Raw genomic sequence first — 55,183 nt, 5'->3', positions numbered from 1 at the left:
GGCTCGACTCTTGGGATCGGTTCGCCATCCCCAAACCCTTCGCGCGCGTGCGCATCCGTTACGGCCAGCCCCAGGTCGTGCCCCGGGACGCCAGCGAGCCCGATCTCGCTACGCAGGCCCGCGCGATCGAAGTTTTCCTGAACGGCGGTGTTGAATGAGAGCGCCTCTCGAGAGGTCGGTCCGGCGGATGTGGCGCGGTGAGCCCGGACTCCTCACGACCGGGCTCACCCTCGTCGCGGCGCCACTTTCCGCCGTTTTTGGGACCGTCGTGCGACTCCGAGGTTTCCTCTACGACAGCGGGGTCCTGCCGGGGAGGCGCGGACCAATCCCGGTCGTCTCCGTCGGAAACCTCGCCGTCGGGGGGACCGGCAAGACCCCTGTGGCCGCCTGGCTGGCCCGGACGCTCGCGCACCGTGGTTGGAAGCCGGCCATCGTCCTCCGAGGGTACGGAAAGGACGAGATCCTCCTCCACCGTCGTTGGAACCCTGGAGTCCCCGTCGTCGCCTCTGGGAACCGTGTGCGTGGGGTCCAGGCCGCTGCGGCCGAAGGCGCGGACATCGCCGTCCTCGACGACGGGTTTCAACACCGACAGCTCCTGCGCGACCTGGATCTGGTCCTGCTGTCACCGGAACACCCGCTTCCTCCGCGGCTCCTCCCCCGAGGACCCTTTCGAGAACCCCTTTCTGCCCTTCGGAGGGCCCATCTGGTCCTCGTGACCGCGAAAGGCGGCGCAGAGCTCCCGCCGGCCCACCGGCTGGTGGACGCGCTCTCCGGCCTCAGGGGGATCCCTTCCGCGCGCGTTTTCTCCCTGGGGGACGGAGAGTGGTGCGCGCTCGGCGGAGATCCGTTCCCGCCGCCGGCCGGCCCACCATTGGTCATTACATCGGTCGGGTCCCCGGAGCCTTTTCTTCGCTCGGTCCTGTCGCGGGTAGGGGCCACTTCCGGGCACCTCGCGTTCGCGGATCACCATGCCTTCACCACGCGGGACGCGGTCTCGATCCGCCGGGCCGCGGGCGGCGCATGGATCGCCACCACGGAGAAAGACGCGGTCAAGCTCGCCCCGTTCAGGGAACTCCTCCCGGAGGTTCGGGTGCTTCCCCTGGTTCCAAATCCACCCGAGACCCTCGAGACCGAGATCCTCAACGCGCTCGAGGCGCGGCTTCGCTCGGGGACCTCGCCATGACGATCTGGATCCTCGTGGTGGGGAAGGCCAAGGGAATCCTCGAGCCCGCCATCCGAGAGTTCGAGAGCCGCGCGCGGCGGTATTGGAAGCTGGAAGTCACTGAAGTGGAAGCGGGGGCCGGAGGGGGACCGCAGGACCCAGCGCGTGTCCGGGAAGTGGAAGCACGCCGGATCCGCGACCGGCTCCCGACCCGCGCCGAAATCTGGGTGCTCACCAGGGAGGGAAAGGGGATGTCCTCACAAGACCTCGCACGCGAGCTGGGTGACCGGGCCCTGGCCGGGTCCCCCGGCGTCGCGTTCGTCATCGGCGGTGCCTTCGGGGTAGACCCCGAGATCGCGGGGCGCGCCGACCGCGCCCTTTCTTTGTCGCGGATGACGCTTCCACACGCGGCGGCCCGCCTGATCCTCGCGGAACAGCTCTACCGCGCAGGCACGATTCTCCGCGGCGAACCTTATCACAAGGGGGGTGAGTGAGCCGAGCGGGCGCTCCCCTCGTGAATGTGGAACCCCGGCGGCTTTCCGGCACACGGTTCGCCGAGGCCTGGCTCGGCCTCGAGCCTCGCGCTACGGCCCTTCTCCCCGGCGATCCCCGCGAAATCGCGTCGTACGAGGCGAAGGCCCGGGAGGTCGAACGCCGCTTCGACGCGGCAGCGCTTCGGGAGGTGGCCACGCATCTGAGCGGCGGCGGGCCCGGCGCCGCCGCGCGCCTCGAAGCCTTTGTGGGCCAGGGGGGATTCATGGTCACCACGGGGCAGCAGCCGGGACTCTTCGGCGGCCCCCTCTACGCGCTTTATAAGGGACTCACCGCGGCGGCGGTCGCCCGACGTCTCGAAGGCGTGCTCGGCCGTCCCGTGCTTCCCGTATTCTGGATCGCCTCTGAGCACCATGTTTGGGAAGACGTCGCCGCGGTCCACGTCGTGAACCTGGAAAACGTTCTGAGCGAGGTCTCTTTGCCACCTCCGGCGGGAGCGGCAGGGAAGCCCCTCCACCGCGTCGCGGTCGGACCGGAGATCACGGATGCGGTAGAAAAGTTCTGCGGCCTCCATCCCGGCTCTGAATTCCTCCCCCGGTGGAAAGATCTCCTCTCCGAGGGATATGCGCCCGGCAAGACGCTCGCCGACGGATTCCGGCATATCATGGCCGACCTCCTCGGGAGCGCAGGTGTCTTCCTGCTCTTTGCGCACGATTCGGCTCTGAAGGCCCGATCACTTCCCCTCCTTCTTCGCGAGCTCACAGAGAGCGCCGAACGGGAAGAGTCCCTCGCCTCCTTCGACGTCCGCGTTCGCGAAGCAGGGTTCGAGCCCCAGGTTCCGTTTCTCGAAGGGGCCACCAACCTCTTTTTCGAAGGCCCGGCCGGGCGCGAGCGCATTTTTCGAGATGGAACCCGCCTCCGACTTCGCGGTTCGGAAACGGTCCTCTCCTTCGACGATGTCACCGCCCGCGCGGCGGACGACCCGTCGCTCCTTAGCCCCAACGTCCTCCTTCGACCCGTGGTGGAGGCCTCACTTCTCCCCACCCTCTCCTACGTGGCGGGCCCTGGAGAAATCGCGTACCTCCCCCACGCCGCGTCCGTATTTTCCGCGCACGGCGTCGAACGCCCGATCGTCCACCCCCGCGCGGCCTTCTCCGTCCTCGAGGGGAAGGTGGAAAAGATCCTACGGAAGTTCGCACTGGGGCTTGAAGACCTTGCACTTGCGGAGCATGAGCTGGCCGGAAAGCTCGCGAGAGAGGAGATGCCCGGTGAGGTCCATGATGCGCTCCGGGCCCTGGAGCGCTCCCTCGCCGCCGGCGCGGACGCGCTCGAGCAGGCCACGATACCCATCGATCCTACGCTTCGAGGCCCGCTCGATGCCCTGAGGAGCCAGAGCGGGCAGCTTCTCGCGGATGTGGAAAGGAAGATTCTGCAAAGCCTGAAGCGCAGAAATGAGGTCGCATTGACGCAGGCGGCCAAGGCGCAGCTTCATCTTTTTCCTCTCGGACGGCCACAAGAGCGGGTCTTCAATCCATTTTATTATCTCATCCGCTACGACGACGCGTTCCTGGACGCAGTGAATGAACGGGTGAAACAGGCCGTACTCCCTTGAGGCACATGCGGTTGCTCCCCGCACTTTTTCGGAGGTAGCTTTCGCACATGTGGTGGATCGTCATCATCGTCGTCGCGCTCCTGATTCCCGAGGTCCTTTCCACGATCCTCGACTCCCGGCTGGGGCGCGCGATCGCTGCGCAAGTCGAGCGCCGGGGCCAGCTCGAAACGCCGGAAAGGCTCGCGGACCGCGTTCGCTTGCTGGAAGGCGAGGTGGAGCGGCTCAACGAGGACGTACGGCGCCTCACCGAGGAATCCGACTTCTTCCAGAAGCTACTCACCGAACGGTCGCCCACAGACCGGTCTCGGCTGCCGCCCCGCGGTGACCCCACCTCCTGACCGTTCTTCCGCCTCGTACCGGGTCGCCGCCGGGATCCTGGGAAGCCGGATCACGGGGCTGGTCCGGGAAGGCGTCTTCGCACACTTCTTTGGCGTCTCCCCGGTGGCGGATGCCTGGGGCGTGGCCCTTCGGACCCCGAACGTCCTGCAGGTCCTCCTCGGAGAGGGGACGCTCTCAGCCTCCTTCATCCCTATTTACGCCGAGCTGCTCGAAGAGGGGAGAAAAAAGGAAGCGGCGCGTTTCGCCGGCGCCGTCTTCGGGCTCCTGACGGTCGCCGCGGGCCTGCTTGCCGTTCTTGGAATCTTGCTGGCGCCCTGGATCGTGAGGATCGTCGCCGGCGGGTTTGCGCCGGAACTCCAGGAGACGACCACCGGTCTCGTCCGCATCCTCTTTCCCATGACCGCGAGCCTGGCCGTCTCGGCCTGGGCGCTCGGGGTCCTCAACACACACCGCCGTTTCTTTCTCTCGTACGCAGCGCCGATCGCGTGGAACGCGGCCATGATCGTCGCGATGGTGGGCGGCGGATGGGTCTGGGAGCTTTCCGGCGAGGCGCTCGCGAACGTCCTCGCCTGGGGTGCCGTGGCCGGGGGTGCGCTGCAACTCGGCATCCTGATGCCGGTGGCTGTCCGGCTCCTCGGAGAGTTTCGCCCTTCGCTCGCGACGAAGGCGGAAGGCGTCGCGGAGGCGTTTCGAAATTTCGTCCCGATGGTCAGCGCTCGTGGCGCGGTGAACTTGAGCGGACTGCTCGATGTGGCGCTCGCTTCCTACCTGGCCAGCGGCGCAATCGCGCTCCTGCGTTACGCGCAGACGCTTTACATCCTTCCGATCTCCCTGTTCGGCCTTTCCGTCGCGGCCGCAGAGCTTCCCGAGCTCTCGCGAATTCGGAGCCAGGGCCGGGAAGCGCTCGCACGGGACGTGGGACGGGGCATCGAGCGTGTTGCGTATTTCCTGATCCCTTCGGCGCTGGCCTACCTCTTCCTCGGGGACGCGATCTCGGCCGTCATTTATGGACGAGGCGCCTTCGGCCCCACGGAAGTGCTCGCGACCTGGGGGGTCCTCGGAGCCTACGCGCTCGGGATGCCGGCGTCGGCAGTCTCGCGGCTCCTCTCCTCCGCCTTTTACGCCATGCACGACACGCGCACTCCCGCGCGCGTCGCCTACCTACGGGTCGCACTTTCGTTCGGGGTCGGAGCGGCGCTCATGTTTCCCCTCGACCGGCTGGGTGTCGGCGAGCTCCGGCTCGGGGCAGCCGGCCTCGCGCTGGGGGCCACGGTCGGGGCGTGGACCGAACTCCTCCTCCTCCGAAGAGCACTCCAGCGGACGATCGGGCCCCATGGAAGCGCACCGGGGACCTTCGCCCGCATCTGGTTGGCGGCGGGCTCCGGCTGCGCCGCGGGGCTTGCGGCGGGCCTCCTCCTCGCGGGCACCCCCCCCTTGATCCAAGCGGCCGGAACGCTTCTCCCCTTCGGCGGGGTATACTTCGTCGCCACGATCCTCCTCGGAGTCTCCGAACCCCTGCAGGGGCTCCGCCCGAACCGCCGTCCGAAGCCGTGATCGCCCCAACCGAGCTGGATCACCTCCCGACCTCTCCAGGGGTCTATCTCTTCATGGATGAGGAGGGGGAGGTCCTCTACATCGGAAAGGCCAAGTCCCTGCGGACGCGGGTCCGCAGTTACTTCCGAGGCGATGCGGGACGGGGGATCCGCATCCAGGAGCTCGCGAGACGGGCCCACGGCGTGGAGACGATCGTCGTCGGATCCGACGCCGAGGCGCTCGTGCTCGAAGCCAATCTGATCAAAGAGCACCAGCCTCGGTTCAACATTCAACTTCGAGACGATAAGCGGTATCCCTTCATCAAGGTGACGACGCAGGAGCCCTTTCCGCGGGTCTATGTCACTCGGCGTATCCGCAACGACGGGGCCCGGTATTTTGGTCCCTTCACCTCCGTGGGCCCCGTGCGCCAGGCCCTCGACGTCGTGAAGCGCCTCTACACGGTTCGGTCCTGCCTGTACGACCTCCCCTCGGAGGCGCCCCCGCGCCCCTGCCTCGACTATCACATCGGCCGCTGCAAGGCGCCCTGTGTGGGGCTTCAATCGCAACGGGAATACGGCGAGATGATCCGCGAGATCCTTCGGCTCCTCGGCGGAAAGACCGAGGCGGTGCGCAAGGAAATTGCGGTGGAAATGGAGGCTGCCGTCCGGGAGCTTCGCTTCGAGGACGCCGCCCGCCACCGCGACGTATTGCGCGGGTTGGATTCGATCTCGCGGGAGCAAAGGGCGGAAGGGACGGATGGCGGCGACCGGGACATTCTGGGGATCGCTCGCGATGGGAGCCTGGGAGCCGCCGTCGTGCTCAAGATCCGGCGCGGCGTGCTCCTGGGAAGGGAGAGCCATCGCTTCGACGGGATCGCGGAAGAGTCCGACTCCGATCTTCTCGGCAGCTTCACGACCCAGGCCTACCTCCTGGGTGGAACGGAAGCCGACCGGGATCTTCCGCATGAGGTCCTCCTCCCCATGGACTTTGCGGACCGTGAGGTCCTGGAGGGGGTGCTGACCGAACGCGCCGGCCACAGGGTGCGTCTTCTCGTCCCCGAGAGGGGCGACAAGACACGGTTGATCGAGCTTGCCGTATCAAACGCGCGCGCCATTCTCGAGGAACGCGTGCTTTCCCAGGAGGGGGCCCCCGAACGAGCGGACTCCATCCTTTACGACCTCCAGGAACGGCTGGGGCTCAAAGTCGTGCCGCGCCTCATCGCCTGCGTGGACATCTCACACACCCAGGGAAGCGAACTCGTCGCGAGCGTGACCGTTTTCGAAAACGGAGAGCCGAAAAAGAGCCTGTACCGGAAGATGCGGATCCGCGGGGGGTGGACCAACGACGACTTCCGCTCCATGGGGGAAGTTGTCGAACGGTACCTCTCGCGGCGGATCGCGGAGGGCGAACCTCTCCCCGAGCTCCTCCTGCTGGACGGGGGCAAAGGCCAGCTTTCGGCGGTCGAGCCGGTCCTGTCCCGGATCGGCGCGCCGGAGATCGCGCTGGCCGCGCTCGCGAAGAGGCAGGAAGAGATCTTTCGTCCTGGGCTGGCGGAGCCTCTTCGGCTCTCCCGTCGGGATCCGGCACTCCGATTGCTCCAACGAATCCGGAATGAGGCGCACCGCGTCGCCCTCGGGTATAATCGCAAGCTGCGGGGCCGGAGGACCCTCACGAGCGAACTCGGTAGGATTCCGGGGGTGGGCCCGGCCCGCCAGCGCTCCCTTCTGACGCACTTCGGCTCCGTGAAAGGAGTCCGCGAGGCGAGCGAGGACGAGCTTGAAGCCCTTCCGGGGTTCTCCAAAGTCCTCGCGCGGCGCGTGCTCCTGCACCTGAAGAACTGATCGCCTGGACCTCCACCCTGGTCGTTGCAGGTCACCTCGTATTCCGGGAAACCTCAAAGGTTTGACGGCGCGCAGGGATCCTCCGTAACTTGAAGGGTTACCCTCATCGTAGGGGTCACGCTCATCGGGAAGCCCTCCGGCGGGTGCCACTGCGATCCGCGTTGCCGCGCCGGATCGGGGTCCCTGTTCGGAGTTCCATTTCGAGGATCACCAGGAGGAGTTGGATGAACGTCCGGCGTGCAGTCACGAGCCTCTTTGGCATTGCTCTCATCGTTGCGGGTTGTGCCAGTGGCGGAGGGGCCAACGAGCAGGGGTTCGAAACGATCTCGCAGCCGGTCGAGGGCGACGACCTTCCGGCATGGGTACTCGAGCTCCCGGAGGGTGACCCGCCCCGCGACAACGAGCAGACTGGGTTGACCGCCCTCTACTTGCTGCAGGCTTCTCAGGCATCCGAGGAGCCGCGGGAGCAGGAGCTTTACCAGTCGGCGTTGGAAGCCGCCCAGGCGGGAATCCAGCTCGACCCCACAAACGCCCAGTCGTATTTCCAGGCGGGCGAAGCCTATCTGGGGCTTGGGAACTACTCGATGGCCGGAGAGATGTTCGAGCGTGCGGAAGCCATCTTCCCGCGTTTTGTGGTGGAGACGGACTACATCCGCGAGCTGTCCTGGATCGAAGCCTTCAACGAAGGCGTGGAAATCGTCCTCGCCGGGACGGGCGATGCGGCCCCGGCGTTCGAGCGCGCCCATTCCATCTACCAGGGCCGCCCCGAGGCGATGATTCAGCTCGGGGGCATTTACGCGGACCGAGACCGCACCGGTGACGCGATCGACCTCTTCCTCCAGGCCGTCGAGGTGGTCGAAGGACCGCGGGCCGATCGCATCGAGGACGCGGAGCTTCGCGCAGAGTGGGAATTGGCTCGAGAGGTCGCCCTGCTCAATGCCGGGCAACTTCTCTTCCAGGAGCAGCGTTATGCGGAGGCCGCCGAGGTGTTCGAGGATGTGCGCGAGATCCTTCCCGACGACCTGAGCGTCATCAGCAATCTTGCGGCCTCCCTCGTCCTCGCCGGTGAGACCGCCCGAGCCCAGGCGATTTACGACGAGTTGCTCCAGCGCCCGGACCTCAGTGCCCGCGACCTGGTCAACATTGGCACGGGGCTCTCGGAAGGGGGAAACGAGGTGCAGGCAGCCAGGGCTTTCGCGCGTGCGCATGAGATGATCCCGGAGGCCCGGGACCCGCTCTACAACTACGCTCAGTCACTTTATTTCGCGGCGGACGCGGCCGACTCGACCGCCGCCCCGGGCCTCTGGGGCGAGTCGTTCGACGTGGGGCAGGATCTCCTCGAGGTGGACACCCACAGCAGCAACGCTTATCGCATGGTGATCACCGCTCTCGCGCGCCTGGGCCGGGATCGCGAGGTCGATCCATACCTGGAAAGCTTTAACGCGCTCCCCTTCGAGATCACCGGGATCGGGATGGGTCAGCTTCCGGACGGGTGGGCTGTGGCCGGGAGGGTCACGACTCTGGCCGGCGGAAGTCCGGGGACGGACGTGAATATGGAAATGCACTTCTATGGGCTGGACGGGAGCCTCGCCGGATCGGAAAGCTTCGAAGTCACGCTCCCCGCGATCGGGGAGTCGGTCCAGTTCCAGGTGGATCTGGTCACGGACGCCGATGTCGGAGGCTATCGGTACGAAGTTCCATAACCAGCCGCCCATCGATTGACCCCGCGGGTGCCTTGACCTCGGGTCGCGCGGAAGGGATTTTTCCAGGGCGGTTGCGGGCGTAGCTCAGTTGGTAGAGCATCAGCTTCCCAAGCTGAGGGTCGCCGGTTCGAACCCGGTCGCCCGCTCTGGACCGAAAGTGAAGGCCCCGCAGGGAGCGAACTCCCTGCGGGGCCTTCTTTCTTTCCCCTCATCCCGCGATCCGGTAACAGATCGGGTAACAAACAGGCCCCCGGGAGCGTGTTACCGGGCCCCCACTGTAGCCTCCTCGAGGGTGGCGTCCGCGCTCTCCCGGTGGTGCTCGATTCGGAATTCTACCTCCGCGGATCCACCGTCGACGGCTCTCCCGTGCAGGTGGCCGTACCGCTCCTCGATCATGCTCTGGGAGGAGTGGCCGAGCTCGCGAGCGACGGTGTAGAGGGAGACCGGCGCCCCGCGATCCAGCGTCTGGATCCGAGCGGCCGTGTAGGTGTGCCTCAGCATGTGGAGCCGAACGTGGCCGGCGGGGAAGCCGGCGCGCTCGCCGATCTTGTCGAGCGCCTTTCGCAGATCACGGATCATTCCCTCAGTCTGTCCCCTGTTCGACGGGAAGAGCAGATCGCCCGTCGCGCCGTCCTGGGCCCGCTCGAGGAAGTACGCCTCGAGGATCGTGCGGAGTTGGGGCCAGAGCGGGACCTCGCGGGTCGACCCTTTCGTCTTGAGCCGCCGCCACTTGTTGGATCGGATGAAGATTCTCCCGAGCCTGAGGCTCACGTCGTCCACCTCGAGACCGAGCACCTCCGACTTCCGGGCGCCCGTGAGAAGAAACGTCGCGAGAATCGGGTAGAGGTGCGGGTTCGGCTTCGCTGAGATGGCACCTCCGTGATCCTGCCTTTCGGGTTCAACTGGAGCGCGGTACGTCCTCGCCGCTTCGAGAAGGACCGCCGCCTCTTTCGCGGAGAGGAAGTCGGCCTCGACCTTGTTCTCTGTGGGCTTCGAGTACATGTCCGCCACCGGGTTCACGGTCACGTATCCGTCCGAGACTCCGCGCCGGTAGAGGTTCGAGAGTGAGTTCAGGTGCTTTCGGACCGTCGTGTCGGAGAGCGTGCCGCCTCGTTTGTTCGAGAGCCCCCTCAGGTGCTTCACGAAACCGCCCATGTCGAGCGGAGTGAGGGAAGCGATCTCGGTGGCGGCTCCGAAATAGTCGACGGCGGTCTGGAGGTGGCGCTCGGTCTGCTTGAGCCACGAGGCGACGACTTCTTCGTCCTCCTCCTTCTGATTGAGGTGGAGGGCCGCGTACCACTTGAGGCCGGCCCCTTTCGGTCGCTCGATCCCGAGCGCGCGTGCCTTCGCACCGGAGTCCCGATCCTTCTTCGCCGCCTCGAGCTCGGTCACTCGGTCGGACGCGATCTTCGCCGCGACGTCCGGATCCGTCGTCGCGATCCGCTCTCCCTTCGGTTTCAGGGCCTCCAGGCCCCCGCCGAGATCCCGGAAGTCGCCGTAGAAGCGTCCTCGCTTCGTGTAGAGTCGGGTCTTACGAGTCATGAGTCTCCTCCTCGGCGGTGAATTGGTCTCGGACTTCTTCCGGGATTCGATGCCAACGAACCTTTAGGGCCTCCACAGAGACCTTCGCATGGCGCCTTTTCCACTCGCCGGGGTCGTGTCCGGTGGGGGGCGTGCGCCTCCACAGTTTTAGGATTTCCGACCATGCCGCCTCCCGATTCTTCTGCCGAAGGCGCAGGAGGTGATAGTCGAGCTCGCTGACGTCGGGCCCCTTGAGGGTGAGGGCAGATATCGGATCCGTCCCCTCGCTCCAGGCGTCCCGGAGGTGCTCACGGTGAATGCGCCGGATCTCACGCTCCGTGATTGGTGCGTGCAGGGTCAGCGTCGCACACCGGTGCCGGAGGACCGTGCCATCCGGCAGGTTTTCGTGGTGTTCGCGAATGCCGATGATCGCACGGTGCAGGCGAGGTCGCTCCCCGTAGACCACCCAGTCTCGCACGTCCGAATGCAGAAACCCCGTAGCGAGAGCAAGTTGCTTCAACGCCTCGTCAATTGGGGAAGCGCCGACCCAAACGCCACCCGATCCGTCCGCCTGACGCCTTAGCGGAGTCTCCGTCCCGAGAAGTTTCGACCTTAGTCCCTGGACGTATCCCTCGGCCGCGTGGGCCCGCTCTTCGGCGAGGACCAGCTCAGGTCCGCGTGCGTCGAGGACGACTTCGCCTGTCCGCTCGCGCGAACGCCGCCGCTCTTCCTTCAGATCGATCTCCACGGTTCCTCCTTGCAGTTACATCCTTGTGCCGCATACGTAACGATATACGCGAGCCGAGGCCCACCGCAAGAGTAGGAGGCACCCAACGTGAGGAGAGGTCGCATCCCGGTCCCGAGTCGCGCCCGCCGATCCCCGATCCCAGTCCGCTTGTCGGACGCGGAGCGGGCCCTGATCGAGGCCGCAGCCGCGCGGCGGCCCGACCACCTTTCGTCCTACATGCGAGAGGCCGCCCTCGACGCCGCCCGCCGGGACCTGGGCGCGTAGATCGTGAATCTCCACGCCCGACTCGCGTCCGCACTAGAGCAGATCCCGGTGGGCTCTCTGGTCCCTCGCGATTGGATCGCCGGCATCCTCGAGGAGACTGGAGAGTCCCGAGACGTGGATCTGACCGTCGCCGAGGCCGGGAGCATTCTCGGCCGCGCGCCGTCCACGATCCGCACGTGGGCCGGCCAGGGCCGACTCGTGGGAGCGTACCGTCTGGCCGGCCGCGAATGGCGAATCCCGAGGGCGGCGCTCCGGTCCTTGCGGGACGCTGCCGACCTCGGGTCCGAGGATCCGAGCGACCCGTCGGACCTCAGTGAATATCGCCGGCGCATCCGGACGGGAGGGAAGGGTTGACGGGCGTCGCGTGGCCTGTCGGACTGCGGGCGGATCTCATCGCCGACCGAGCCCGGTGCGCCGCATGCCGGCGGCCTCTCGCCGAAGCGGATTTGCGGCGCGTAGTCACCGGCGAGGACGTCGACCTCCTCGCGATCTGTCGATGCGGCCGCCCGGAGATCCTTCCGTGGGTGCGAGGTGGTGCTTGACTCGCCTTCGGGACGCGGCGCTCCGGTACGCCTCTCACGGGTGGTTGGTGTTCCCGGTCGTTCCGCGCGGGAAGGAGCCGCTTACGCCGAACGGCTTTCTCGACGCGACGATGGACCCGGCCACCATTGCCGAATGGTGGTCCCGCTGGCCGGCGGCGAACATCGGGTTCCCACCCGGCCGCGCGGGGCTGATCGTGCTCGACGTGGACAGCCCGGAAGGAGGCGAGGAGCTGAGACGACTCGGGGTTCTCGCAGAGCCAACGATGATAGTGAAGACGGCTCGGGGATCGCACTTCTATTTCCAGCATCCCGGCGGCACCATCGGAAACCGGAAGCTACGGGGACTCGTAGACGTACGGGCGGATCGAGGTTTTGTGCTACTTCCGCCCTCCTTCCATCCATCCGGTAAGAGGTACCAGGCGCTCGGGAAGATTGAAGAGATCCGGCCGCTCCCGCCCGCTGTGGCCGCGCTCCTCCGGCGGCCGGATCCGGCTCCACGGACGACCCCTCCGACGACTCCTGCGGTTGACGCTGGGACTCCGCGCCGTCGCGCCTACGTCATCGCCGCGATCGAGTCGGAGTGCCTGGAGCTGGCGAACTCACCGGAGGGCGACCGGAACAACGCCCTCAACCGTGCCGCGTGGAGCCTGTCCCGATTCGTCGCAACCGGCGAGGCGGACGCCGGAAAGCTCGTTGATCTCCTGACCTTCGCCGCACGGAACACTGGTCTCGAAGATGACGAGATCGGGAAGACGATCGAGAGCGCGTTCGGGGCACGCGGGATCGAGGTTCCGGCATGAGCGGCCCCGCATTGGACCTCCAGGCCGAGCTCCACCGTCGCGCGGCCGAGACGACTCCCCCGGGCGAAACGCTCACGGATTCGAGTAACGCTACTCGGCTAATCCGCATCCATGGGGAGCGGCTTCGCTACATCGCGCCATGGGGGCGCTGGGTGGTTTGCGGGGAAGACGGATTTTGGGTGCAGGACTTCCGCGACGTGCAGGTGCGCGAGCTCGCAAAGGACGTGGGGGAGGCGCTCAAACAGGAAGCCGCAGCAATGACCGACGCGGCAACCGCCAAACAGGTGTTCAAGTTCGCCTTCCGCTCCCTCAATGCCCACGGTATCGGCGGTATGGTGGACCTGGCACGCGGGATCGAGGGTGTCCCGCTCGATCACGAGGACCTGGACCGGGACGGGTGGCTCCTGGGGGTCGAGAACGGAGTGCTCGACCTTCGGGAATCCGGCGGCTTCCGTCCCGCTTCTCCTTCCGACCTGATGGCCCTGCGGTGTCCCGTCACCTGGAACGAGGACGCCGAGGCCCCCCGATGGGAACGCGCCCTCCAGGAGTGGTTCCCGGACGCGAGCGTGCGGTCCTACGTCCAGCGGGTGGCCGGCGCCGCACTCGTGGGCTCACAACGCGATCACGTCTTCGTGATTCACTTCGGACTCGGCGGGAACGGGAAGGGCACATTTCTCCGGGCCCTACAGCGGGTCCTCGGCCCACTCGCTGTCGAAGTGCATCTCTCGCTCCTGGTCGAGACGAAGTTTAAAGAGCACGACACGGTACGCGCAGACCTGTTTCGTACCCGACTCGCGGTCGCGGTCGAGACGGACCGGCGGGTGAAGCTCGCGGAAGCTTCCGTCAAGAATTTGACGGGGGGCGACCGGATCCGTGCCCGGAGGATGCGGGAAGACCCGTGGTCATTCGACCCCACACATTCGCTTTGGCTCCAGACGAATCACCTCCCCGAAATCGGGGGACGGGATACCGGGATCTGGAGGCGCATCCGGGTTGTCGAGTGGAAGAACACCTTCACCGGCAAGGCCGCCGATCCGAACCTCGATGACGTTTTAGCCTCCGAAGCTCCGGGCATCCTGCGATGGCTCGTGGAAGGGTGCCTCCAGTGGCAGGCCGAAGGGCTCTCTGAACCCGAGGCTGTGATCCGTGCCACCCTCGACTACCGCAACAAGGAAGACACCTTCGCCCGGTTCGCATCCGACTGTGGACTCGTGTTCCGGACGGGTCTCGAAATTCAGGCCCAGGAGCTCCAGGGGCTTCTCGGTGAGTGGACGGACTCCGAAGGCAAAGTGCGTCCTGAAGGACTCACCGATTGGCTCACCGAGAACGGGGCGCTCAAACAGCAACGTCGGGTGACTGGCCCGGATGGGAAGACGAGGCGGCCGAAATTCTGGATTGGAGTTGGCCTAGAAGACGGTTCACACGAAACGGCGCAAACAGATGCCATTAACTGAGTTCTGCGATTCGGCGCGCCAAGGTGTCACCAGTGTCACCAGGGGTTGCTTGTTCCCCTCTACGCGCGCGCGTATGAGAAACAATGCTCAAGTGCCGGTGACGCTGGTGCCACGATCAAAACCCTGGCCGTGCGGGAGTTGACGACTCCATGACCAACCCGACCGTGCAGACCTCGACGGTGCGCTCCATCGACCTCCCACTCGGTGCCGGCCGCCAGGTCGTACGGATCACCCTCGCGCCCGACTCACTCGTCATCGCGGCGGGCTGGGGTATCGGCGAGGGATTCCACCGCTGCGGGTGGGATGCGCTCCCGCTCGTTCTCCCGGCCGGCGCTCTCCCGAAACTCCGCGCGGCCCTCGAGGAGTTATCGAACGGAGGCGAGGGGTGAGCCTTCTTCGCTCGATCTTCTCGCGGATCCAGCTCCTCGCCTGGGAGCTCCGCTGGTGGTTCCCGTGAGTTCACGATCCTCCCGGTGGGCGCGCTGCCCCGATTGCGGCAAGGTCCCGCCAATTCGCCGGTTGGGCGACCCGGGCCGCGGGCGGCTTTCGATCCAGTGTCGTTGCGGGTGCCGGTTCGAGGTCGACGCCAGCGAGATCCGGCCGAGCGACGGAGGCGCGACGTGAGCCACGAGGCATTCCCGCCAGAGTTCAGGCTCGTCTGGACAGCGAAGCTGTCGAAGCGCGAGCGCGAAGTCGCGCGGCTCCTCGCGTGCGGGCTTTCGCAGGCCGAGATCGCTGCGGAGTTGTGCAGGTCGCCGCACACCATCCGAGCGCAAATCCGGCACGCTGGAAGCCTCTTCCCGGGGTCGGGAACCCCGTCCGTTCGGCTGATCCGCGCCTACGCAGTTGCCAATGGAGCGGCAACCTAAAAATAGCCGTTTTCGGTGATTCGCGATCCATTCCGACCCGCGAGATTTGAAGCCATGAAGAATCGAAACCGTCCCCGAGGCCGATCCGAACCGCGTCGGAAGATCAATCTGCGGGTGCCGGTCAGTGCCGAGCAGCTCCGCCTGATCGACGCCGCATGTGCCGAGCTCGATATGCCGCGATCGACCTTCGTGGCCGCGGCCACCGCAGTGAACGCCTGGGAGTGCGTGGGGGACCGATGAATCACGAGTGGGCCGAGGGCGGGCCGGCGTTCGGCATGGGTCGCCGTCGGGCGTCGCGTCCCGCCTCGGGGCCTGCCGAAACCTTCAGGAGAGAGAGACCATGAGTTCAGGGACAGACCCGATCGCCGCATACGATGCGCTACTCCGCGCCCGCCATGAGAAACGAGCCGAGGCCGGCGAGCTCGAGGGGCGACTCGACCAGGTCACAACCGAAATCACCGCGGCCCGTTCGGAGGACCGGACAACGGAAGCGGCGCGCGCGGTTCTCGATGGGACGCCCGTGGCGAACATCGCGGCCTTCGAAGAGGAGCGCACCGATCTCCGACGCCAGATCAAAGTGCTCCACAGGGTGGACGGCCTCTACCAGGAGCGGATCGACGCCGCGAAGGGAGCTCGCGACGCGAAAATCATGGACGCGGCCGAGCCCCGCGTCAGGAAGGCCGTCCAGGAGGTCGCCGAGGCGCTTCAGGCGCTCTCCGGGCCGGTCGGGCGATTCGTCGCGGAGATGGAAGCGTTCCGAGATCAGGACGTCGCCCACACCGGCCGGTTCCCGGGACTCAACGTCCGCGGCTTCCTCGGGAAAGAACCCGACAGCCGCATCAATCGCCTCCTCGATGAAATCGAGAGCGACTACGGCGTCCGGGTGAAGCGGCCCGAAAGGGACGAAGAGCTCAAGGCCCGGAAGGCCGCCCTCGAGAAGATCGCGGCCCGTGACCGGCTGCACGGCGAGTCACTCGCTGCCGGCCCGGACGGAATCTTCCGTTGGGTCCGAGGCCGGAAGGTTTCCCTGGGGACGCCGGTATGAGTCACGTCGTCTCGTCGATGGAATTTCGTTGGGGCTCCGTCAACGGCGAATGGGCACCAATGGAGCGCCGAGTTCCGGGGGGCACCTGGACGCGGTGCAACGGCGCCTGTCCCCAGCGATCCGGGCGCGCCATCGAGCAGCGAGGCCGGACCCACGCGGCGCGGACGATCGCGGATCCCGCGCACCTTGCCCGCGCCACGAGGGAGGAGGAGGAGCGTCGCGAGCGCGCCGAAGCCGAGGAGCTTCACCGCTCCGAGCTCATTGCCGAGAGTGCCCTGCACAATAGGGACCGCTCGTGGTGGTGACGCACGAGGCCCAGATCGCGCACGAGTTGCGCGCTCGGCAACTCGACCTCGCCGAGTCGTCGATGGGCCTGGACCTCGTCGAGCAGGCCCGACGGGAGGCACGCGGAAGGCGGGGAGCTCCTCTCCAGGAATCGCTCCGCCTCAGTGCCTACCACGAGGCCGGCCACGCGATCGTCGCGGTCGTGACGGGTGGGGTTGTCCACGGGGCTGCGATCTACGGGACCGGAGGCGGGTCATGCTGGATCCGCGCCGGTGACACCGACCGAGACCCTGCTTACCTCGCGGGCGCTGTCTCGGAGTCGTTCGCCGGCGGGTTCGGTGCGCGTCCATCCGGCCCGGACCTCGCGCTCATCCGGGGGGGTCGCGCCGTCGCGCCGTCCCGGTTCATCGCCGAGGATCTCGTCTCGAGACACTGGCGCGAGATCGAGCGGTTGGCCTCGGCCCTTCTCGCCGCCGGGTTCGTCGATGGGGAAACCATCCACGCCATCGCGGGCCGACAACCGCAAGGGGGTGACGCATGAGCACGATCGAGTTGGTGATCGAACGAAGCGACGATGGCGAGTTCGTCGGCACCATGCCCGAGTGTGATCTCGTTGTCACGGCTCCGACGATCGAGGAACTGAGGGACAGAGCGCGGCGAGCGTACCGTGCCGCCACCTCGGTCCCCGAGTTCGTCGCGGTTGAGACGCTGGAGGTAGAGGAGTGACGCCATGACCCGCTCACACGCGCGCGCGATGCCCCAGGGGGGTGGGGGCTGTAAATCCCCACAGCAAAAGGGCTTAGGAACCGGCGGTAGGCTTTATTCACACACGCACGCCGGTGAACAATGGAAATTTCTTCCGAGTCCCGACCATGGCTGAGGTGCTCCCGATCCGCCCGCGGGCCGTGCCTTCTCAGGTCGTCGGCCCGGTCGAAACGCCCGATCCGCCCGCCCCGCCGTCCAGTCTTCGCGGCGAGGGAGCCGAGCTCTGGCGCTCGATCGTGGACCAGTGGGTCCTCGGGCCGGACGGTCTCCCCCTTCTCCGGGCCGCCTGCGAAACCTGGGACCGATACCGCGAGGCCGAGGTGGTCCTTCGGGAGGAGGGCCCGACGGTTCTGAATCCGGACTCCGGCCTCACGTGCATTCATCCCGCGCACCAGGTCGCCCGGGACAACCTGCGCGAGTTTCGCCAGCTCTTCCGACAGCTTCATCTCGAGGTCCCGAGTGAGGTAGTCCCGTGACGACCCGCCCTCGCCGCCGCGTGCGCGCCGATCAACCGAGCCCGGTCGAATGGGATTGGCTCCTCGCCGCTCCCGACTGTAACCCCTTCCTCGGGTTCAAGGGAGGAGTCCTGAGCACTCCGGAGCGGCTCTGGCGGCTCTGGCGGGAGCTCGAGTCGGAGATCCGCGCCGCGTGGCGCACGACCCCGCCGGCGAAGCTTCCCTTCGGCCATCCGGCGCGCGCAGATTCGACGCCGCCGAGGGAGGGCTGACCCGTGACCACCCTCGCCCGCCTGAACGTCCTGGTCGGGGCCGACGACCGGACCATCCACACGAATTCGATTTTCGTGGGCTCCCGGGTAGGGGGCTGGCGACTGGTGGAACCCCCACGGGTTGAGTAGCGTAAGCTCGTAGGCGTGGTGCCTAGGCGCCCGACCTAACGGTGCCATTTCTCACGAGGTTCGTTCGCAAAGCGGAGTCCCATGGCTAAGGCAATCAAAGCGACCCCGGTGGTGAAGGGTAAGGCAGCCGTGCGGATCCAGAAGGAAATGCGCTCAGGCACGCCCAACACGGCCCGCCGTGTGACGACGATTCAGCGCGCCGACGCGGTGTATACCACGGCGACCGGAGCCGCCAAGGGAGTGCGGACCTCGAAGAAGTGAGCCCGGAAGGCGACGGCTTCCTCTCGTCCCTTCACGTCGTCGCCTTGCCGAAGGAGTTCACTGCCCCGCCTTTCGATTGCGGGGAGCCCGACCTGACCGATTACCTGTGCGATGGCACGGCCGTCACGGACCAATTGACGGGTTTTTCGTGTTCCTACCTCGTGACCCTTCCAGATGGGGAGCTGGTCGGTTACTTCGCGGTCCTCGCCGACAGTATCCGACTACGCACGAAGGAACGACCGAAGGGGGCGCGTTACTCGACGGCCCCGGCCCTCAAGTTGGGACGGATGGGAGTGGACAACGGCTTCAAAGGTCGGGGAGTGGGGACGTGGATTCTGGACTTCGTGGTCGGGTTAGCGCGATCAGTCGCAGAGGACATAGGGATCCGCTACGTCACCCTCGATGCGATGCGGCGAGACTCTCTTGTAGCCTGGTATGAGCGGTACGGGTTTGTGCGAAACGAGGGGGAGACCGACCGGGAGATTGCGGTCCTCAAGTTCTTCAAGCGGTTCAAGAGCGACGATGGCCTGACCCACACGAGTATGAGATTCGATATTCTCCTCGAGGAGGAGCTGAGGGGTGCGGCGACCGTCTCCTGACGGCGCTGGAGCGGGGGCAGGGCGGGAGCGGACGTTTCGGTTCGCCCACCGATGGACAAACCGATTCCCCCTACGCTGCCGCGCTGGAGGAGGAGGAGGCGAAGCGAACCGGCGGGCGTCCGAAGAAGGGGGAAACACCGGGCAATATTGCCACAGGTTCCGACACAGGCCGCGCCCGCGAGAAAGCCGCGAAGGCCGCGAACGTATCGGCTCGCTCCGTTTCCGACGCCAAGGTGAGAAGTCTACCCGCGTAGAGCTCCCGACGTCGGAAGATTCTGGCCCAGTGTCGGACCCTCCGGTTACCTTGGCCGTCCACCCTCAAACGGAAGCGAGTTTGTGAAGGACGCTCCGGAGCTGCGGACTGTAAAGGGCCGAGACGGCCAGTCGTGGGAGGTGACCCTCAGGTTTCCCCTTCCACGACGTCGGGAGAGCGGTACGGGTCCGGCGCCCGTCATGGTGCCGACTATACGCTTCATGAGCGGAGATGAAGTCAGGTCCACCGAAGCGCGGAACCACCTCTCTCTCGATGAGTTCTCCGATGCTGAATTGCTCCGACTGCTCCACAATTCTACAGACGAGAGGGCGGGGCTATGACCCTCTGCTCGCCTGAGGGTGCGCTTGCTGCAACCCTTCGATGCCGTTGGATCTTTGGACCGCCCCCCCCCGTGGCGGGTCCTAGTTCCTCCCCATTTTGCTGAGCCTCAAGTGGGAATTCTTGACCGACTGTTCGGGCGTCGCGCTGATGAGCACCGGAGCCATCGTCCGGGGGGACACACCCCTATTTGGGATTCCGTGGAGGAGATCAAGCGGGCGAAACGCGAGGGACGTTTGCAAGATGCGCTCGGGATGCTACTGGCGGCTATCGAGCAGACGGAGAATGAAGCCGGGAGGCATGGCTACGGTGTCGCCCCTTGGTACTACTGGCATGCGGCGATCGTTTACCGCAAGCTGGGCCAGGATGACGACGAGCTTGAGATCCTACGCCGGTTTGCGAAGCAACCTCATGCCCCCGGGGCCAGGGTCCCGAAACTATTGCAACGGCTCCAAGAGGTCGAGGCGAAGCGAGTGGAGTCCGAGACCGGGGGAAGCGGGGGATGAGTGACGCCCTCCGGCACCACCTTGCATCTCTCCCAGCCGGCCCCGTGCCGCGGGACGACCACGCCCTCGACCGGCTCCTCGAGAACGCCTGGGATCAGCTCAGCGGGGGCGACGGGGGAATGGAAGGCTACAAGATCCATAACCGGATCTTCAACGTGACTTGGGCCCCTCCGACACTCGCCTTCGAGATCGAGCGTCACGGAGGCATCGTGGCGGGGGGATCCGGCTACGCCGAGATCCAGTCATGGGAGGTCAACGCGGACACGGCCGTCGCGTCTCTCGTGAGCAGCCGGAAACAGCGGGTTCGCCCGATGCAGGCCGCGGTCGACACTGAGCAACTGGCGGCGGAGCTCGCGGCCCTCATCCTGGCAGGCGAGAAGGACGGAAGGCTGCGCCTGAGCGGCGATCGGGTGCAGGTGAAGATGGCGGCCGTTCTGCCTTCGGCGGCAAAACAGACAACGCAGGGGCGACAGAAGCGGCTTAACGCCGCTCTTGGAATCCACCTCGGGAAAAGAGGGTGGGTTCGTGGACCTGGGGGCTGGTGGTCCCCCAGGGATCCGGAGGAGTGAAGCTTATTAATGGGCGGCCCCGACGGGGGCCGCTTCTTTTTTGGGTCCCCGCTGATCGCCCGCTGATCGCTCGACAGCATCCTCCCCCGCATGGCCCTGCTCGCTTTCCCTGACGACGTGGCACGCCTCGAGGTGGATGGCGAGGGCGTCACCTTCTTCACCTGGGACACTCCCGCGCTCCTCGCACGCGGCAGGGGCGACACGGTGACGCTCACGATGTTCCCGCGGTTCGACCGGGTGACGGAGTTTCCCGAGGAGGAGCTGCGGGAGATGTGGAGGGCGCGGAGCAGGTGCTCCGCCGAGCGCTCCCGATCTCGAGACGGGCGGAGGAATCCGCAGGCTCCACGCGAAGAAACGCGAACGGCCCAGCCCGGTGGAAGGCTGGACCGTTCGTGGCTTGATGGACGAGTGGGTAACACACCTAGTGGGCCGGTCCTTCCGGGAGACTCGGATGGATGATCCCGCTTATGTGGCCGGAGGCCTCCCCAAGATCGGAGATCAGGTTTGCCAACTGAGTACCGATCTCGCGGCGAAGCACTTTGAGCGAATCCCAGTTGACCGTCGCGAAATACTCTCGCGCTGTTTCCGCCCGACGAAGCGGAAGAATGCTTCCGTCCTCTCGCAATAGGACTTCTGCGCTGCGGAGTTTCCCATTGTAGTTGAACCCCATCGCGTGACCGTGTGCCCCAACGTCGTGGATCACGAGCACGTCCCCCCGTTCGACCGGCGGGAGCCTACGGTCGATCGCAAACTTGTCGTTGTTTTCGCAAAGCGAGCCGACGACGTCGGCGACCCAATACGGCGGGACTCGATCCTTCCCGGGAACCGAGATGTGATGGTAGGCCCCGTACACTGCCGGGCGCATGACATCGGCCATCGTCGCGTCCACGCCGACAAATTTTTTGAAAGTCTCCTTCAGAGTGGTCACGGTGGTGAGGAGGTATCCGTGGGGCCCCGTGACGTACCGCCCGTTTTCCATGTACACCGCGAGGGGGTGCAGGCCCGCCGGGCGGATGATCGCATCGTAGCGCTCCCTGACCCCCCTGCCGATCGCTTCGATGTCCACCGGAAGCTGGTCGGGCTCGTACGGGATCCCGATGCCCCCCCCAAGATTTACGAACTGAACTTTGACTCCGGTGAGACTGGCCAGGTCGGCAGCGAGTTCAAAGAGCATCTCGGAGGTATCAACGAAGTACGAAGGATCCAATTCGTTGGAAGCGATCATGGTGTGGAGGCCGAAGTGTCGGACTCCCTCCTCCCGCGCACGAGTGATACCCTCAAAAATCTGCGCACGGGTCATTCCGAACTTGGCTTCGACAGGGTCCCCAATGATTTGGTTTCCGGTACGCGTCGACCCCGGGTTGAGTCGAAACGAGAGGAGCTCGGGAAGTCCTCCCGCTTCCTCGAGGAGGATGTCGAGGTGGGTGATGTCGTCGAGGTTCAGGATGGCTCCACGCTCCTTCGCTTCTCGAAACTCGCGAACCGGTGTGTTGTTCGACGTGAACATGACCTCATCCCCGGGTATTCCCGCCGCTGCCGCAGCCTGCAGCTCGGGTAGGCTGGACGCGTCGACTCCGAATCCTTCACTAGATAGGAGGGCAAGAATGTTCGGATTCGGAAGAGCTTTCGCAGCGAAGTATTCTCTGAACCCCGAGTTCCAAAGGAACGCGGCCTTGAGGCGGCGACCGCTCTCGCGGATCCCGCGTTCGTGATACACGAAGAGGGGGGTCGGATACTCAGCGAGGATCTCTTGCATCTGACGTTGGCTGAAGGGAAGTGGCTTGGCCGCGGGTGCGCGCGTGGCCGCATATGGGTTGGTGCTCTTGGCTGGCATGATCACGAGATTATTGCCTCCGCAAAGACGGGGGTTTATGTTGGGCCCTTGACCGACGGAACGGCGCGGTACTTGCTTTGTTCGATCGTGCGGTCATTCATCTCAAATCGAGTTCCCCCAGAAAACACTTGACGGTTGCAAACAGGTGTTTAGTGTTTACTTGGAAATAGAAAGGAGGGGCGGGGGCCCCCGGGCCCCGCGAGACTCGAAAGGCGTTCTCGGAGCCATCTAGGCTCCTCCGCTCATGAGGGTTCGTCGCGAGCTTCGTTGTGGAAGTGGCCGATCGGGGTTAGCGCCCCGATACAAACCGACCACCCACAGGTCGCGCGCCCCGCAACAAAAAAAGCCCCCTCCGGCCGGACTTCTGGTTGGGGGGGGCTTAGCGTTGCAGGGCATCTGCAATATCGGCCAGCCCCCCTCGGTTCGCAAGCTATTTCTTTTTCGCGGTCTTCGGTGCGCTTGGCGACTGTGGAAAAGTTCCCGGAATCCTTTCTGGGAGCGCCCGACAATGCGAAATACGCTTCCGAACCGCCATCCCTGGGAGCCTCACGGTTGGTCAGCTTCTCGAGAGCCCGGAAGGTGTGTCCCGGTGGCAGACCTCGCAGTTCAGCCCGCCTCTGAAGCCGCAGGCAACTGTCACGGCGTACCGTCCCTATCCCCCCAGACGAATCCGTCCGCCCTGGCCGCCTGGAGGCAGAAACCGTCCGTGCGCTCGGGGATAGCGTGGACGTGGGGAACGCCTCGCACGAGGACCTTCGAGCTTCCCATGCCGTCTTTAGAGTCACAGGTGAACAATTAGGAGCGCCCCGGGCTCGAAGCGTTCCGAGGCATCGAGATGGAGGCTCCAGGCACGGCCGGAGGAGTCCTTCCATGTTGTGAGGGCTGGCACAGCGGCGCAATGGACTTTCGGGATGTGTACGGAATGCCCCGAATGTTCATCGCACCGATTCCGTCTACAAGGCCGGGTAAGCATGGCGAAGCAACGGGTTCGCTCGTAGTCTCGAAGACGAAACGATTCACGTCCCCTGGGGCTGGAATGGAAGGAGCCGCCGATGCGCGCAATACTGACCGTCGTCGGGCTTGTCCTTCTGGGCGGGTGCGTCCCGCCCGAGGATTCTGAGAGCGGGGAGGAGCAGGTTGAATCCACGGAAACAAGCGCGGAAGATCTGTTTGCTCTCCTTCGCGAGAGTCAAGAAATCCCCGGGCGTGAGCGGCGCGCCGTGGCAATTGCCGAGGAATTGATCGCCCGTTTTTCGGAGACGCCATTGGGTGATTCCGCGTCTGCCGTGATCGCCGACCTAAGGGCGAGGGAGGCCGCCGCGGCCCAGGCAGAGGAAGAGGCGCGCGAGTTCGAAAGATTGGCTGCCAAATGGTCGTACTCGGTGTCTCAAGACCCCATGACATCCCGGGAGACACGCACGGCGACCATTAGCTCCGAGAACACTGTCAATTTCGCGTTTCCGTACCAAGGCGAGCAGCGGGGCACGCTTACTTTGCGTGACCACCCAACCTTCGGCCGAGACATAATTCTTCGGATTGAGCGAGGACAGCTCCTTTGCACGTCTTACAGTGGTTGCCGCGTGCGGATTCGGTTCGACGAAAGTGCGGTCCAGGCCTGGGAGGCGGTCGGTCCCTCTGACAACTCATCGGAGTCGCTATTCATGCGGAACTATGACGGATTTATGTCGCGATTGAGGGAAGCCGATGTCGTGCTCGTGCAGGCGGAGGCTTACCAGGAGGGTTCGCCAATATTCGAGTTCCGGGTGGGAGGCTTCGACTTCAGCAGGTATTCCGGTCGGTGAATTTCCACGAACCGCTTCGGGCCCGATCCGGTGAAGCAACTCCCCGAACCTTCAAAAGCTCCGCCGCGGCCGGAATCCGCATTGCCCCGGTGTGCGGCTCCTGGCTCCTGAGCGACGTGACGGACCGGGGAACGTGGGCGCTCAGGATGGAGGAGGACGGAGCGTTCCTCGTTGCTGAGACGCGGCCCGGGGGGAGCATGGACTTCGGGCGGTACTGGAGGCTTGAGGAGGCGCTGGGGGAGGTCACCGCGGCGCCGAGGAGGGAGGGGAAGTGAGTGCGGGCAACACCGAGCTCGCTCAACACACCCGAGAGCGACTCGGATTTGCGCGATACATTCTTACGATCGCGGAGCAACAATGCCGCGAGCCCGAGCCCTTATGCTATTCAGGGCTCCTTGGGCTGCACGATGCGCTTGAGCTATTCCTCGCGCTCGCCTGCGAACGGGCCGACGCGGGCGGACGTGACTTGAAGTTCCTCGAGTACCTGGGCGAGTTTGAAAAGAAGACTGGAATAGAGTTATCGCATCGTCGCTCACTCGCGCGACTGAACAAGGCGCGGGTATCGCTGAAGCACGACGGCACGTGGCCCAGCAAGCGCCATCTCGACGAATTCAGGTTCATCGCGACTGCATTCCTGGAGGAGAACTGCCCCAAGATCTTCTCGGTTGAGTTATCGGCCATCAGTATGGTCGACCTCGTCGCGTGCGAGGCCGCTCGCGGGTGCCTCCGCAAGGCTGAGGAGCTCCTTGGTGAACAAGATGCACGGGGCGCGTGCACCCAAGCCTCGGCCGCGTTGGCACATGCGATGAAGTCGAAGGAAGCGGTAGTGCGTGAGTTCGGCGGCGCATTCTGGCCGTCCCTTTCCCATCTCGAACTGCGAGTCCCGTGGGAAGACAGTCGCCCTTCTCCCCTGGAAGACTTCTCGCGAAAAGTGCTAGATCAGCTCGAGAAGCTTCAGGCCGGAATCGCCTACGTCGTGTCGGATCTCAACGTCAGCGATCCCGACTGGAGACGGTTTCGCGCTCTCACCCCCGCCATGAGTATCATGATGAGCGGCGAAGCGCGGGGGACCTGGACCAATTGGACGAAGCTGGATCCTACCTTGCCGGAGGCGAGCTTCTGCGTCGAGTTTTCCGTCAGGGCGTGCCTTCGCCTAGACCGTCTCGGGAGCGCCGTGGATTGAGCCCTAATCGGGTAACAGATCCGGTAACAAACCCCCCTGACGCGGGCTGGCGCGAAAACCCGGAAATGGCCAGATTCCGGGCCGCTATGACGCTGACTGACGCCAGGGAAGTGCTTCCCAAGCTGAGGGTCGCCGGTTCGAACCCGGTCGCCCGCTCTGGACGAGATTTAGAAGCCTCCCGGGTCTCCCCCGGGGGGCTTCTACTTTGTCTCTGACACGCTGGAGGCCGATGCGAAGTACAGAGCCAACCATTGCGCCTCTGAGGATCCGCGGAAACTCCTCCTCCGCACGTTACGGTCTCGGGTCGATCGCCGCCGCGCTCGCACTGCTTTTCCTCCCGGGGAGCGGTGCCGGGCAGGCCATCTCCCTGATCACCGAGGGTCAGCTCAGCGCGGTATTCCCCGGTGCCGACCGCTTTGCCGAGAAGGGAGGTAATCCCCCGGTTTTTCAGGCCTTTCGGGTGGACGAAGCGACGGGGACCGAAACGCTCGTGGGTTATGCCTTCCTGACCTCGGACGTGCCCCCGGAGAGCTTCGGGTACACCGCTCCCATCCGGGTCCTCGTGGGGATGAGTCTGGAGGGGGTCCTGACGGGAGCGAGCGTCATCGAGTACAGGGAATCGCTGCGGAGCAGCCGCGGCGACTTCCTCTCTCGGCCTGGAATCCTGGGGCAGTTCGCCGGGAAGTCCATCACCGATCCCTTCCGGATCCGGCAGGACGTCCAGAACATCACGGGCGCCTCGATCACCGTCTCCGCGATGACTCAGGGAATCCGCAATGCGGCCCGGCGCGTTGCGGTCGCCTACCTCGCCCGACCCGCGCTGGCCGCCGACGCCACGATTCCGCGGATGGGGACCATTTCGGTCGAAGCGCTCGAAAGGCTGACCTGGCCCGAGATCGAGAATCTGGGGCTGGCACGCCAGATCGTGGCGGAAGGGCAGGGGACTAATCCCCCCTCGATCTCCCTCGCCTACCTTCGCGACCTCGAGATGGCCGAACTCCTCCTCGGCCCCACCCGGTTCAGTGGGACGCTCGAGCGGGCGGGGGCACGAGCGGATTCCACTCATCTCATGTTCTTGGGGCTGAACGGATCCGATGTGGCGTTGTTCCGCTTCGAGAGGCTCTCCTTCGTCCAGGGCACCGACACGATTCGGGTGGCGAACTCCGACTTCGCGACGGCGGGAATTCTCCCCGACGGAAGAGCACAGGGGGAGTTTCGGCGCGCCGGCCTCCTCCTCGTGGACCGCGCCCTCGACGTCCGCCGGCCCTTCACCATCGTCCTGACCCCGAACGAGACCTCGGGCCCCTTCACGGCAGAGTACCAGGCGTACGATTCGCCTGCGGCCGTCGCCTCCGCGCCCGCCGGCCCCGCCGACGCACCGGCCGCTTTCCCCCCGCGCGAGGCCGCAGTCGTCTCTGCGTCCACCGCCGAGGCCACGGAGCCCGAAGCTTCCCCCGCCACGGCGGAGGCAGGACAGTCCGGGTCAACAGGTGAATTGGCGGTGGCTCCGCCCCCCGCAACCTCGACGGGGTCCAACGCGCTCCAGTTCACGGATGACGAGATTGCCGCGCTTCTCTTCGACGACGAGGTCGTGGAAGAGTCCGGCTTCGAGCGAACCCTCGCGCAGACCTCCTGGACCCGCGTTTCTCTCCTCCTCGTTCTCCTCGCGGTCGTCGTGGCAGCCTTCGTTGCGAAACGTCCAGCACTCCGTTGGGGGGCCCTCGCGGGGACACTCGTCTTCCTGGGCTTCGTGGACCGCGGATTCCTCTCCGTTTCGCACATTCTAGCGGGGATCTCAGTCGGTCCGGACGTCTACCTCACGGACCTTCCGCTCCTCATTCTCGTCAGCTTCACGGTCGTCACCACCCTCTTTTTCGGAAGGGTGTTTTGTGGCTTCCTCTGCCCGTTCGGGGCCCTTCAGGACTTCCTCGAGCGCGTCGTTCCCCGCCGGTTCCAGCGAGAGCTTCCGCGCGCCCTCCACGAGCGGGCCTTCTACCTCAAGTACGGCATTCTGGCACTCATCGTCCTTCCCGTGGTGGCGGGGATTCCGCTGAACCTCTTCCACTATTTCGAACCCTTCGGGACCGTCTTTTTCTGGAGCCCCTCTTTGCTCCTTTGGGCCATCGCGGGTGGAATCCTCGTCGCCTCCGCGATCGTTCCCCGCTTCTATTGCCGCTACGCTTGCCCCCTGGGGGCCGCGCTTGCGGTCGTGTCGGTCGTGTCGCCCTTCCGGATTCGGAGGGTCGAACAGTGCCAACTCTGTAAGGTATGCGAGCAGAAGTGTCCGACGGGTGCCATTCGCGGCCACGAAATCGACTTCAAGGAATGCGTGCGGTGCAATGTTTGCGAGACGCAGCTCATCGAGCGCGCCGGAGTGTGCCGCCACGAGATGGATGCGATCCGGCCGCGTCTCGTGCAGCTGAGCTCCGCGCCGTCGGGAGGCAGCCGGTGAACGAGTCCGCACACAGCTCCATCTCGCGGCGCCAGGCCCTCCGGATCACGGCCGTCGCCGGGCTCTCCGTCGCGTTCGGGGGCACCCTGACGCGGGCGATTCTTCGGCGCGCAGGGATGCATCGGGTCGAGGCGACCCGCTTCGGACTCGGAACGCCTGTCACGATCGGGGTGACGCACACCTCCGAGGACGGAGCCCGGACGATGGTCGAGGCGGCATTCGAGGAACTCGGGCGCCTCGAGGGGATCCTCAGCCGTCACCGCGCCGACACGCCGGTCGCCCTTCTGGCCAGAATGGGGGTTGTCCGGCGGCCGCCGGAGGAGCTCGTGGAAGTGCTTCAAAGGGCTCATGAGATTTCCGAGCTCAGCGGCGGCGCCTTCGATGTCACGGTGGCGCCCCTCCTGCGCCTCTACCAGGAAAGGTCGACGCTCCCAGGGGCGCCCCTCCCGAGCGATGGTGAGGTCTCCCGGGCGCTGGAGCTCGTGGACTACCGGAGGATCCGGGTGGACGGCGACGCGATCGCTCTGGAGACGCCCGGCATGGCCATCACCCTGGACGGGATCGCGAAGGGGTACGTCGTCGATCGCGTCGTCCAGACGCTCGTCGAACGGGGTGCCGACCACGTCGTCGTGGAGGCGGGCGGCGACCTCGCGTCCGGCGGGGAGGGCGCCGAGAAGGACGGGTGGCCGGTCGCGATCCAGGACCCGCGGAATCCCGCTGGAACGGTGGGAGACTTCCAACTGCGCGGCGAAGGTGTCGCGACCTCGGGGGACTACGTTCAGGCCTTCACCGGAGACCGCACCCTGCACCACATTCTCGACCCGCGGACCGGACAGTCACCGATTCACACGAGTGGGGCGACGGTCATCGCGCGGAATGCGATGGAGGCCGACGCCCTTTCCACCGCCGCCTTCGTTCTCGGGCCCGAAGAGGGAGTCGCCTTCCTGGCCCGACTCCCCGGCGTTGAGGGGCTGCTCGTCACGAAGGACGGCCGCCCCTCCAGGACGCCGGGGTTTCCAGCTTAAAGTCCGCTCTTTCAGCCCCGCCCTAGTTGGGGAGCCTCAACGCGACCAGCGAGCTCGGGTACTCGCCACCACCGATCTGAACCACGATGTACTGCACGTCCTCGTGGAGATAACTCATCATCCCGTACTGGCCATCCACGGGAATCTCCACCTCGCCGACGACCTCACCCGTCAACTTGTTGTGCGCCTGGAGCACGGGTGGCCCGAATCCTGTGGTGAGGAGGAGGTCCCCCACGACCATCTGGATCGAGCTCCCTCCGCCCCCGAACTGCGAGATGTCCACGCCCTGAAGCGCAGGGTGGGTTCGGATGTTTTCATTGGGCTCGCCAATCGGAATCCACCAGAGCCGTTCGCCGGTGTCCATGTCATAGGCCGAGAGCCGGTTGTACGGCGGCTTCCAGAGCGGAAGACCCTGGACCTGCGGGAGGCCCCCGCCCGGGCCCGCAACCCACTCGGAAATCGTCGTGCCGGTCGTCATGATATCGTCCGGCACGTCCGCGTCGATCCCGGGCATGATGAACCCGCCTCCGCACCCCGGCCCGTGTGACGCGTACAGAATATTCGTCGTCGGATCGAAGGCAGCGGGGTTCGTGATGTTCAGACCCCCTGAGCAGCGGATATTGTTCGTGACGCCCGCGTCGTGGCCCACGTGCAGGCGCGGCATGTACGGTCCACCGACTCGATAATCCTCCAGGATCCGCATCGCCTCCGCCCGGAGCTCCGGCGTGAAATCGATGATGCGGTCCGGGGTGAGACCCATCGTGACCTCTTCGAAGGGCTCGGGCTTCGTGGGGTAGGGCTGAGTGGGCGAGGTCCAGTTCCCGGGCACCTCCGTCTGCTGCACGGGACGCTCTTCGATCGGCCAGACCGGCTCGCCGGTTTCCCGATTGAAAGTATAAATGAAGCCCTGCTTGGAGGTCTGAATCACCGCCGGAATCTCCCGCCCGTCCACATTCAGATCCGCGATGATGGGGACATTGGGGAGGTCGTAGTTCCATTGGTCGTTGTGGACCGTCTGGAAGTGCCACACGCGTTCACCCGTCTGCACGTCGAGGGCGATCACGCTCGTCCCGTAGAGGTTCGCCCCCGGACGGAATCCGCCGAAGTAGTCGATGGTCGGCGGGTTCGTCGGGATATACACGATCCCGAGCTCATCGTCGGCGGACATCGGCGCCCACGAAGAGACGTCGCCGGTCCAGGCCCAGGCGTCATTCTCCCAGGTGTCGTGCCCGAATTCGCCGGGGCGGGGGATGACGTTGAACTTCCACATGTGACGACCGGTCGCCGCGTCGTACGCGAGAATGTCCCCGGGGACGTTTTCGATTCGCGTCTGGTTGTACCCCTGTTCGGCGGAGTTCCCGACGACGACCACGCCGTTGACGACGATGGGCGGGGACGAGCTCGTGATGAACCCGAGCTCACGGGGAATGCCGTGGTCCGGATCGTATGGTTCGTCCCAATCCTGCCACGGACCCCAGTCCGCGATCAGATCGGGAAGGAGGTCCACCACGCCGGTCTGCGGCCACCCCTCCAGCGGAACCGGAGTCCCCCAGTTCTCGAGGGGGCGCCCGGTCTTCGCGTCCAGCGCCCACAGGAAGAAGGCCGGAGTCGTGATATAGATCACGCCCCGCCCGTTCAGCTCTCCGTACGAGACGCCCTTCCCGTAGTTCGCCCGCATCGAGCGGTGGAAGCGCTCCGTGTCGGGTTCCCGGAAGGTCCAGACGATTTCGCCGTTCGCGGGATCCAGCGCCACGACCTGACGGCGATATCCCGCCACCGTATAAAGCAGGCCGTCGACGTAAACGGGGGTCGAACGCGACTGCGTCGAGATGTTCGGCCCGAAGTTGTCACCGCGGAAGAGCCAGGCCTGCTCGAGCTGGCCGAAGTTCTCGGCGGTGATCTGATTCACCGGGGAAAATCGGGTACCCCAGGCGTCAGCGCTCTGATAGCGCCACTCCCCGTACGGCGTGCCCCGTTCCTGGGCGGACGCTGCGGCCGGAATCCAGACCGCGAGGGTCAGAACCGCCACGGCGAGCCCGGAGGCTCCGCAAAGCCCCCGCGTCAAAAGCGCTCTCTTGAACATGGTTTCCTCATTCCCTGGGAGTGGAACGGTAGGGCATGGAACGTTGTCAATATGCGCGGGTGAAGCACCGCGCGATACGGGAAACTGCTGTTTCCTCCGGGCCTCGTCACTGGAAGGCGAAGGCGAGCCGGGTTTCGGGATCGAGCTCCCTGTCCAGGGGCAGCACCGCATCGACCGCGATGTACCCCTCCCCGCCGGCGGCCGTGCGCACTCGGAACCAGCGCCCCGTTCCGCCGATCACCCGCACCGAGAGCTCGCGAGGGAGCTCCGCCAGCTCCGTCGCGGAGGCGAAGGGTCCCGCACGGAGCGGAATCCTCTCGAGCGCGATGCGGAAGGTCTCGTTGAATGCCTCCCTCGGTACGTCGAGCAGGGGCGGCTCTCCGGGGGGCTCATGGAGGAAAGGCCAGGGATCCACGGCCCCTCCCCGCCTCACGTAAATCCCGAAATGGAGATGGGGAGGCGTCGTGATCGCATTTCCCGTATTCCCCACGAGACCGAGCGTATCGCCCACGCTGACCTCCTCGCCCTCCTCGACGAGCTGAGCGTCGAGGTGGGCGTAATAGGAGCGGATCTCGCCACTTCCATCACGCACCCACACGACCTTCCCGCCTCGGGCCGTCACGTCCACCCGGTACGCCGTCCCGGCAGTCGCAGCCAGGACGGGCGTCCCCCGCGGAGCGAAGATGTCCACCCCGTGGTGGTCGCGTGCCCCCCCATCCCGGATGTCCCCGAAGAAGCTCATGACGTTCGCGGTGGAACGGTCTTGGACCGGAAAGGCGACCGAGGCGCCCACCCGGATCTCGACTTCGAGAGGTCCGCCACCGAGGAGCTCCGGCTGGACGCGCAGGAGATAACTTCCGGTGGCGCGCGCGTCGTAGACGAACCCCGTCTCGAAATCGGCGGCCCAGTCCACGAGCAAGGGATCGTCGTCCTCGTCGTCGGGGCGGTCGCGGTATAGTTCGATGAAGACGCGCTGGACAGTGTGTTCCGCCCGGACCTCCACCTGCACCCGCTCTCCACGCCGGAGGTCGAGGCGATACCCGAGCGCGGTCGGTTCGTCGGGCGCGATCCAGTTCTCTTCAACGAGGGGAGCGGAGACCTCGACGGCGCCCAGGAGCGCCCGCTCCCCGGCGCGGTGCCACTCTCGGACCAGCAAACTTTCGCCGAGTCCCGCGCGGTCCAGCGCCTCCCCATAGCGCTCCCGTGGCGTCTCGCCCCGGAACGGCTCCATCAGGAACTCTTCCACCCCACACCCCGCCGATCCCAGGCAGAGGATCACCATGGCCAGGGCGAGCCCCGCTCGGCCGGAGTTCCCGGTCCGTTGAGACCGATCCCGCAAGTGGTTACTATTGTTGATCATTCGTCTCATCAGTGGCGCTTCACCTTGAGGTGCGGAGCTGCCCCCGCCGGGGGCTGAGGCGCGTTCGCCCGGAGGCGTCACCGTTGGTCCGCATCGCACAGATCGAGTCGGGGAGCATCGCCGAGGAGCTCGAGCTCCAGGTGGGAAGTCGGATCATCCGGATCAACGGCGAACGCGTCCGTGACGGGATCGACCTGACCTTCCTCCTCTCGGACACCGAACTCGAGATCGAGACGGTCGGGCCCGAAGGGGCGCGCACCCTCCTCGAGATCCTGCGGGAGCCGGGCGAGCCGCTGGGGATCGTGCCCGAGCCGGACAAGATCCGCGAGTGCGCGAACGAGTGTGTCTTCTGCTTCATCGACGGCAACCCTCAAGGAGTTCGACCCAGCCTCTGGGTTCGCGACGACGACTTTCGCCTTTCCTTCACCTACGGCAGTTACGTTACGCTGACGAACCTGGGCCCGAAAGGGCTCCAGCGCCTTGCCGACCAGCGGCTATCCCCCTTGTACGTCAGCGTGCACGCGACGGATCCCGAGGTCCGGATCCGGCTTCTCAAGAACGAGCGGGCGGGTCTCATCATGGACCACCTCCGTTTTCTCACCGACCGCGGGCTCGAAGTTCACACCCAGATCGTCCTCTGTCCCGAGTGGAACGACGGGCCCCATCTCGACCGAACGATCCAGGACCTGGCTTCGCTGGGTCGGGGAGTGCGCACCCTCTCCGTGGTCCCCGTGGGGCTCACGAAGTACAACCTGAACCGCCCCGTGAGGCATCTCACACCTGAGGAGGCCGCCACGGCGTTGGACCAGGTGGGGAAGGCCAGACAGACGGCGCTGAACGAGCGCGGGTACGGATGGTGTTACGCCGCGGACGAGCTTTTTCTCCGTGCCGGGCGAGAGCTCCCTCCGGCCTCGTATTACGACGACCTCTCCCTGGCGGAAAATGGCGTCGGGGCGCTTCGCCTCTTTCTCGACGGCTTCGATCGAGGAGTCGCGGGCCTTCCCCGGCTCCCCGGGTGCCGCGTCCGTCTCCTCACCGGCGCCTCGATGGCACCGTTCTTCCGCCAGCGGGCCTCGCGTCTCGCGGCCGCCATACGGGCCGACGTGGAGGTCATCGAAGTCGAAAACCGCTTTTACGGAGCCCCGGTCACGGTCGCCGGTCTCCTCGCGGGGGAGGATCTTCTCTCCGCCGTGCCGGATCCATCGGAGCGAGACCTGATCCTGATCCCGGCCGAAGCGCTGAATCAGGACGAGCTCTTCGTGGACTCGTTTTCCCTGGCGAGCCTTCGCGAGGGGCTCGCACCCGCGCGTGTCCTCGCCGGATTCGAGATCACGGACACCTTGCGGTCGCTGTGACCGAGCGGCTCCCGGTCGTCGCCGTGGTGGGTCGCCCGAACGTGGGGAAGTCCACGCTCTTCAACCGGGTGCTCGGCCACCGCGCGGCGATCGTGGACGATCGCCCGGGGGTCACCCGGGACCGGAATTTCGCGCCCGCCGAGTGGGCGGGCCGCAGCTTCTTCATCGTGGATACGGGGGGGGTGATCGAAGGGAGCGACGAGCCCCTCGACCGCTCGGTGAAAAGCCAGGTGCTGGCGGCCATCGGCGAAGCCGACCTGATCCTCTTCATCGTGGACGGGAAGGAGGGGGTGCACCCCCTCGACGAACGCCTCGCCGACCTCGTCCGACCCTCAGGGCGCCCGCTCCTCCTCGCGGCGAACAAGATGGACAATCTTCCGGGAGAGATCGCCCACCACGACTTCTGGAGGCTCGGTCTCGGCGAGCCCGTACCCGTCAGCGCGATTTCAGGGAAGGGGTCCGGAGACCTTCTGGACCGAGTGGTCGCCGCCCTCCCGGAAGTAACCGGCCCGCCTCCCGAATCCGACCTCCGCGTCGCGGTCATCGGGAGGCCGAACGTCGGAAAATCGTCTTTCGTCAACGCGCTCTTGGGCGAGGAGCGCGTCATCGTGAGCGAGGTCCCCGGCACGACGCGCGACCCCGTGGACTCCGTACTGACGTACCACGGGAAGCGCATCGTCTTCGTGGATACGGCCGGCCTCCGGCGCCAAGCCCGCGTGCGGGAGTCCGTCGAGTACTACTCGGCCCTCCGAACGGAAAAGGTGATCCGAGAGGCGGACGTCTGTCTCCTCCTCGTGGATGCGACCGAGGGGGTCCATCACCAGGACCTCCGAATCGCGGAAGCGGCGTGGGATGCGGGGTGCGGGGTCGTGCTCGGCGTAAACAAGTGGGACCTCGTAGAAAAGGACCACATGACCGCGCCCAATTTCGAGAAGGCCCTTGCCCTCCGAGCCCCTTTTCTCGCGGAGGTCCCGATGCTCTTCCTCTCCGCACTTTCGGGGCAGAGGGTGAGGAAGAGCCTCGACCTACTTCTCGAGGTCGCGGAAGCGCGCGTCCGAAGAATTGCGACCCACGAAGTGAACGAGGTGCTCGCTGGACTCGTCCAGCGCCAGCCGCCCCCCCATGCCGGTCGAGGGCACGCGGTGAAACTCCGGTACGGAACGCAGGCGGATACGAAGCCACCCACGTTCGTCCTTTTCTGCAATCTCCCCGAGGAGATTCCAGGACACTACCTTCGTTATCTGCAGAACGGTTTTCGTGCGGCGTGGGGGTTCCGGGGCGTCCCGATCCGCATTCGCATTCGTGGGTCCGATCCAGGGAAGGGACGGCGCACATGACAGTTCCGCTGCTACTGGTGGCGCTTGCCTACCTCCTCGGGGCCACCCCGACTTCGTATTGGGTCGGCCAGGCCTTTTACGGGCTGGACCTGAGAAAGGTCGGAAGTGGGAATCTCGGGGCCACCAATGCGTACAGAGCCCTCGGCGCGCGGGCGGCCGTCCCCGTGATGCTGGTGGACCTTCTGAAGGGTTGGGCCCCCGTCGCACTTTTCCCGCGATTCGCACCCGAGGCCTCCTTCGGGTGGACGCTCGGGTATGGGGCCGCCGCGATCCTCGGCCATGTCTTTTCGTTCTGGGTGAGACTCCGGGGAGGGAAGGGAGTCGCGACCAGCGCGGGGGTATTCGTCGCGCTCGCCCCCTGGGCCGTCCTGGTTGCCCTTGGCGTCTGGGTCGGCGCGGTTCTCCTCACCGGATACGTCTCGCTCGGCTCAATTCTCGCGGCCGTGACCCTTCCCATCGCGATGCTCTTCACTCCGCACCCCGGAGGGAGGAGCGCCCTCGTCTTCGCCATCGCGTTGGCGCTCTTCGTCATCGGGGCACACCGCTCGAACATTCGGCGCCTCCTGCGGGGGGATGAGCGCCGTTTCGGGCGCCGGAGAGGCGGGTCGCCCCCACGGGACGACGGGGGTCCGGGGGCCGCCGGTGCCCCTGGCGGGAAGCCGCTCCCCGGCTCCGGCGGAGCGGTGGTCAGCGGCCCGGGAGGCACTCGATGAGTGGATCGCTCCTCCCCGGCGGCGTTCGGGCCGCGGTGGTCGGCGCCGGAAGTTGGGGCACCGCACTCGCCCACCTCCTTCACACGAACGGGCACCGAGTCTCCCTCTGGAGCTACGAGGACGACGTCGTCCGGACCATTCGGGAGGACGGGGAAAATCGCGCCTACCTCCCCGGCGTGAAAATTCCGCGGGCGATCCACGTTTCGCGCCGCCTCGAGGAAGTCGTCCCCGACGCCCAAGTCGTCGTCTCGGTAAGCCCCGCGCAACACGTGGACGATGTCATGCGGAAGGCGGCCGCACACCTGGCACCCGGCGCCCTCGTGGTGAGTGCCTCGAAGGGAATCGAGACCACGACGCTTCGCTGCATGCACGAGGTTCTCGCCGAGTTCCTTCCGGCCCGGTCCGCCGAGAACCTCGTCGCGCTTTCGGGCCCCTCCTTCGCCGTGGAGGTGGCGCGGGGCAGCCCGACCGCCGTGGTCGCGGCGAGCCGGTCCGAGGAGGCTCGCCTCACCGTCCAGAAGGTTTTTGGGTCCGAGACGTTTCGGGTGTACACGAATGCGGACCTCATCGGGGTCGAAGTGGGGGGGGCGGTAAAAAACGTGATCGCGCTCGCGGCGGGCGTATGCGCCGGGCTCGAGTTCGGCCACAACACCGAGGCCGCCCTCATCACCCGCGGGCTCGCCGAGATCGCCCGACTCGCCACGGCGCTGGGCGGGCAGCCCGCCACGATCTACGGGCTCGCGGGTCTCGGTGATCTCGTCCTCACCTGCACCGGCGGATTGTCCCGCAACCGCACCGTCGGGATTCGGCTCGGTCGGGGAGAACGCATCTCGGAGATCCTCGGCGACATGCGCTCCGTCGCGGAAGGGGTGTCTACGACCGTTGCCGTACACGCACTCGCGCGGGAGCGCGGCGTCGAGATGCCCATCGTGGATCAGGTGTACGCGATCCTGGAAGAGGGAAAACCGCCGAGGGAGGCTGTGCAGGAGCTCATGCTCAGGGAGCCCAAGCCCGAGACCTGATCGTTCCGGGCGGCTTCCGTACCGATGGAGGGCGATGTGAACGAGCCACTGATGAAAAAGGCCTATTATTCCATCGGGGAAGTCTGCGAGCTCACGGGACTCAAGCCCCACGTTCTCCGGTATTGGGAGACGCAGTTCCAGGCGCTTCAGCCCTCGAAGAACCGCGCGGGCAACCGCGTGTATCGCCCGAAGGAAGTCGAGCTGATCCTCCTCGTGAAGAAACTTCTCTACGACGAGAAGTACACGATCGAAGGTGCCGACCGGAGGATCCGCGAGATGCGGCGTGGAGGCGACCTCCCCGAGGAACGCCGAGAGGCGGTCGAGCCAGAGCTCCTCTCGGGGATCCGGAACGAGTTGCACCGGCTGCGCGAGATCTTGACGCTCCCCGGCAAAGGGCCGGAGTCCCGTGGGATGAAGGGGTCGGGGGGAACCGGAAAGGGATGAAGATTCTCTGCACGAACGACGATGGATTCATGGCCACCGGACTCCAGGTGCTCGCCTCCGCCGCTCGATCCCTCGGCGAGGTGACGGTGGTCGCGCCGGACCGGGAGCAGAGCGCGACGAGCCACTCCCTCACCTTGCACCATCCCCTGCGAAGCCGGCGAGCTTCGGACGGCACCCTCGTGGTGGACGGGACGCCGACCGACTGCGTCATCCTCGCCGTGAATGCCCTCATGGACCAGCGTCCCGATTTCTGCCTCTCCGGCGTCAACCACGGATCCAACATGGGAGAGGATGTCCTATACTCGGGGACCGTTGCCGCCGCGATGGAGGCGACCGTCCTCGGCGTACCGGCGCTGGCGATTTCTTATACCGGTCCGGACTTCGAATCCATCGCCGCCTGGGAGGAGATGCTCTCGGCGCTCCTCGCCCTCTTCTTCGCGCGAAAGGCGGCTTTTCCCGGCTCGACCCTCCTGAACGTGAACCTTCCCGCGGTCCATCCCGACGACGTGCGTGGGGTCCGCATCACCTCCCTCGGAGAGAGGCGCTACTCGGAGTCTCTCACGCGGGCGATGGACCCGTCGGGAAAGGAATACTTCTGGATCGGAGGGGGGGCTCCCCAGTGGAAGGGGAACCAGGAATCCGATTTCAAGGCCGTGGACGACGGCTTCATCTCGGTCACGCCTCTCCACCTCGACCTCACGAACTATCGCCTCCTGGAGGAATTTCGAGGGTGGAACCTGGAGCTTTGAGCGATCTGCAGTACGTCGGGTACCGGCGCCGGCTGATCGAAGAGATTCGCGCGAAGGGAATCGAAGATCTGGAGCTCCTCCAGCTTTTCGATCGCGTTCCGCGCCATCTCTTCCTCCCCGAAGGCGTGCGTCCCCGCGCGTACGAAGACGCTCCGATTCCGATCGGGTACGGCCAGACCGCGTCCCAGCCATCGCTCCAGGCGCATTACCTTCAGATCCTGCGCCCGACGCCGGAAGAAAAAGTCCTCGAGATCGGGACCGGAAGCGGCTTCCTCACGGCCCTCCTCGCCCTCATGTCGAATCGCGTCTATTCGGTCGAGCGGGTTCGCGAGCTTTCCGTGCGGGCACGGCAGGCCCTCGACGTCCTGAGCATCCGGAACGCGGCCCTCCTCGTCGGAGACGGTTCCATCGGATGGCGAAAGTACGCGCCCTACGACGTCGTTCTTGTTTCGGCCGCGTCGCCCGCTGTCCCCCCCGCGCTCCTCGATCAACTCGCCGAGGGAGGCCGCTTCCTCATCCCCGTGGGCTCACGGGAGTCGCAGGAGCTCCGGCTCCTGCGCAAGATCGAGGGAGAGATCGTCGAGGAGGTCGTCCGGGATGCCTGCACCTTTGTCCCACTCCTGGGCAAACAGGGATGGAACGATCCGACGGGGCCGGCCGCGACGTGACCTCCGCCCCGGGGGGCGACCCACCCCAGCCGATCGCGCAACCGGACGTCCCGCTCCCGGGATTTCTCCGCCGCCTGTATGACTGGGTCCTCGGGTGGGCGAACACGCGGTACGGCCGCGTCGCCCTCGTCGCGCTCTGCTTCGCCGAGGCCTCCTTTTTCCCCATCCCGCCGGACCCGCTCCTCATGGCGCTCGCCCTGGGGGCACCGCGCCGCGCTTTCTCCTTCGCGGCCTGGGCCACCGCGGCGTCGGTGGCGGGAGGCGTCGCGGGATATCTCATCGGCTGGGGGGCCTGGAGCATGCTCGGAGATTTCTTCTTCAGCTGGGTTCCGGGAGTGACTCCCGAATCTTTCGACCGCGTACAGGGCTTTTACGATCGGTACGACTTCTTCGCCGTCTTCCTCGCGGGGCTGACGCCGATTCCGTACAAGGTCATCACCCTTTCCGCGGGTGTCTTCTCCGTCTCGTTTCCCGTCTTCGTCGTCGCTAGCGTACTCAGCCGAGGCCTCCGTTTCTTCGCCGTGGCCGCGCTTCTCTGGAAGTTCGGCGCCCCGGTGAGCCGCTTCATCGATCGGTACTTCAACGTCCTCACCCTCGTTTTCGGCATTCTGCTCGTTCTCGGGTTCGTCGTCATCGCCCGATTTCTCTGAGCGGTCCCTGGTGAAGAAGCGCCGTGCCAAAGCATCGGGCCCGGCGTCCGAGCGTTCGGCCGCCGGGCCCTTGCCCCGCCTCCACTCGCCTCATGGGTCAGGAAGTGAGGTAGCGGATCACCGTCTGCGAGATGTGGGCAGAGTCCAGCGCGTGCCGGATCGCCTGCTGATACTCCTCCGCCTCGAATGCGCGCACGGCCGCCTCCAGAAGATCCTGGGCCTTTCCGAGCGCGGTCCGCACCCGACGCTCCGGGTTGGGACCGGCCAGATCCACGGCCTCCAGATAGAGGGCTTCCGCATGCTGGATCGCCTGGGCGGCGCGATCCTCGAGGTTGGTCCGATCGCCCGAGAGTGCCTCGATCACGTCCTGGGACTTCTGTGCCGAAGCCTGGGCCTGCGCGATGGCCGCCGGGAAGTGCCCGGCCGCGTATGATTCCTTCGCTTGGTCGAGCAGCTGTTCCGCCGCTTGCAACCATGCAGAGATCGGTGGCTCGGGATTCGGGCCTGCCAACTCCGACGCCCGATCGAAGAGTCGCTGGGCATGGCCGATCCAGCGCCTTGCCGCCTGCTCGAGATTTACGCCCTCCTCGAGGTCCGAGACCGCGAGGTCCGGCGGCACGGCGGCCATCGAGCCCGTAGAACCGCCACCCACATCGGAGCCCGGGACGGCCAAGCTCACCTCTCCCGGGTCCGTCGGCCCGACATCGCACCCCGCAATCGCCGCGAGGAGGATCGCCACGCCGACCGTTCGGCTTCGTCGCATCCGCATCATCGCTCCATCTCCCTTTCTGGGACCGGGGCGGCCGTTCAAGGCGCCTTCCCTCAGGTCCATGATCCGGATGGCCGTTCTCCCGATGTGGGAGGGGACCGGTCCGGCACTGGACCCCTGAGGTGCATCGGCTGTGCCCTCGCTTCACTGATATGCGTAAGGCTCTATAAATACACGCGATACGCGTGTTTATATCAAGTGTATTCGACACATTTCCGGAAGCCACATCACGAATACCATGAAAACGTAATTCGGGCATTGCATAGATAATGGGAAACACCAACTAGCTGGTGAGTACGGCGAATACGAGCTCGACGGCACGCACGAGACGGGGAAGGCCGGTTCCCGGTGGACCACCCCGCCGGGGGAGATGCAGGAAGCCGACACGCGAGGATGCGGGAAGGTGGTGAAGGGCCAGATAGAGGGCGGCGTTGCAGGCGTAAGTCCCCGCGTGAAAGGAGGGGACGGCTGGAATTCCTTCCGCGGTCAGGGCTCGGGTCACTTCACCCGGATTCCAGCGGACGCGGAGGGCCAGGGGAGCGCCCGGCACGATCGGGACGTCCGCCACAACGCTCCCCGCGTTGTCCGGGCGGTCGGAATGGAGGACGTTCAGCGCCACTCCCTCGACGCGGAGCGGGCCCGAGGGCACTTCACCGACCAGAAGGAGCGCGCTCGGAATCCTGGCGGCGAGCTTCGGGATCACCTTGCGGAGCCGGACGAAGTCCACCGGGAGGAGGACGCGCTCGACGCCCGGTGTAAGCTCGAGGCGCCGCACCGCTTCCCACGATCGATTCCGGGTCCGCCCGCCGAACGGTTCGAAGGCGGCGACGATTGAAGGGCCGGCTCGGGTCGACATGCGGAACGGCCCCGCGAGTGCCTTCCGCTCAGCGGGCCAGGGGGTCCGGACGCATCTGGAAGTGAGCGACCTTACTCGTTGTTCCGGCTCCCGTCTCCATATGGAAGGGAGCTCGAGTGCTCACGGTCGCCCAGATCCCGCGTCCCTTCCATCCGGCGTCCGGATCGTCGATCCGCCCGTCCATCCACTTCGTGAAGAACCCGAGGGGGTATGGAACGCGCAGCACGACCCATTCGCCGTCGCGGAGCGCGAGAAGCCCCTCCGACTGGTTGCCCGTGTTGATCGGGACGTTCTCGCCAAGTCCGAGCGTGTTCCGCTGATCCACCCAGGTGTAGTAGCTCGCCTCCGCGCTTCCCGAGCCGTCCACTCCCTGAAGTTGCGGGAGCGGTTCGGCGTAGAAGGTCCATCCCTCGGGGCAGTGCTGACCGGTGGCCTCGGGCCCATTCAGGGGTCCGGCACATTTCGAACGGTCGAAGCTGGCCAGGTGCCCACTCGCCATCGCCGCCCAAAAGACGCCGTTGCGGTCCACATCCCCTCCGCGCGGGGAATACCCTTCGATGGGCACTCCGCCTTCATCCAGTGGGGGTTGGAAGATCTCGACGAGCGCGGTCTCGCTCGGATTCTCGCCCGGGGCGAGTCGCAGGACGGCGCCCGGAAAACCGAGCGAAGTGGCCCAGATGGATCCATCCGGCGCCGGCGACACGGCATAGAAGCCGGAGGCGATTCGGCGGTCGAGTGCCGGATCGGGCTCCTCGTTCGGCTCCGTGTAATCGTCCCGGACCCCGTTTCCGTTCGTGTCGAGGACCAGAGGCGTCCATCCCTGCGCGGCCTCCTCATCCCCTGTCTCCAGGAAGAGCTCCGTGTCGAGCCATCCGACGACCTGGCCGCCGCCACTCGTCCAGAGGGTGTTGCGATCGTCTTCGGCGAACATCAGGTGGTGCGTGCCGAAGCAGGTGCCGACGTGGGTGAGCGCCGCCGTCTCGGGATCGTAGACGGCGAGGTGGCGTCCGGCATTTCCCACCGGGAAGGCCTGTGCCGAGGGATGATCCGACCCCTCCTGGCAGACCGGAGGATTCGCCGACGGCCGGATCCGGGCGGTGAGCCACACGCGCCCCTCGGCGTCCAACATCGGATTATGCACGTTGAGCCGGCTCACCCAGAAGGGCTGGTCTCCATTGTACGGAGAAGGCTGCATCATGGCCGAAGACGGAGCCGGCGTCTCCGGGTCTCGCGGCTCCAGGGGGATAACCGACGCCGTGTGGGTGGCCGGGTCGAGGACCGGGATGTAGTCCACGCTGAGCTCGGGGGCCCCGTACACCGGACCATAGGCGTTGACCGTCGGGTCTCGCCGGTCCGTCGAGACGACATCGTGCAGGTACGCCGTCGGATCCGCCCAGTCCCAGAGCGTGATGACCACGTTCCGCTCGACTCCGGCCGGCCGGGGCGGGGCAGGGGGGACTTCTCCCGCCGCGATTCGGTCCGTCCAGTCCGCGAACTCCTGGAGCACTCGCTCACGTCCGAACTGTCCGAGGCTCGCATTCATCTGAGCGCCGGCCTGACCCGACTGGATGCGGCGCTCCCACGCGGCGACGGTGGAGGGAAAGGAGCCGAGCGCGGTGGGGATCTCCCGGGTCGCGCGGTTCCCCAACTGATGACAGGCCTGGCATCCTCCCGACTTGAGGAGCCGAAGCCACTGGGCCTGGTTCTGCATGTTCGGCGAGATCCCATTCCCGTCGGGGCCGGTTCCGGGAAACTCGTCGGCGGAGGGAACGCGAAGGAGCGAGAACCAGGAACCCGCCGGGTAGATCTGCGCGGCCGCATGCGGATCGGGAGCCACGGTCGCGGCGAGCATGAGCTCGCGCCCCGGCGTGCCGCGCACCGGCGCGGAATCCACGAGGCCGTAGCCGCGGACCCAGACGTCGTAGGTCGCATCCGGAAGGTCGGGTACGAGATAGCGCCCGTCGTCGTCCGTCACGACGATGCGGACGAAAGGCGTCGGGAGATCGGCCGTCTGGGCGATCACCCAGACACCGGCCTCGGGTCCGCTCGAGCTCGTGACCACTCCGCCGATGTCGTCGTCGTCAATCGCGACGACCCCGTTCGGGAGCTCGCAGCCGGTGGCCGCGATGGCGGTCGCCGTCAAGCCCAAAATCCCGCGGAGCCTGGTGGTCCTGCCGATTCGGTTCGGTCTCATCCTTGCCTCCCCGGAAGTGCGGCGATCGTGATCGTCGTCCCGTGGCCTAGCGCGGGGAGGTCAAAATATCGTGGTGGACACTCGCCGGATAGGCGACCAGTTCCGGCAGACACCTGACCCATGGCTGATTCTCTGGCTTTCCCTATCGGCGACGCGTAACCTTGCGTCGAGGCTACCCCCCCCATTTCGATGGGCCCCGGGGCGGCTGACGCTCACCGCGGAGATGAGACATGGCCAAGTATCTCTTTCAGGGTTCGTACACGGAAAAGGGAGTCGAAGGCCTCCGAAAGGAAGGCGGCTCCAAACGTCGCAAGGCCATCGAGAAGGTCACGAAAGGCCTCGGAGGAAAGGTCGAAGCCTTCTACTTCACCTTTGGAAAGGATGACTTCGCGGTGATCGTGGAGGTGCCGTCGGGCGTCGAGGCCGCTGCGGTGGCCCTCGCCGTCAACGCGAGCGGAGCGGTAAGGGCGAGGACCACGGTCCTCCTCTCACCGGAAGAGATCGACAAGGCCGCGAAGAAGAGCGTCAGCTACCGCGCGCCGGGAAAACCGGGGAAATAGGGACTGACGCGCGGGGACCGATTCGCGGGATGAGATGCGGTAGGACGCCGCAACGACCGGCGCTGAGGCATTATCTTCTTCTTTCGATTCCGTCCCCGTAGCTCAGAGGATAGAGCGGCTGCCTCCTAAGGGGAAATCCGCCGTTGGCCAGCGTCGGGACCCGTTGGGAATCCTGAATCGAGCGTCAGGTGGTAGGGCAGGGAATCGGTGCGCGTCGCACCAGTTTTTGGCACAGTTAGATTCCCTCTCGCGTTCGAGCACCTGATCCACGAGGGATCACCGCACAGACGAATGGGACCATGCCCCCAAATTCGCAGGAGGAGCGGCTCCGATACGATCGCCTGAGCGCCTTTCGGCGAGCGAAGGAACTGTTCGAGCGTGGCGATCCTCAGTCCTTGCGATACGCCGCGCTCGAAGCGCGCCTCTGCCTGGAAGCATTCGCATACGACAAGCTCAGAATGTACGAGAAGAGGCTCGCGCCCGACCTCCTTGGAGCCGACTCCGGTACTTGGCAGCCCGAGGTCGTCCTCCGTGCACTTCGCGAGATCGAGCCCGGCTCGGACTCCGACATTCGAATGCGATTCACGCCCACAGACGGAGAGGGGAATGCAATCGGCCCGACGACCCAGGTAGACCACCTGACCCTGAAAGTCGAGACCCTTGACCACTACTATCAACGCCTCGCGAGCTATCTCCACGTTCCGACCGTGAAGCGCCAGCAGGACCACGCCTGGATCCTTCGATGGCAGGGAAAGCTTCGAGACACGCTCGAGGGTTTCTTTTCCGAGATTGGGCCTCGTGTCCGCTCTGCCCAGTCGAGCGGCCTCACGATCTCAGTCAACTACCCGTGCGAGGCCTGCGAGAAGTTTTCGGTCGTCGATCAATTTGCTGCGATCCTCTCGAAGCGAGCGAGGTGCATTCACTGTGGAGCGATGCATGTCGTCGAGGTGCCGGAGAACCCCCCCTCAGACGTTGCGCCCGAAGACATGGTTTTCCACCTCGACGCGACAGCCTTCGACTGCTTGAGTTGCGGCACATTGATGCCCATCGAGAACCGAAAGCTGGAAGTTGGCCTTGAGTTCTCGTGTAAGAATTGCAGGACCAATCACCTGCTGATTCAGAAGCACTGGGGATACGGAGCCCCCGGAATTGATCGCGTATCCGAGCCGCCCGACGGAGGAGCGCTCGAAGCAACCATGGACGTTCCCTCCGACATCCAAACGAGTGGCCCGGCAATCTCCCCCGAGGCCACATCTGGAAGCGATCGGGAGTTGCCTCCGCCGGCCTAAGGCGCGAGTGAGAACGAGCGCCGCGGTCACGCAGTCGGGCGAGAGCCGATCGGCGCACTCTCCAACGGTGGGCGGCTCAGTAATCCCACGCCGCACGATCGCCGTCAGCCATAAGCGGCGTGCCTTCATCCTGATCGGTCCGCGAGCGCCCTCCATTCTTTGTTGTTGAGGAGTTTGGAACGGTTGATTTGAATTGAATTGGCCCCAGGCATTCGCCTGATTGCGTGCAGACTGCTCGCCTTTGACCACGGACTCAGCCAAACTCTCGCGATTGAGGCGGTCGGGACATCCACATTGCGCTCCTGCTTTGAGCTGTCTGTGAACCCAAAGACATAGCGATACTCCCGCTCGCCCTGGAAGTGTTTCCGCTTCACAAACGGAAGCCGGTCGGGGCGAATCCTTCCTCCGAGGAGGGGGGGCTCGTCGGGCTTCAGACGCTTGAGTCGCTTGAGCCCCCCCGTCCACCAGTGGTATTCCATGGGGCCGTGCGCAACGAGGCGCGGCGCACGCAACAGCGCATTGTGCAGCTCGGTTCCATTGAAGACGATGAGTACGCCGTCCGGCGAGAACGCGAAGGATCTCCAGTGATGGAAGTCTTCCTCAGCTGCGGAGAGACACAGGATTCGAACATCAGTGAAGTTGCCTTCGCGTCGGTACGCTTCGACGTAGTGGGAGTCGTTCTTGTCCTCCCAGTCCTTGAACCGTCCCAGGCGCATCCGCTGATCTGCGAAGATGCTTCGAAGGGCACTAACATGTGTGTATCGACGCAGTTGGTACGGTGGCGTCATTCCCCCTTCCGTCCAGCCGCCGCGGCGAGCTTCCCCAGCGCCTCCTCGAGCCTCCAGTACCGCCCGAATTCCATGCTTTCCCCCGGCTGCGTCTCAGCAACGAGGAACGCACCGTCCTCCTCCATCCTGATCGCCCACGTTCCTCGGTCCGTCACGTCGCTTAGAAGCTATGAGCCGCACACGAGCGCAATGCGGATTCCGGCCACGTCGGAGCCGTCGAAGGTCCGGTAGGTCGCTTCACCGGATCGGGTACTGAAGGGTTCGTGGAATCTCATGGGCAAATGCCCTTATCTCGACTCAGTGCATGCTCCCAATTGACCGGGTTTCCTCGGATTGCGGCCATCGTTAGGGCGTGTCCAGGATTCGCCGGACCTCGCGGTCCATGAAGGCCAGCTGGTCCCGGAGCGCGGTCAAGGAGTCTCCGAGTGCCCGGATCACCGCCTGATTCTCAGGCGCGTCCACCAGGGCCAGGACCGAATCACGGCGAGCGGCGAGCGCATCGAGTTCGCGGTCAATAGCGTCGAAGTCTGTGCCACGAATCATGCGGGCGTTGAGCGAATCGAGTTGTCGGGAGAACATCGCGATATCCTCATCACGGAACAGCCTCGCCCGATCAGCCGTCAGGCGCTCAATCTCTGCGCCAATCGCCGACTGTTCGGACCGAAGCGCGGCGATCCGATCCTCGTCCGATTCGCCGGGAGCGCACCCGGTGAGCGCCACCGCCAATCCCGCGATCAGTCGTCTCATTTCGCTATTCCTCCGCCCGGCGAGTGCTCGTAACTACGCTCTCGCTATGGGAGCACCATCCTCCCGGCATTGCGCCTTGCGCGCCTCCATCTCCTCCTCCCCGAACTTCGCGACCTTCTGCCAGCGGGAGGCGTCTTGACTCGAGAGGCCGGAAGATTCGAGAGCGGCGGCGTAGGGGGAAATTGCCCCGACGGTGGGACCATTTCCCGGTCGTCCCGCCTGCCCCTGGCTCCAGCGCCGTCAGGAGGCGTCCGCCCTTCCAACAGCGGCTCCCCAGGGTGGGCAGAGCCCTACATCGGAAGTTGCAGTTCCCCGATGGCGTCATCCAACCGCTTCCTGGTCTGGAATATCTCGGCGTTCGACTCCCTAAACTCGTTGTTGAACTCTCGCAGTAGTTCGGCGATCCGCTCAACGTCTCCTGCCAGCCCTTCCAGGGTGGTGCATAGCACAAGTCCGTTATCAATTACCTGTTCGATCCCCTCCCAGTCTTTGGCCGTGGACTCAAGCAGAGCGCACCAATGGGAGGCCGGTGTGGAGGTCCACCGCAGAAACACGGTGCATTCGCCAGAGTCGGGGTCGATAGCACCAGTCACAAAAGAGTCGTGCGGTTCTACGGCTCCAATCTTCGGATCCTCGAATTTCATTTCCGAGCCTCCTTTCGAAGTCGTTCCGCCAGCCGGGCCAACTCCCCGCCGCGACACTCGATGGCGTCCGCGATGCCGCCGGGGCGAAAGGGTGGTATCTCATCCACTCCGGCACCCGTGATCGGTGGTAGCCTCCTATCGTCGGGCGAAGTCATCGCACCACTTTCCCTCTCAACATCCCGGGTGCCCCGCAGTAGCGTTCTTGGAAGTTCACCGACCGGAATACCTGTTGAAGTCGAATCCTCCGACCCGGAACTCGAAGATTGGCGAACCCTCCTGGTAAGCCTCCGCTTGGACGAGCACGACATCGGCTTCCCTCAATCGCGGCAAAAATCCGTCATAGTTCCGCATGAACAGCGACTCCGATGAGTTGTCAGAGGGCCCGACCGCCTCCCAGGACTGGGCCGCGCCTTCGTCGAACCGAATCCGCACGCGGCAACCACTGTAAGACGTGCAGAGAAGCTGTCCTCGCTCAATCCGAAAGATTATATCCCGGCCGAAGGTTGGATGGTCACGCAAGGTAAGCGTGCCCCGCTGCTCGCCTTGGTACGGAAACGCGAAATTGACAGTGTTCTCGGAGCTAATGGTCGCCGTGCGCGTCTCCCGGGATGTCATGGGGTCTTGAGACACCGAGTACGACCATTTGGCGGCCAATCTTTCGGCCTCGCGCGCCTCTTCCTCCGCCTGGGCTGCGGCGGCCTCCCTCGCCCTGAGGTCGGCGATCATGGCCGACGCAGAATCACCCAATGGCGTACCCGAAAAACGGGCGATCAATTCCTCAGCCATTGCGACGGCACGCCACTCCAGCCCTGGGAGTTCTTGACTCTGGCGAAGGACAGCGAACAGGTCTTCTGCGCTTGTCTCCGTGGATTCAACCTGCTCCTCCCCGCTCTCAGACTCCTCTGGCGGGACGCACCCACCAAGAAGGACAAGCCCGACGACGGTCAGCATTGCGCGCATCGGCGGCCCCTCCCATTCCGGCCCCAGGGGGACGTGATTCGTTTCGTATTCGAGACTACGAGCGAACCCGTTGCTTCGCCATACCTACCCGGCCTTGTAGACGGAATCGATGCGATGCACGTTCGGGGGTCCCGTAGGACTCCCGAAGATCCGCAGAGCCGTTGTGCCAGCCCTCAGAACATGGAAGGACCCCTCCGGCCGTGCCGGGAGCCTCTACCTCGACGCCTCGGAGCGCTTCGAGCCAGGGGCGCTCCTCGTCTTCACTTGAGACCCGAAGGACGGCATGGGGAGCCCTATAGGTCCTCGTGCGAGGCGTTCGCCACGTCCACGCGATTCCCGAGGGCACCGTCGGCTTCTACTTCGGGGCCGCGAAGGCAGGGGCATTCGTGTGGAGGGACAGAGACGGCACGCCCTGGCACCTGTCGGCTAAGGCGCGGGCGGTATCGGAGACGGGCCGGACCTTGGAGGTCCGACTCGGAGAGAGTCATCGGGCGCCGTGGAAGCTGACGGACGGGGAGCTAGGCGAGCTCGTGGGGATGGCGGTACGGTAGGCCGTGTCGCGCCTGCGAATACGAGGGTGTAGGTTGACCCGATACAGTGTAGCATCGCCGAACGAGGGTTCGGGAATCCGACAAGGCGCCATGTGAAGCGCTACCTCACGAAAACTATGCAGGGGTCGGCCTCCGCTGTTGAAGCGACGGAATGCAAGGTACGTTTGAATTTGTCACGCCATGAATGATCCGCTCGTGCTGTACTCAACCAACACATGGCTCGCGTGGGCCATCGCGGAACGCTTCTACGGCGGCACGCACTACGCATGGTGCGGCCCGGTATTCGACGGACGAACAGCCGCGCCCCACTTGAACATCCCGCCCACCTGTAGCCCCTGCGAGATTTATCATTCGCTGGCGGGTGAGGTCGCTCGGGGTGATTTGCACAGCGACGGCATCAAGCGAAACAAGGGCGGCATTCTGCGAGGTGCCACGGCAAGACGAGGGGAAGGAAAGATCACCGCGGACGACGAGAAGGACATCGCCGCGATCATCGGGGCATCACAGGTCCGAGATTTCCGGCCCCTGCTCTTCGTGATTCCCTTCGCGCCAGTGGCGGTGGTGATCAAGAAAGTCCCAGTTCCCGATCGAGCTCATCCGCTCTCGCTGGAGTATATAATCGAGAATCTACCTCGGGCTTCGTTCGACGTTCTAGAGCTTGGAGTCTGAATCGCATGTTTGACGTTCTGAACGCCCTGGCACTCGACACCACGGTCAAGGCCGTGTATGACGCCACGCTGAAGCTGTTTGAGCGGAATCGGTTCCCTGTATACGAGATAGGCGCCCGTGGGGACCTTGAAGAGCAGATTCGCGTTCTTGAGGAGACACAGCGCGAAGCAACAAGGCTCAGTGCTGCGATAAGGAGTGCTGCCGAAGTGGAGTCGTTGCTGCAAATGCAGCTCGCCGAAGCTCAGCTCGTGCAGGTAAGAGCGATGGAGGCGCAGCTCGTTGCGGCGCGGCTTCTCGGAGAGATCGAGAGTGTGCAGAAACGGGCGATTAAGGATCTGACTGACGCAGAAGCCGGTCGGTACATCAGCTACTTGGTGGATAGGTTAGAGGAGCGTGTGCAAGACGAGCTACAAATTGATCGAAGCAAGGGAGAAGATCTGATCCTTGCCCTGCGGAGGGACTTCGAGGGCGAAGCCCCCATTATTGTGGAGTAGATGTCGAGCTCAGCGCCGGCACAATGCATTGACGGAGTTTCGGGCAGGAACCTAGAATTCACACGGCGCCTAACTGCGCGTGTGCCGGCTCCGGGCCTTCGGCCCTCCACGGCAGCCCTTCGCCCTGTCACGGCTCCCGCTTCGCCCGCCACAGTTCGCGCAACTCTTCCTTGGGTAAGTGCCGCGCTCGGTCGTATCGTGGGAACGGGTCCAGCGGCACCACGTCGCCCCTACCGCGTGCGAGAAGCGCCGGGGTGTCCCATGTCCAGAAGGTGACAGCCTCGCCGTCCACGTCCAGGCGCAACACGTCGTCGGGGAGAACGAGGAAGCCCATGCACCACGATACCGCCCTACGATCAGCGCGGAATCAGCGACCGTTCGCTCACTCTCCCGCCTCCTCCCTCAACTCCGCGCTCGAGTTCGCGTGCGAACATCCGGCGTCCGAATCGGTCACTCCGGCCCTTGCGTTCCTTGATAGCCGGCACCTGGATCGGAAGGAGGTCACGGGCTCGGCCTGATCGGGCCTTCGGCCAGTGCTCGGAGTGCACGATCGCGAAGGAGGGCGTTCTCGTTTGGTACCCGCTGTAGATGTTTCTCAAGCCGGTCCCTTTCGGAGTGACTGAGCGCCTCCTTCGTCTCAAGTATTTCCACCATGAGCCCCAAGGACTCTCCAACCAAATAGGACACACCCGAGTCGAGGGCCGTTCCCAGGGCGAGCGAACACGCAACAATCGCAGCGCCAACGTTCCCCTCGTGCCAGTGGTCTCGGGCAACCTGAATGAACCTGGAGTAGCGATCGCCGTGGACCATCGTCGCGAGCTCGGCGGCCTTGGCCTCGAACAGCGCTTGATTCTGCCGCATGATTTCTTCAACCTGGCCCTGAATGGCTTGCGTTAACTTTTTCAGGTCTCTGTCGAAATCCGCCCGGAGGCCCGCGTCCAACTCGCCCCTCATCGTGTTCAAGTCATTCTTGTAAATCCGAATGTTCACGAGCCAGCCCACCGACACCAGTAGAATCACGATTCCGACGGCAGTTGCGAGGCTCCAGAGCACCACTGCCAGGAGGTCGCTCCGGTAGGCATGCTCAACGGCCTGTCGCGCCTCGATGGCGATTAGAAGAGAATCGACAAGAGGGACCTGAAGCACGGCAACGGTCGAGGTCATGTTGGGCAACGCACCGTGAGTTTCACCTTTATTCCCCCGGCTCCTTCCCAACCTTCCAATGCTTCGCGCATTCGCAACAACTCAGTCCGCCGCCAAGAATCAGCTGGTGCATACCAGTGCTTCCGCACATGGGACAGGCGCGGGTGCGTCTGGTAAAGGCACACCGGCGGCGGCATCCGGTTTCGTTGAATGACTCGATCGACTTGGAGCTCGTATCCACATTCACAATGACGCATGGGCATTTTCCGTTACCGCTCCAGCTCGGCTACCTTCTTGATCTCCGGGCACTTCTCCCGGGCGAGCTTCGCGAGGACCTCCTCCCTACCGTTCGTCAATCGGCATTCCTAGGGGCGCACACGCGGGCACCTTCAAGACTCTCTACTCTCTTGTGCACCTAGCGTTCGGGCCCTATCGCCCGAGCATTCGTCCTGTCCAGTGGTCCAATCGAACGCAGGTAATTGTGCCTGGCCCGCCCCCTCCGCACTCCATTTCGTACCGGAACATGAAAGCGGTCCAGAGACTCGCCAGAAGTAGGAGCGCGGCGAGGAGTCCGAAGGCTGCACGTCTAGTCATTCAGTCCACGAAGAGCATGGGGGCGTGCTCCCGGATTGGCGCACATTTCAGATTACGAGCGACGGTCAGGCAAGCGCATGATACGACGTCGCCCGTAGCGACGGCAACCGCTGTCAGTGGTCCCGCGAACAGGAACACGAGAGGGCGGCAAAACTTCGGGAAAAGGGCTGACCGCATTGCAAAATCGCAGGAGTCCTCCGGGGCATCCAGTCGGCGGTCTCAGGCTGGCTCGCCCAGTTCATCAAAGAAGAGGAACGCAACGCGCCCCGCTCAGCGCGACGAGGTAGATGGGTGGGGTCGTGCATGGCGTACTACTTCTGCACGCCGCACGGAACTCTCGCGAAGGCCAACGAAGACATCAAGACGATCCCGCCCATGGCGGCGGGAGTAACTGAACGTCCCTGGCGGCTCGAGGACTTCTTGGCCAAGATGGACCCCGACGCGCCGATCCGGTAAGACGAGGGTGCAATGGCGGAAAACAAGCTCTACTACGGGGATAACCTCGACGTGCTCCGGCGGCATATCCCGGATGCGTCGGTGGACCTCGTGTACCTCGATCCGCCGTTCAACTCGAATCAGGACTACAACATTCTGTTCGGGCACAAAGAGGGGCAGCCCGCTCCGGCGCAGATCCGGGCGTTCGAAGACACGTGGGAATGGAACGAGGCTTCGGCCCTCGCCTATGCTGAGACAGTCGAGTTGGGTGGTGAGGTGTCGCGGACCCTCCAGGCGTTCCGGACGATCCTGGAGGAGAGTGATATGCTCGCGTACCTCTCCATGATGGCCCCGAGGCTTGTTGCGCTCCGCCGTGCCATGAAGCCGACCGCCTCGATCTACCTCCATTGCGACCCGACGGCGAGTCACTACCTGAAGCTTCTCATGGATGCAGTCTTTGGACCCGCGTCCTTCCGTAACGAGATCATCTGGAAGCGCACGAGTGGCCACTCCGATGCGACCCGATACGGTCGCGTGCATGATGCTATCCTCTACTACGTCGCGGGGCCGGACCCGACATGGAATGAGACGTACCAACCATATGAGGCGGAGTACGTCGAGCAATACTACCGCTATGAAGATGAGGACGGACGGCGCTTTATGTCCGGAGACTTAAGTGCGGCCGGACTTCAGGGCGGAGGATACGAATACGAGTGGAAGGGCGTAACTCGAATCTGGCGGGTTCCCGAGGCTCGCATGGTGGCGCTCGATGCAGAAGGGCGAGTCTACTACACGCGGAACGGATTTCCGCGAATCAAGCGCTACCTCGATGAAATGCCAGGACTTCCGGCCCAAGATGTCTGGGCTGACATTCAAGCCCTTCGGTCTTGGCACGGCGAGAGGCTCGGGTATCCCACCCAGAAGCCCGAAGCCCTCCTTGATCGAATCATCGAAGCCAGCAGCAACCCAGAAGACGTAGTCCTCGATCCCTTCTGTGGGTGCGGGACCGCAGTCGCATCAGCCCAGAAACTGGGGCGTCGCTGGATCGGGATCGACATCACGCACCTTGCGATCAACCTCATTCGCCACCGGCTGCAAGACTCGTTCGGGCCAGAGATTGCCATGAGCTACGATGTGGTGGGCGAGCCGGTCAGCGTTCCGGATGCCGAACAACTCGCTAAAGATGATCCGTACCAGTTTCAATTCTGGGCTCTCGGTCTGGTGGGCGCACGGCCTCATGAGGAGAAGAAGGGCGCTGATCGGGGGATCGACGGCCGCCTCTACTTCCACGACGAGGGGGCCAAGGGGAAGACGAAACAGGTCATCATCTCCGTGAAGGCAGGGAAGACCGGTCCGGCCCATGTACGGGACCTCAGAGGAGTGGTGGATCGGGAGGGGGCAGCAATCGGAGTGCTCGTGAGTTTCCAAGAGCCAACCGATCCTATGCGAAAGGAGGCGGCTTCGGCTGACTTCTACGAGTCCCCCTGGGGCAAGCACGCACGAATCCAGCTTCTCACGGTCGCGGAGCTGTTGCAGGGCAAGCGGATCGACATGCCGGACGTGCGGGGAGCTAACGTGACCTACAAGCGGGCGCCCGAAGCGGCGAGAAAAGTTGCCGAACCTCAGCTTGAGTTGGAGGAGGAGCCGTAGCGGGCGACCGGGGGGCGGATGATTGCCCTGAAAGGCAACGGCCGTCGGTGGTCCGGCGAACTGAGGCGCGAGACGGCGGTGAAGCTCCGGGAGTGGGGGTGGACGAACGTGCGTATCGGAAACGCGCTCGGGGTCACCGAGGGGGGCGTCCGGGGGTGAGTTCGTAATTCTACGAAACGGGAAGAGCCCGAGACCGTCGAAGGCAACGACGGCAAGCAGTACCCCGCCCGCAAGCCCTGCAATGCGGCGTACTTCGCCCCGGCCACCCGAAGGCGACCGGGGCGGGAGCGTGTCAGGGGATCCAGCTATCCGCGACGTATCGCCAAGCGGGATCGGGGAACCGGTGAATCATGCGGAACCGAGGAGGGAAGTCGAATTGAGCCGCCACGGCATGTCGAAGAGGGTCGCCTGATGAATAGCCAGCTACGCGCGCGGCACGCTCCCCTGTGCTTCCGCTCGCCATGACTTCCGCCGCCACCACGATTCGTCCCCAAGCCACCCACTTGCGCGGAGTGGGGATCCCAAGGCGATCGAACCTCCGAAGTATGGTTGACGGCGAAGCGTTGAGGGCGTCGGCCACGCAAGGTCCCCATCGGGGGCACACCGATCCGGATTCGGAGTCGAACGCGATAGCGACCGTGGACATGATGAGCGGGATTGACTCACGCGAGATTCTCCCCGCCTCCGCATAATGGTTCAGCGCGAGGCGGGGCCATGTGTAGCTATCGAACGGCGGACGGATGATCGGGGGGGCGGCGGGGGCTTCCGGCTCTGGCTCGGACCGCTCGAATCTCTTATGAAATCCGAGGCCGATGCGGCTCCGTAGCGCAGTCGGTGGGGTGGCGCTCCAGCGGCGGGGGTGTTGGGTGACGGGTGACATGGCAAGCTCTCCTCGTTGACGCCGGAGGGTACGGCGCCCAACGTAGGACGCCATGAGGCTCCGGCCTTGTGGAAGAGCCGGGTGCGGGGCGCATCTTCCAAGGGTGGCCCCCCGCCCGGTTCGCGTACAGCGAAGTATGCGACCCGAAGTGCGATGGTCGCAAGTATTTGTACGGCAATGAGTTACTGTGACGCTAAGAGTGACGGCCGCACACTTCGGCTAACCTCTTCTGGCGCGGAAACGTAGACCCTCGTAGCGTGTGGGAATGCGTAGAGCCGCCCTACTCGCCGGAATCGTCCTCGCCTGTGCCGCCGGGCTTCACGGCCAGCAGGCCCGGGAATGCGTGGACCTCAATACCGCCTCATTCGATCAACTTCGTTTGATCGTCCACGTTGATACGGTCCGGGCACGAGAGATTATTGCCATTCGCGCCGAATCGCCCTTCGCGACCGTGGATCAACTAACGCGGGTGAACGGGATCGGAGACGTGAGGCTGCGGGACATTCGTACTGAGGGGCTCGCATGCGTCCGTGCGACAACAGCGCCACCCGCCCGCGCCGTACCTCAGACAGCCCCGGCGCCGTCACCGGGACCGAGGCGGTCCTGCTGCCGGATGTGCACGACGGGGAAAGCGTGTGGGAACTCCTGCATCAACAGGAATCTCACGTGCCGACAGCCCGCCGGGTGCGCGTGCAACGCCGGGGAGGAATTTGTGCCAACACCCTTCGAGCCGTTCGGTCTTCAGTTAGCCTTCCGGGGTTCCGATTACAACTCCGGTTGTTCGCTGGCGTTCTCCACGTAGCGGCTACAATCGTCGAGAAGCGAACTTGGGCTCGCTGAACCGGAGTTATCCGAACACGCCGCGGGGAAAGAGTGCGGAACCTGGGAAGAGCCGGGGATGCCTCTTTTCGATGAAGCCCTTTTG

General features: G+C 65.0%; 63 protein-coding genes and 1 tRNA gene (1 of these 64 cut by a window edge). 48 read left to right on the top strand and 16 right to left on the bottom strand.

Going from position 1 to position 55,183, the window contains the following annotated elements; translation table 11 throughout:
• From WEG36_12460 to WEG36_12420, 9 genes are all read left to right on the top strand, one after another.
• Positions 1-158, top strand: partial view of a lysophospholipid acyltransferase family protein gene (locus tag WEG36_12460; GenBank protein ID MEX1258422.1) — the end only. 472 nt of this gene lie to the left of the window's left edge; the window shows 158 of its 630 coding nt (coding positions 473-630); its start codon lies off the left edge, out of view; its stop codon occupies positions 156-158.
• On the top strand, positions 155-1,183 hold the full coding sequence (locus WEG36_12455) for a tetraacyldisaccharide 4'-kinase (protein MEX1258421.1): 1,029 nt from the start codon (positions 155-157) through the stop codon (positions 1,181-1,183). Before WEG36_12460 ends, WEG36_12455 begins: the two co-directional genes overlap by 4 nt.
• Entirely contained in the window at positions 1,180-1,656 is a 477-nt protein-coding gene (locus tag WEG36_12450) for a 23S rRNA (pseudouridine(1915)-N(3))-methyltransferase RlmH (GenBank protein MEX1258420.1), read from the top strand. The genes WEG36_12455 and WEG36_12450 overlap by 4 nt, the downstream gene beginning before the upstream one ends.
• Complete coding sequence (gene bshC / locus WEG36_12445) at positions 1,653-3,266, top strand: bacillithiol biosynthesis cysteine-adding enzyme BshC (protein ID MEX1258419.1); 1,614 nt, start codon at positions 1,653-1,655, stop codon at positions 3,264-3,266. The genes WEG36_12450 and bshC overlap by 4 nt, the downstream gene beginning before the upstream one ends.
• A 47-nt stretch (positions 3,267-3,313) precedes the next feature.
• Positions 3,314-3,604 carry a hypothetical protein gene (locus WEG36_12440; GenBank protein MEX1258418.1) on the top strand — a complete coding sequence of 97 codons (291 nt, stop codon included), beginning with the start codon at positions 3,314-3,316 and terminating at the stop codon, positions 3,602-3,604.
• Positions 3,588-5,159, top strand: a complete 1,572-nt coding sequence (murJ, locus tag WEG36_12435) for a murein biosynthesis integral membrane protein MurJ (protein MEX1258417.1) — start codon at positions 3,588-3,590, stop codon at positions 5,157-5,159. Before WEG36_12440 ends, murJ begins: the two co-directional genes overlap by 17 nt.
• Positions 5,156-6,979, top strand: coding sequence for an excinuclease ABC subunit UvrC (uvrC, locus tag WEG36_12430; GenBank protein MEX1258416.1), 1,824 nt, complete (start codon positions 5,156-5,158; stop codon positions 6,977-6,979). Before murJ ends, uvrC begins: the two co-directional genes overlap by 4 nt.
• A gap of 224 nt (positions 6,980-7,203) precedes the next feature.
• A complete protein-coding gene (locus WEG36_12425; protein ID MEX1258415.1) occupies positions 7,204-8,682 on the top strand; it encodes a tetratricopeptide repeat protein in 1,479 nt (492 codons plus the stop codon).
• 73 nt (positions 8,683-8,755) lie between these two features.
• Positions 8,756-8,828 (top strand) — tRNA-Gly (locus tag WEG36_12420).
• Positions 8,829-8,943: 115 nt separating this feature from the next.
• Here the strand turns inward: WEG36_12420 and WEG36_12415 are convergent.
• Both WEG36_12415 and WEG36_12410 read right to left on the bottom strand, forming a co-directional pair.
• On the bottom strand, positions 8,944-10,224 hold the full coding sequence (locus tag WEG36_12415; GenBank protein ID MEX1258414.1) for a site-specific integrase: 1,281 nt from the start codon (positions 10,222-10,224) through the stop codon (positions 8,944-8,946).
• Entirely contained in the window at positions 10,214-10,951 is a 738-nt protein-coding gene (locus WEG36_12410) for a hypothetical protein (protein MEX1258413.1), read from the bottom strand. The genes WEG36_12415 and WEG36_12410 overlap by 11 nt, the downstream gene beginning before the upstream one ends.
• Before the next feature lie 87 nt (positions 10,952-11,038).
• Between WEG36_12410 and WEG36_12405 the strand changes: the two genes are divergently transcribed.
• From WEG36_12405 to WEG36_12320, 18 genes are all read left to right on the top strand, one after another.
• Positions 11,039-11,215 (top strand): DUF1778 domain-containing protein, encoded by a 177-nt coding sequence (locus WEG36_12405; GenBank protein MEX1258412.1) that lies wholly within the window; start codon positions 11,039-11,041, stop codon positions 11,213-11,215.
• Positions 11,216-11,218: 3 nt separating this feature from the next.
• Positions 11,219-11,569 (top strand): helix-turn-helix domain-containing protein, encoded by a 351-nt coding sequence (locus WEG36_12400; protein MEX1258411.1) that lies wholly within the window; start codon positions 11,219-11,221, stop codon positions 11,567-11,569.
• A gap of 184 nt (positions 11,570-11,753) precedes the next feature.
• The gene (locus tag WEG36_12395) at positions 11,754-12,557 is read left to right on the top strand and encodes a bifunctional DNA primase/polymerase (protein MEX1258410.1); all 804 of its coding nucleotides are present in this window, start codon (positions 11,754-11,756) and stop codon (positions 12,555-12,557) included.
• Positions 12,554-14,011, top strand: a complete 1,458-nt coding sequence (locus WEG36_12390; protein MEX1258409.1) for a phage/plasmid primase, P4 family — start codon at positions 12,554-12,556, stop codon at positions 14,009-14,011. The genes WEG36_12395 and WEG36_12390 overlap by 4 nt, the downstream gene beginning before the upstream one ends.
• A gap of 149 nt (positions 14,012-14,160) precedes the next feature.
• The gene (locus WEG36_12385; GenBank protein ID MEX1258408.1) at positions 14,161-14,400 is read left to right on the top strand and encodes a hypothetical protein; all 240 of its coding nucleotides are present in this window, start codon (positions 14,161-14,163) and stop codon (positions 14,398-14,400) included.
• A 231-nt stretch (positions 14,401-14,631) separates the two neighbouring features.
• Complete coding sequence (locus WEG36_12380) at positions 14,632-14,880, top strand: helix-turn-helix transcriptional regulator (protein ID MEX1258407.1); 249 nt, start codon at positions 14,632-14,634, stop codon at positions 14,878-14,880.
• Between the two features lie 54 nt (positions 14,881-14,934).
• Positions 14,935-15,120 (top strand): hypothetical protein, encoded by a 186-nt coding sequence (locus tag WEG36_12375; GenBank protein MEX1258406.1) that lies wholly within the window; start codon positions 14,935-14,937, stop codon positions 15,118-15,120.
• 100 nt (positions 15,121-15,220) lie between these two features.
• Positions 15,221-15,925 (top strand): hypothetical protein, encoded by a 705-nt coding sequence (locus WEG36_12370; GenBank protein ID MEX1258405.1) that lies wholly within the window; start codon positions 15,221-15,223, stop codon positions 15,923-15,925.
• Positions 15,922-16,230 (top strand): hypothetical protein, encoded by a 309-nt coding sequence (locus tag WEG36_12365; GenBank protein ID MEX1258404.1) that lies wholly within the window; start codon positions 15,922-15,924, stop codon positions 16,228-16,230. Before WEG36_12370 ends, WEG36_12365 begins: the two co-directional genes overlap by 4 nt.
• Positions 16,224-16,751: a hypothetical protein gene (locus WEG36_12360; protein MEX1258403.1), complete on the top strand. Its 528-nt coding sequence runs from the start codon at positions 16,224-16,226 to the stop codon at positions 16,749-16,751. The genes WEG36_12365 and WEG36_12360 overlap by 7 nt, the downstream gene beginning before the upstream one ends.
• Positions 16,748-16,936: a hypothetical protein gene (locus tag WEG36_12355; protein ID MEX1258402.1), complete on the top strand. Its 189-nt coding sequence runs from the start codon at positions 16,748-16,750 to the stop codon at positions 16,934-16,936. The genes WEG36_12360 and WEG36_12355 overlap by 4 nt, the downstream gene beginning before the upstream one ends.
• Positions 16,937-17,082: 146 nt before the next feature.
• Positions 17,083-17,451, top strand: a complete 369-nt coding sequence (locus tag WEG36_12350; GenBank protein ID MEX1258401.1) for a P27 family phage terminase small subunit — start codon at positions 17,083-17,085, stop codon at positions 17,449-17,451.
• A complete protein-coding gene (locus WEG36_12345; protein MEX1258400.1) occupies positions 17,448-17,702 on the top strand; it encodes a hypothetical protein in 255 nt (84 codons plus the stop codon). Before WEG36_12350 ends, WEG36_12345 begins: the two co-directional genes overlap by 4 nt.
• A 3-nt stretch (positions 17,703-17,705) precedes the next feature.
• Positions 17,706-17,831 (top strand): hypothetical protein, encoded by a 126-nt coding sequence (locus WEG36_12340; protein MEX1258399.1) that lies wholly within the window; start codon positions 17,706-17,708, stop codon positions 17,829-17,831.
• A gap of 81 nt (positions 17,832-17,912) precedes the next feature.
• The gene (locus tag WEG36_12335; protein MEX1258398.1) at positions 17,913-18,092 is read left to right on the top strand and encodes a hypothetical protein; all 180 of its coding nucleotides are present in this window, start codon (positions 17,913-17,915) and stop codon (positions 18,090-18,092) included.
• Positions 18,089-18,691, top strand: coding sequence for a GNAT family N-acetyltransferase (locus WEG36_12330; GenBank protein ID MEX1258397.1), 603 nt, complete (start codon positions 18,089-18,091; stop codon positions 18,689-18,691). Before WEG36_12335 ends, WEG36_12330 begins: the two co-directional genes overlap by 4 nt.
• 792 nt (positions 18,692-19,483) lie before the next feature.
• Positions 19,484-19,789, top strand: a complete 306-nt coding sequence (locus tag WEG36_12325; protein ID MEX1258396.1) for a hypothetical protein — start codon at positions 19,484-19,486, stop codon at positions 19,787-19,789.
• A complete protein-coding gene (locus tag WEG36_12320; protein ID MEX1258395.1) occupies positions 19,786-20,358 on the top strand; it encodes a hypothetical protein in 573 nt (190 codons plus the stop codon). Before WEG36_12325 ends, WEG36_12320 begins: the two co-directional genes overlap by 4 nt.
• A gap of 421 nt (positions 20,359-20,779) precedes the next feature.
• Here the strand turns inward: WEG36_12320 and WEG36_12315 are convergent, their stop codons facing one another.
• Together WEG36_12315 and WEG36_12310 are read right to left on the bottom strand one after the other, a co-directional pair.
• On the bottom strand, positions 20,780-22,192 hold the full coding sequence (locus WEG36_12315) for a diaminopimelate decarboxylase (GenBank protein MEX1258394.1): 1,413 nt from the start codon (positions 22,190-22,192) through the stop codon (positions 20,780-20,782).
• A 1,016-nt stretch (positions 22,193-23,208) separates the two neighbouring features.
• Positions 23,209-23,385: a hypothetical protein gene (locus WEG36_12310; protein ID MEX1258393.1), complete on the bottom strand. Its 177-nt coding sequence runs from the start codon at positions 23,383-23,385 to the stop codon at positions 23,209-23,211.
• Positions 23,386-23,853: 468 nt separating this feature from the next.
• Here WEG36_12310 and WEG36_12305 point away from each other — a divergent pair, with 468 nt between their 5' ends.
• The 5 genes from WEG36_12305 to WEG36_12285 all read left to right on the top strand — a co-directional run bounded on the left by WEG36_12305 (position 23,854) and on the right by WEG36_12285 (position 28,654).
• Positions 23,854-23,994 carry a hypothetical protein gene (locus WEG36_12305; protein MEX1258392.1) on the top strand — a complete coding sequence of 47 codons (141 nt, stop codon included), beginning with the start codon at positions 23,854-23,856 and terminating at the stop codon, positions 23,992-23,994.
• A 116-nt stretch (positions 23,995-24,110) separates the two neighbouring features.
• Positions 24,111-24,269 carry a hypothetical protein gene (locus WEG36_12300; GenBank protein MEX1258391.1) on the top strand — a complete coding sequence of 53 codons (159 nt, stop codon included), beginning with the start codon at positions 24,111-24,113 and terminating at the stop codon, positions 24,267-24,269.
• A gap of 191 nt (positions 24,270-24,460) precedes the next feature.
• Positions 24,461-25,177: a hypothetical protein gene (locus WEG36_12295; protein ID MEX1258390.1), complete on the top strand. Its 717-nt coding sequence runs from the start codon at positions 24,461-24,463 to the stop codon at positions 25,175-25,177.
• Positions 25,178-25,406: 229 nt separating this feature from the next.
• Entirely contained in the window at positions 25,407-27,629 is a 2,223-nt protein-coding gene (locus WEG36_12290) for a 4Fe-4S binding protein (GenBank protein ID MEX1258389.1), read from the top strand.
• The gene (locus tag WEG36_12285) at positions 27,626-28,654 is read left to right on the top strand and encodes an FAD:protein FMN transferase (protein MEX1258388.1); all 1,029 of its coding nucleotides are present in this window, start codon (positions 27,626-27,628) and stop codon (positions 28,652-28,654) included. The genes WEG36_12290 and WEG36_12285 overlap by 4 nt, the downstream gene beginning before the upstream one ends.
• A 22-nt stretch (positions 28,655-28,676) precedes the next feature.
• Here WEG36_12285 and WEG36_12280 read toward each other — a convergent pair whose 3' ends face one another.
• Both WEG36_12280 and WEG36_12275 read right to left on the bottom strand, forming a co-directional pair.
• Entirely contained in the window at positions 28,677-30,737 is a 2,061-nt protein-coding gene (locus tag WEG36_12280) for a PQQ-binding-like beta-propeller repeat protein (GenBank protein ID MEX1258387.1), read from the bottom strand.
• Between the two features lie 106 nt (positions 30,738-30,843).
• Positions 30,844-32,106: a peptidoglycan DD-metalloendopeptidase family protein gene (locus WEG36_12275; GenBank protein ID MEX1258386.1), complete on the bottom strand. Its 1,263-nt coding sequence runs from the start codon at positions 32,104-32,106 to the stop codon at positions 30,844-30,846.
• Positions 32,107-32,180: 74 nt separating this feature from the next.
• Here WEG36_12275 and WEG36_12270 point away from each other — a divergent pair, with 74 nt between their 5' ends.
• Genes WEG36_12270 through WEG36_12235 form a run of 8 tightly spaced genes read left to right on the top strand, consistent with a single transcriptional unit; the run spans position 32,181 to position 39,035 of the window.
• Entirely contained in the window at positions 32,181-33,452 is a 1,272-nt protein-coding gene (locus WEG36_12270) for a DUF512 domain-containing protein (GenBank protein MEX1258385.1), read from the top strand.
• The gene (der, locus tag WEG36_12265; GenBank protein MEX1258384.1) at positions 33,449-34,789 is read left to right on the top strand and encodes a ribosome biogenesis GTPase Der; all 1,341 of its coding nucleotides are present in this window, start codon (positions 33,449-33,451) and stop codon (positions 34,787-34,789) included. The genes WEG36_12270 and der overlap by 4 nt, the downstream gene beginning before the upstream one ends.
• Entirely contained in the window at positions 34,786-35,502 is a 717-nt protein-coding gene (gene plsY / locus WEG36_12260; protein MEX1258383.1) for a glycerol-3-phosphate 1-O-acyltransferase PlsY, read from the top strand. The genes der and plsY overlap by 4 nt, the downstream gene beginning before the upstream one ends.
• Entirely contained in the window at positions 35,499-36,524 is a 1,026-nt protein-coding gene (locus WEG36_12255) for an NAD(P)H-dependent glycerol-3-phosphate dehydrogenase (protein MEX1258382.1), read from the top strand. Before plsY ends, WEG36_12255 begins: the two co-directional genes overlap by 4 nt.
• Positions 36,525-36,575: 51 nt before the next feature.
• Entirely contained in the window at positions 36,576-36,968 is a 393-nt protein-coding gene (locus tag WEG36_12250; protein MEX1258381.1) for a MerR family transcriptional regulator, read from the top strand.
• Positions 36,965-37,717, top strand: a complete 753-nt coding sequence (gene surE / locus WEG36_12245; GenBank protein ID MEX1258380.1) for a 5'/3'-nucleotidase SurE — start codon at positions 36,965-36,967, stop codon at positions 37,715-37,717. Before WEG36_12250 ends, surE begins: the two co-directional genes overlap by 4 nt.
• Entirely contained in the window at positions 37,714-38,385 is a 672-nt protein-coding gene (locus tag WEG36_12240) for a protein-L-isoaspartate(D-aspartate) O-methyltransferase (GenBank protein ID MEX1258379.1), read from the top strand. Before surE ends, WEG36_12240 begins: the two co-directional genes overlap by 4 nt.
• Positions 38,352-39,035: a VTT domain-containing protein gene (locus tag WEG36_12235; protein MEX1258378.1), complete on the top strand. Its 684-nt coding sequence runs from the start codon at positions 38,352-38,354 to the stop codon at positions 39,033-39,035. The genes WEG36_12240 and WEG36_12235 overlap by 34 nt, the downstream gene beginning before the upstream one ends.
• Positions 39,036-39,132: 97 nt before the next feature.
• On the opposite strand, the gene WEG36_12230 is transcribed toward WEG36_12235, so the two are convergent.
• The 3 genes from WEG36_12230 to WEG36_12220 all read right to left on the bottom strand — a co-directional run bounded on the left by WEG36_12230 (position 39,133) and on the right by WEG36_12220 (position 42,854).
• Positions 39,133-39,798: a hypothetical protein gene (locus WEG36_12230; GenBank protein MEX1258377.1), complete on the bottom strand. Its 666-nt coding sequence runs from the start codon at positions 39,796-39,798 to the stop codon at positions 39,133-39,135.
• Between the two features lie 289 nt (positions 39,799-40,087).
• Positions 40,088-40,660 (bottom strand): pyroglutamyl-peptidase I, encoded by a 573-nt coding sequence (locus WEG36_12225; protein ID MEX1258376.1) that lies wholly within the window; start codon positions 40,658-40,660, stop codon positions 40,088-40,090.
• Positions 40,661-40,688: 28 nt separating this feature from the next.
• Positions 40,689-42,854, bottom strand: a complete 2,166-nt coding sequence (locus WEG36_12220; protein MEX1258375.1) for a carboxypeptidase-like regulatory domain-containing protein — start codon at positions 42,852-42,854, stop codon at positions 40,689-40,691.
• Between the two features lie 230 nt (positions 42,855-43,084).
• On the opposite strand from WEG36_12220, the gene WEG36_12215 reads away from it, so the two are divergent.
• Positions 43,085-43,414 (top strand): GYD domain-containing protein, encoded by a 330-nt coding sequence (locus WEG36_12215; GenBank protein ID MEX1258374.1) that lies wholly within the window; start codon positions 43,085-43,087, stop codon positions 43,412-43,414.
• A 299-nt stretch (positions 43,415-43,713) separates the two neighbouring features.
• Complete coding sequence (locus tag WEG36_12210; GenBank protein MEX1258373.1) at positions 43,714-44,703, top strand: hypothetical protein; 990 nt, start codon at positions 43,714-43,716, stop codon at positions 44,701-44,703.
• Between the two features lie 125 nt (positions 44,704-44,828).
• Here the strand turns inward: WEG36_12210 and WEG36_12205 are convergent, their stop codons facing one another.
• From WEG36_12205 to WEG36_12185, 5 genes are all read right to left on the bottom strand, one after another.
• Positions 44,829-45,491, bottom strand: coding sequence for a hypothetical protein (locus tag WEG36_12205; protein MEX1258372.1), 663 nt, complete (start codon positions 45,489-45,491; stop codon positions 44,829-44,831).
• Positions 45,488-45,616: a hypothetical protein gene (locus tag WEG36_12200; GenBank protein MEX1258371.1), complete on the bottom strand. Its 129-nt coding sequence runs from the start codon at positions 45,614-45,616 to the stop codon at positions 45,488-45,490. The genes WEG36_12205 and WEG36_12200 overlap by 4 nt, the downstream gene beginning before the upstream one ends.
• Positions 45,617-45,836: 220 nt before the next feature.
• Positions 45,837-46,238, bottom strand: a complete 402-nt coding sequence (locus WEG36_12195; protein ID MEX1258370.1) for a hypothetical protein — start codon at positions 46,236-46,238, stop codon at positions 45,837-45,839.
• Between the two features lie 290 nt (positions 46,239-46,528).
• Complete coding sequence (locus tag WEG36_12190; GenBank protein ID MEX1258369.1) at positions 46,529-46,882, bottom strand: hypothetical protein; 354 nt, start codon at positions 46,880-46,882, stop codon at positions 46,529-46,531.
• Between the two features lie 210 nt (positions 46,883-47,092).
• A complete protein-coding gene (locus WEG36_12185) occupies positions 47,093-47,833 on the bottom strand; it encodes a hypothetical protein (GenBank protein MEX1258368.1) in 741 nt (246 codons plus the stop codon).
• A gap of 314 nt (positions 47,834-48,147) precedes the next feature.
• Here WEG36_12185 and WEG36_12180 point away from each other — a divergent pair, with 314 nt between their 5' ends.
• The 3 genes from WEG36_12180 to WEG36_12170 all read left to right on the top strand — a co-directional run bounded on the left by WEG36_12180 (position 48,148) and on the right by WEG36_12170 (position 49,556).
• Entirely contained in the window at positions 48,148-48,393 is a 246-nt protein-coding gene (locus WEG36_12180; protein ID MEX1258367.1) for a hypothetical protein, read from the top strand.
• Between the two features lie 180 nt (positions 48,394-48,573).
• A complete protein-coding gene (locus WEG36_12175; protein ID MEX1258366.1) occupies positions 48,574-49,062 on the top strand; it encodes a hypothetical protein in 489 nt (162 codons plus the stop codon).
• Between the two features lie 5 nt (positions 49,063-49,067).
• Positions 49,068-49,556 (top strand): hypothetical protein, encoded by a 489-nt coding sequence (locus WEG36_12170; GenBank protein MEX1258365.1) that lies wholly within the window; start codon positions 49,068-49,070, stop codon positions 49,554-49,556.
• Between the two features lie 127 nt (positions 49,557-49,683).
• Here WEG36_12170 and WEG36_12165 read toward each other — a convergent pair whose 3' ends face one another.
• Together WEG36_12165 and WEG36_12160 are read right to left on the bottom strand one after the other, a co-directional pair.
• Complete coding sequence (locus WEG36_12165; GenBank protein MEX1258364.1) at positions 49,684-49,890, bottom strand: hypothetical protein; 207 nt, start codon at positions 49,888-49,890, stop codon at positions 49,684-49,686.
• Positions 49,891-50,057: 167 nt separating this feature from the next.
• Positions 50,058-50,720: a hypothetical protein gene (locus WEG36_12160; GenBank protein ID MEX1258363.1), complete on the bottom strand. Its 663-nt coding sequence runs from the start codon at positions 50,718-50,720 to the stop codon at positions 50,058-50,060.
• Positions 50,721-51,596: 876 nt separating this feature from the next.
• On the opposite strand from WEG36_12160, the gene WEG36_12155 reads away from it, so the two are divergent.
• From WEG36_12155 to WEG36_12145, 3 genes are read left to right on the top strand one after another with little or no spacing between them, the layout of a single operon-like run.
• Positions 51,597-51,749: a hypothetical protein gene (locus WEG36_12155; protein ID MEX1258362.1), complete on the top strand. Its 153-nt coding sequence runs from the start codon at positions 51,597-51,599 to the stop codon at positions 51,747-51,749.
• A 12-nt stretch (positions 51,750-51,761) separates the two neighbouring features.
• Entirely contained in the window at positions 51,762-53,378 is a 1,617-nt protein-coding gene (locus tag WEG36_12150; GenBank protein ID MEX1258361.1) for a DNA methyltransferase, read from the top strand.
• Positions 53,379-53,396: 18 nt separating this feature from the next.
• Complete coding sequence (locus WEG36_12145; protein ID MEX1258360.1) at positions 53,397-53,537, top strand: hypothetical protein; 141 nt, start codon at positions 53,397-53,399, stop codon at positions 53,535-53,537.
• The last annotated feature ends 1,646 nt before the right edge of the window (positions 53,538-55,183 follow it).

The sequence above is a fragment of the Gemmatimonadota bacterium genome, from assembly GCA_040882465.1.
Taxonomy (GTDB): Bacteria; Gemmatimonadota; Gemmatimonadetes; order Longimicrobiales; family Gaopeijiaceae; genus JBBEBG01.
The sequence above is the reverse complement of the archived record's forward strand: the minus strand, read 5'-3'. Positions and strand labels throughout refer to the sequence as shown.

Excerpts from the sequence above, each read along its gene's own strand:
- WEG36_12215 (MEX1258374.1), top strand. The coding sequence starts at position 43,085 with ATGGCCAAGTATCTCTTTCAGGGTTCGTACACGGAAAAGGGAGTCGAA.
- WEG36_12415 (MEX1258414.1), bottom strand. The coding sequence starts at position 10,224 with ATGACTCGTAAGACCCGACTCTACACGAAGCGAGGACGCTTCTACGGC.
- WEG36_12195 (MEX1258370.1), bottom strand. The coding sequence starts at position 46,238 with ATGAGACGACTGATCGCGGGATTGGCGGTGGCGCTCACCGGGTGCGCT.
- WEG36_12280 (MEX1258387.1), bottom strand. The coding sequence starts at position 30,737 with ATGTTCAAGAGAGCGCTTTTGACGCGGGGGCTTTGCGGAGCCTCCGGG.
- WEG36_12170 (MEX1258365.1), top strand. The coding sequence starts at position 49,068 with ATGTTTGACGTTCTGAACGCCCTGGCACTCGACACCACGGTCAAGGCC.
- WEG36_12145 (MEX1258360.1), top strand. The coding sequence starts at position 53,397 with ATGATTGCCCTGAAAGGCAACGGCCGTCGGTGGTCCGGCGAACTGAGG.
- WEG36_12440 (MEX1258418.1), top strand. The coding sequence starts at position 3,314 with ATGTGGTGGATCGTCATCATCGTCGTCGCGCTCCTGATTCCCGAGGTC.
- WEG36_12390 (MEX1258409.1), top strand. The coding sequence starts at position 12,554 with ATGAGCGGCCCCGCATTGGACCTCCAGGCCGAGCTCCACCGTCGCGCG.
- WEG36_12355 (MEX1258402.1), top strand. The coding sequence starts at position 16,748 with ATGAGCACGATCGAGTTGGTGATCGAACGAAGCGACGATGGCGAGTTC.
- WEG36_12255 (MEX1258382.1), top strand. The coding sequence starts at position 35,499 with ATGAGTGGATCGCTCCTCCCCGGCGGCGTTCGGGCCGCGGTGGTCGGC.
- WEG36_12365 (MEX1258404.1), top strand. The coding sequence starts at position 15,922 with ATGAGTCACGTCGTCTCGTCGATGGAATTTCGTTGGGGCTCCGTCAAC.
- WEG36_12370 (MEX1258405.1), top strand. The coding sequence starts at position 15,221 with ATGAGTTCAGGGACAGACCCGATCGCCGCATACGATGCGCTACTCCGC.
- WEG36_12165 (MEX1258364.1), bottom strand. The coding sequence starts at position 49,890 with ATGGGCTTCCTCGTTCTCCCCGACGACGTGTTGCGCCTGGACGTGGAC.
- WEG36_12160 (MEX1258363.1), bottom strand. The coding sequence starts at position 50,720 with ATGACCTCGACCGTTGCCGTGCTTCAGGTCCCTCTTGTCGATTCTCTT.
- WEG36_12375 (MEX1258406.1), top strand. The coding sequence starts at position 14,935 with ATGAAGAATCGAAACCGTCCCCGAGGCCGATCCGAACCGCGTCGGAAG.
- plsY (MEX1258383.1), top strand. The coding sequence starts at position 34,786 with ATGACAGTTCCGCTGCTACTGGTGGCGCTTGCCTACCTCCTCGGGGCC.
- WEG36_12450 (MEX1258420.1), top strand. The coding sequence starts at position 1,180 with ATGACGATCTGGATCCTCGTGGTGGGGAAGGCCAAGGGAATCCTCGAG.
- WEG36_12315 (MEX1258394.1), bottom strand. The coding sequence starts at position 22,192 with ATGCCAGCCAAGAGCACCAACCCATATGCGGCCACGCGCGCACCCGCG.
- WEG36_12185 (MEX1258368.1), bottom strand. The coding sequence starts at position 47,833 with ATGCTGACCGTCGTCGGGCTTGTCCTTCTTGGTGGGTGCGTCCCGCCA.
- WEG36_12200 (MEX1258371.1), bottom strand. The coding sequence starts at position 45,616 with ATGGAGGAGGACGGTGCGTTCCTCGTTGCTGAGACGCAGCCGGGGGAA.
- WEG36_12175 (MEX1258366.1), top strand. The coding sequence starts at position 48,574 with ATGAATGATCCGCTCGTGCTGTACTCAACCAACACATGGCTCGCGTGG.
- surE (MEX1258380.1), top strand. The coding sequence starts at position 36,965 with ATGAAGATTCTCTGCACGAACGACGATGGATTCATGGCCACCGGACTC.
- WEG36_12220 (MEX1258375.1), bottom strand. The coding sequence starts at position 42,854 with ATGAGACCGAACCGAATCGGCAGGACCACCAGGCTCCGCGGGATTTTG.
- WEG36_12210 (MEX1258373.1), top strand. The coding sequence starts at position 43,714 with ATGCCCCCAAATTCGCAGGAGGAGCGGCTCCGATACGATCGCCTGAGC.
- WEG36_12350 (MEX1258401.1), top strand. The coding sequence starts at position 17,083 with ATGGCTGAGGTGCTCCCGATCCGCCCGCGGGCCGTGCCTTCTCAGGTC.
- WEG36_12455 (MEX1258421.1), top strand. The coding sequence starts at position 155 with ATGAGAGCGCCTCTCGAGAGGTCGGTCCGGCGGATGTGGCGCGGTGAG.
- WEG36_12335 (MEX1258398.1), top strand. The coding sequence starts at position 17,913 with ATGGCTAAGGCAATCAAAGCGACCCCGGTGGTGAAGGGTAAGGCAGCC.
- WEG36_12385 (MEX1258408.1), top strand. The coding sequence starts at position 14,161 with ATGACCAACCCGACCGTGCAGACCTCGACGGTGCGCTCCATCGACCTC.
- WEG36_12290 (MEX1258389.1), top strand. The coding sequence starts at position 25,407 with ATGCGAAGTACAGAGCCAACCATTGCGCCTCTGAGGATCCGCGGAAAC.
- WEG36_12425 (MEX1258415.1), top strand. The coding sequence starts at position 7,204 with ATGAACGTCCGGCGTGCAGTCACGAGCCTCTTTGGCATTGCTCTCATC.
- WEG36_12205 (MEX1258372.1), bottom strand. The coding sequence starts at position 45,491 with ATGACGCCACCGTACCAACTGCGTCGATACACACATGTTAGTGCCCTT.
- WEG36_12320 (MEX1258395.1), top strand. The coding sequence starts at position 19,786 with ATGAGTGACGCCCTCCGGCACCACCTTGCATCTCTCCCAGCCGGCCCC.
- WEG36_12225 (MEX1258376.1), bottom strand. The coding sequence starts at position 40,660 with ATGTCGACCCGAGCCGGCCCTTCAATCGTCGCCGCCTTCGAACCGTTC.
- WEG36_12150 (MEX1258361.1), top strand. The coding sequence starts at position 51,762 with ATGGCGGAAAACAAGCTCTACTACGGGGATAACCTCGACGTGCTCCGG.
- WEG36_12230 (MEX1258377.1), bottom strand. The coding sequence starts at position 39,798 with ATGCGACGAAGCCGAACGGTCGGCGTGGCGATCCTCCTCGCGGCGATT.
- WEG36_12305 (MEX1258392.1), top strand. The coding sequence starts at position 23,854 with ATGCGGAACTATGACGGATTTATGTCGCGATTGAGGGAAGCCGATGTC.
- WEG36_12190 (MEX1258369.1), bottom strand. The coding sequence starts at position 46,882 with ATGAAATTCGAGGATCCGAAGATTGGAGCCGTAGAACCGCACGACTCT.
- WEG36_12250 (MEX1258381.1), top strand. The coding sequence starts at position 36,576 with ATGAAAAAGGCCTATTATTCCATCGGGGAAGTCTGCGAGCTCACGGGA.
- WEG36_12275 (MEX1258386.1), bottom strand. The coding sequence starts at position 32,106 with ATGAGACGAATGATCAACAATAGTAACCACTTGCGGGATCGGTCTCAA.
- WEG36_12235 (MEX1258378.1), top strand. The coding sequence starts at position 38,352 with ATGGAACGATCCGACGGGGCCGGCCGCGACGTGACCTCCGCCCCGGGG.
- WEG36_12155 (MEX1258362.1), top strand. The coding sequence starts at position 51,597 with ATGGCGTACTACTTCTGCACGCCGCACGGAACTCTCGCGAAGGCCAAC.